At 72.4% G+C, this 55,584-nt stretch carries 48 protein-coding genes, 1 pseudogene and 1 riboswitch; of the genes and pseudogenes, 17 read left to right on the top strand and 32 right to left on the bottom strand.

Annotated features, from left to right (window positions below):
• The 7 genes and pseudogenes from G3I54_RS30620 to G3I54_RS30590 form a co-directional block, all read right to left on the bottom strand.
• Window positions 1–1,290: pseudogene (locus tag G3I54_RS30620) on the bottom strand (hypothetical protein); the annotation flags it as partial.
• Window positions 1,291–1,367: 77 nt separating this feature from the next.
• Entirely contained in the window at window positions 1,368–2,312 is a 945-nt protein-coding gene (locus G3I54_RS30615; RefSeq protein ID WP_164619310.1) for a hypothetical protein, read from the bottom strand.
• Window positions 2,309–2,446 (bottom strand): hypothetical protein, encoded by a 138-nt coding sequence (locus G3I54_RS30610; protein WP_164619308.1) that lies wholly within the window; start codon window positions 2,444–2,446, stop codon window positions 2,309–2,311. Before G3I54_RS30610 ends, G3I54_RS30615 begins: the two co-directional genes overlap by 4 nt.
• Window positions 2,443–3,972, bottom strand: a complete 1,530-nt coding sequence (locus G3I54_RS30605) for a hypothetical protein (protein WP_164619306.1) — start codon at window positions 3,970–3,972, stop codon at window positions 2,443–2,445. The genes G3I54_RS30610 and G3I54_RS30605 overlap by 4 nt, the downstream gene beginning before the upstream one ends.
• 44 nt (window positions 3,973–4,016) lie before the next feature.
• Entirely contained in the window at window positions 4,017–7,724 is a 3,708-nt protein-coding gene (locus tag G3I54_RS30600; RefSeq protein ID WP_164619304.1) for a hydantoinase B/oxoprolinase family protein, read from the bottom strand.
• A gap of 87 nt (window positions 7,725–7,811) precedes the next feature.
• Entirely contained in the window at window positions 7,812–9,230 is a 1,419-nt protein-coding gene (locus G3I54_RS30595; protein ID WP_164619302.1) for a HEAT repeat domain-containing protein, read from the bottom strand.
• Between the two features lie 289 nt (window positions 9,231–9,519).
• A complete protein-coding gene (locus G3I54_RS30590; protein WP_164619300.1) occupies window positions 9,520–9,912 on the bottom strand; it encodes an ankyrin repeat domain-containing protein in 393 nt (130 codons plus the stop codon).
• A 327-nt stretch (window positions 9,913–10,239) separates the two neighbouring features.
• Between G3I54_RS30590 and G3I54_RS30585 the strand changes: the two genes are divergently transcribed.
• Entirely contained in the window at window positions 10,240–10,434 is a 195-nt protein-coding gene (locus G3I54_RS30585) for a hypothetical protein (protein ID WP_006123109.1), read from the top strand.
• A 37-nt stretch (window positions 10,435–10,471) separates the two neighbouring features.
• Window positions 10,472–12,157, top strand: coding sequence for a hypothetical protein (locus tag G3I54_RS30580; protein WP_164619298.1), 1,686 nt, complete (start codon window positions 10,472–10,474; stop codon window positions 12,155–12,157).
• 110 nt (window positions 12,158–12,267) lie between these two features.
• On the opposite strand, the gene G3I54_RS30575 is transcribed toward G3I54_RS30580, so the two are convergent.
• The gene (locus G3I54_RS30575; protein ID WP_164619296.1) at window positions 12,268–13,767 is read right to left on the bottom strand and encodes a PLP-dependent aminotransferase family protein; all 1,500 of its coding nucleotides are present in this window, start codon (window positions 13,765–13,767) and stop codon (window positions 12,268–12,270) included.
• A 102-nt stretch (window positions 13,768–13,869) separates the two neighbouring features.
• Here G3I54_RS30575 and G3I54_RS30570 point away from each other — a divergent pair, with 102 nt between their 5' ends.
• The 4 genes from G3I54_RS30570 (at window position 13,870) to G3I54_RS30555 (ending at window position 17,402) form a co-directional block, all read left to right on the top strand.
• A complete protein-coding gene (locus G3I54_RS30570) occupies window positions 13,870–14,583 on the top strand; it encodes a hypothetical protein (RefSeq protein WP_164619294.1) in 714 nt (237 codons plus the stop codon).
• Window positions 14,580–15,341, top strand: a complete 762-nt coding sequence (locus G3I54_RS30565) for a glycerophosphodiester phosphodiesterase (protein ID WP_164619292.1) — start codon at window positions 14,580–14,582, stop codon at window positions 15,339–15,341. The genes G3I54_RS30570 and G3I54_RS30565 overlap by 4 nt, the downstream gene beginning before the upstream one ends.
• A gap of 47 nt (window positions 15,342–15,388) precedes the next feature.
• The gene (locus G3I54_RS30560; RefSeq protein ID WP_164619290.1) at window positions 15,389–16,762 is read left to right on the top strand and encodes an MFS transporter; all 1,374 of its coding nucleotides are present in this window, start codon (window positions 15,389–15,391) and stop codon (window positions 16,760–16,762) included.
• A gap of 265 nt (window positions 16,763–17,027) precedes the next feature.
• The gene (locus G3I54_RS30555; RefSeq protein ID WP_003959706.1) at window positions 17,028–17,402 is read left to right on the top strand and encodes an RNA polymerase-binding protein RbpA; all 375 of its coding nucleotides are present in this window, start codon (window positions 17,028–17,030) and stop codon (window positions 17,400–17,402) included.
• A gap of 125 nt (window positions 17,403–17,527) precedes the next feature.
• Here G3I54_RS30555 and fxsA read toward each other — a convergent pair whose 3' ends face one another.
• The 4 genes from fxsA to G3I54_RS30535 all read right to left on the bottom strand — a co-directional run bounded on the left by fxsA (window position 17,528) and on the right by G3I54_RS30535 (window position 21,652).
• A complete protein-coding gene (fxsA, locus tag G3I54_RS30550) occupies window positions 17,528–18,130 on the bottom strand; it encodes an FxsA family membrane protein (RefSeq protein ID WP_164619288.1) in 603 nt (200 codons plus the stop codon).
• 106 nt (window positions 18,131–18,236) lie between these two features.
• On the bottom strand, window positions 18,237–19,004 hold the full coding sequence (locus G3I54_RS30545) for a polyprenol monophosphomannose synthase (RefSeq protein ID WP_164619286.1): 768 nt from the start codon (window positions 19,002–19,004) through the stop codon (window positions 18,237–18,239).
• Window positions 19,005–19,488: 484 nt separating this feature from the next.
• Window positions 19,489–21,135 carry an amidohydrolase gene (locus G3I54_RS30540; RefSeq protein WP_164619284.1) on the bottom strand — a complete coding sequence of 549 codons (1,647 nt, stop codon included), beginning with the start codon at window positions 21,133–21,135 and terminating at the stop codon, window positions 19,489–19,491.
• Between the two features lie 76 nt (window positions 21,136–21,211).
• Complete coding sequence (locus G3I54_RS30535; protein WP_010057405.1) at window positions 21,212–21,652, bottom strand: Lrp/AsnC family transcriptional regulator; 441 nt, start codon at window positions 21,650–21,652, stop codon at window positions 21,212–21,214.
• Window positions 21,653–21,854: 202 nt separating this feature from the next.
• On the opposite strand from G3I54_RS30535, the gene G3I54_RS30530 reads away from it, so the two are divergent.
• The gene (locus tag G3I54_RS30530; RefSeq protein ID WP_164619282.1) at window positions 21,855–22,253 is read left to right on the top strand and encodes a hypothetical protein; all 399 of its coding nucleotides are present in this window, start codon (window positions 21,855–21,857) and stop codon (window positions 22,251–22,253) included.
• Window positions 22,254–22,680: 427 nt separating this feature from the next.
• On the opposite strand, the gene G3I54_RS30525 is transcribed toward G3I54_RS30530, so the two are convergent.
• Window positions 22,681–23,853 (bottom strand): acyl-CoA dehydrogenase family protein, encoded by a 1,173-nt coding sequence (locus G3I54_RS30525; protein WP_164619280.1) that lies wholly within the window; start codon window positions 23,851–23,853, stop codon window positions 22,681–22,683.
• A gap of 384 nt (window positions 23,854–24,237) precedes the next feature.
• On the opposite strand from G3I54_RS30525, the gene G3I54_RS30520 reads away from it, so the two are divergent.
• Window positions 24,238–25,512 (top strand): glycoside hydrolase family 18 protein, encoded by a 1,275-nt coding sequence (locus G3I54_RS30520; protein WP_164619278.1) that lies wholly within the window; start codon window positions 24,238–24,240, stop codon window positions 25,510–25,512.
• Between the two features lie 106 nt (window positions 25,513–25,618).
• On the opposite strand, the gene G3I54_RS30515 is transcribed toward G3I54_RS30520, so the two are convergent.
• Window positions 25,619–25,771, bottom strand: coding sequence for an SCO1431 family membrane protein (locus G3I54_RS30515; protein WP_018960604.1), 153 nt, complete (start codon window positions 25,769–25,771; stop codon window positions 25,619–25,621).
• 361 nt (window positions 25,772–26,132) lie between these two features.
• Between G3I54_RS30515 and G3I54_RS40205 the strand changes: the two genes are divergently transcribed.
• The 3 genes from G3I54_RS40205 (at window position 26,133) to G3I54_RS30505 (ending at window position 28,319) form a co-directional block, all read left to right on the top strand.
• On the top strand, window positions 26,133–26,507 hold the full coding sequence (locus tag G3I54_RS40205) for a hypothetical protein (protein ID WP_343240473.1): 375 nt from the start codon (window positions 26,133–26,135) through the stop codon (window positions 26,505–26,507).
• Window positions 26,504–26,743 carry a hypothetical protein gene (locus G3I54_RS40200; protein ID WP_343240472.1) on the top strand — a complete coding sequence of 80 codons (240 nt, stop codon included), beginning with the start codon at window positions 26,504–26,506 and terminating at the stop codon, window positions 26,741–26,743. The genes G3I54_RS40205 and G3I54_RS40200 overlap by 4 nt, the downstream gene beginning before the upstream one ends.
• 109 nt (window positions 26,744–26,852) lie before the next feature.
• Window positions 26,853–28,319 (top strand): PepSY domain-containing protein, encoded by a 1,467-nt coding sequence (locus G3I54_RS30505; protein ID WP_164619276.1) that lies wholly within the window; start codon window positions 26,853–26,855, stop codon window positions 28,317–28,319.
• 130 nt (window positions 28,320–28,449) lie between these two features.
• Here the strand turns inward: G3I54_RS30505 and G3I54_RS30500 are convergent, their stop codons facing one another.
• From G3I54_RS30500 to G3I54_RS30480, 6 genes are all read right to left on the bottom strand, one after another.
• On the bottom strand, window positions 28,450–29,121 hold the full coding sequence (locus G3I54_RS30500; protein ID WP_164619274.1) for a potassium-transporting ATPase subunit C: 672 nt from the start codon (window positions 29,119–29,121) through the stop codon (window positions 28,450–28,452).
• Between the two features lie 6 nt (window positions 29,122–29,127).
• Window positions 29,128–31,236, bottom strand: a complete 2,109-nt coding sequence (gene kdpB, locus G3I54_RS30495) for a potassium-transporting ATPase subunit KdpB (protein WP_164619272.1) — start codon at window positions 31,234–31,236, stop codon at window positions 29,128–29,130.
• Complete coding sequence (gene kdpA, locus G3I54_RS30490) at window positions 31,233–32,897, bottom strand: potassium-transporting ATPase subunit KdpA (protein WP_164619270.1); 1,665 nt, start codon at window positions 32,895–32,897, stop codon at window positions 31,233–31,235. Before kdpA ends, kdpB begins: the two co-directional genes overlap by 4 nt.
• An 8-nt stretch (window positions 32,898–32,905) precedes the next feature.
• Window positions 32,906–32,995, bottom strand: coding sequence for a K(+)-transporting ATPase subunit F (kdpF, locus tag G3I54_RS30485; protein ID WP_164619268.1), 90 nt, complete (start codon window positions 32,993–32,995; stop codon window positions 32,906–32,908).
• Window positions 32,992–33,132, bottom strand: a complete 141-nt coding sequence (locus G3I54_RS39115; RefSeq protein ID WP_203687397.1) for a hypothetical protein — start codon at window positions 33,130–33,132, stop codon at window positions 32,992–32,994. Before G3I54_RS39115 ends, kdpF begins: the two co-directional genes overlap by 4 nt.
• Window positions 33,133–33,399: 267 nt before the next feature.
• The gene (locus G3I54_RS30480) at window positions 33,400–34,782 is read right to left on the bottom strand and encodes a peptidase C39 family protein (protein WP_164619266.1); all 1,383 of its coding nucleotides are present in this window, start codon (window positions 34,780–34,782) and stop codon (window positions 33,400–33,402) included.
• A gap of 197 nt (window positions 34,783–34,979) precedes the next feature.
• Between G3I54_RS30480 and G3I54_RS30475 the strand changes: the two genes are divergently transcribed.
• Window positions 34,980–35,609 (top strand): hypothetical protein, encoded by a 630-nt coding sequence (locus G3I54_RS30475; RefSeq protein ID WP_164619264.1) that lies wholly within the window; start codon window positions 34,980–34,982, stop codon window positions 35,607–35,609.
• Window positions 35,610–35,968: 359 nt separating this feature from the next.
• Complete coding sequence (locus tag G3I54_RS30470; RefSeq protein WP_164619262.1) at window positions 35,969–37,873, top strand: AAA family ATPase; 1,905 nt, start codon at window positions 35,969–35,971, stop codon at window positions 37,871–37,873.
• Between the two features lie 58 nt (window positions 37,874–37,931).
• Here G3I54_RS30470 and G3I54_RS30465 read toward each other — a convergent pair whose 3' ends face one another.
• From G3I54_RS30465 to ribD, 10 genes are all read right to left on the bottom strand, one after another.
• Window positions 37,932–39,038: a hemolysin family protein gene (locus G3I54_RS30465; RefSeq protein WP_164619260.1), complete on the bottom strand. Its 1,107-nt coding sequence runs from the start codon at window positions 39,036–39,038 to the stop codon at window positions 37,932–37,934.
• The gene (locus G3I54_RS30460) at window positions 39,035–40,393 is read right to left on the bottom strand and encodes a hemolysin family protein (protein ID WP_164619258.1); all 1,359 of its coding nucleotides are present in this window, start codon (window positions 40,391–40,393) and stop codon (window positions 39,035–39,037) included. Before G3I54_RS30460 ends, G3I54_RS30465 begins: the two co-directional genes overlap by 4 nt.
• Before the next feature lie 191 nt (window positions 40,394–40,584).
• Complete coding sequence (locus G3I54_RS30455; RefSeq protein ID WP_164619256.1) at window positions 40,585–41,055, bottom strand: PH domain-containing protein; 471 nt, start codon at window positions 41,053–41,055, stop codon at window positions 40,585–40,587.
• A 37-nt stretch (window positions 41,056–41,092) separates the two neighbouring features.
• The gene (gene hisG, locus G3I54_RS30450) at window positions 41,093–41,941 is read right to left on the bottom strand and encodes an ATP phosphoribosyltransferase (protein ID WP_164619254.1); all 849 of its coding nucleotides are present in this window, start codon (window positions 41,939–41,941) and stop codon (window positions 41,093–41,095) included.
• Window positions 41,942–42,005: 64 nt separating this feature from the next.
• Window positions 42,006–42,278, bottom strand: a complete 273-nt coding sequence (locus G3I54_RS30445; protein WP_003970410.1) for a phosphoribosyl-ATP diphosphatase — start codon at window positions 42,276–42,278, stop codon at window positions 42,006–42,008.
• A gap of 35 nt (window positions 42,279–42,313) precedes the next feature.
• On the bottom strand, window positions 42,314–42,799 hold the full coding sequence (gene ribH / locus G3I54_RS30440; protein ID WP_003970409.1) for a 6,7-dimethyl-8-ribityllumazine synthase: 486 nt from the start codon (window positions 42,797–42,799) through the stop codon (window positions 42,314–42,316).
• A gap of 39 nt (window positions 42,800–42,838) precedes the next feature.
• Window positions 42,839–44,134, bottom strand: a complete 1,296-nt coding sequence (locus G3I54_RS30435) for a bifunctional 3,4-dihydroxy-2-butanone-4-phosphate synthase/GTP cyclohydrolase II (protein WP_164619251.1) — start codon at window positions 44,132–44,134, stop codon at window positions 42,839–42,841.
• Window positions 44,131–44,775, bottom strand: a complete 645-nt coding sequence (locus G3I54_RS30430) for a nicotinamide mononucleotide transporter family protein (RefSeq protein ID WP_164619249.1) — start codon at window positions 44,773–44,775, stop codon at window positions 44,131–44,133. Before G3I54_RS30430 ends, G3I54_RS30435 begins: the two co-directional genes overlap by 4 nt.
• Window positions 44,772–45,380: a riboflavin synthase gene (locus G3I54_RS30425; protein ID WP_164619247.1), complete on the bottom strand. Its 609-nt coding sequence runs from the start codon at window positions 45,378–45,380 to the stop codon at window positions 44,772–44,774. The genes G3I54_RS30430 and G3I54_RS30425 overlap by 4 nt, the downstream gene beginning before the upstream one ends.
• Window positions 45,381–46,481 (bottom strand): bifunctional diaminohydroxyphosphoribosylaminopyrimidine deaminase/5-amino-6-(5-phosphoribosylamino)uracil reductase RibD, encoded by a 1,101-nt coding sequence (gene ribD, locus G3I54_RS30420; RefSeq protein ID WP_164619245.1) that lies wholly within the window; start codon window positions 46,479–46,481, stop codon window positions 45,381–45,383.
• 174 nt (window positions 46,482–46,655) lie between these two features.
• Window positions 46,656–46,786: riboswitch (FMN riboswitch) on the bottom strand.
• Between the two features lie 309 nt (window positions 46,787–47,095).
• On the opposite strand from ribD, the gene G3I54_RS30415 reads away from it, so the two are divergent.
• Window positions 47,096–49,450 (top strand): chitinase C-terminal domain-containing protein, encoded by a 2,355-nt coding sequence (locus tag G3I54_RS30415; RefSeq protein ID WP_164619243.1) that lies wholly within the window; start codon window positions 47,096–47,098, stop codon window positions 49,448–49,450.
• Between the two features lie 81 nt (window positions 49,451–49,531).
• Window positions 49,532–50,278, top strand: a complete 747-nt coding sequence (locus G3I54_RS30410; protein ID WP_164619241.1) for an SDR family oxidoreductase — start codon at window positions 49,532–49,534, stop codon at window positions 50,276–50,278.
• 65 nt (window positions 50,279–50,343) lie between these two features.
• Here the strand turns inward: G3I54_RS30410 and G3I54_RS30405 are convergent, their stop codons facing one another.
• On the bottom strand, window positions 50,344–51,534 hold the full coding sequence (locus tag G3I54_RS30405; RefSeq protein ID WP_164619238.1) for an ROK family transcriptional regulator: 1,191 nt from the start codon (window positions 51,532–51,534) through the stop codon (window positions 50,344–50,346).
• Between the two features lie 195 nt (window positions 51,535–51,729).
• On the opposite strand from G3I54_RS30405, the gene G3I54_RS30400 reads away from it, so the two are divergent.
• Both G3I54_RS30400 and G3I54_RS30395 read left to right on the top strand, forming a co-directional pair.
• The gene (locus G3I54_RS30400; protein ID WP_164619236.1) at window positions 51,730–52,959 is read left to right on the top strand and encodes an MFS transporter; all 1,230 of its coding nucleotides are present in this window, start codon (window positions 51,730–51,732) and stop codon (window positions 52,957–52,959) included.
• 259 nt (window positions 52,960–53,218) lie between these two features.
• Complete coding sequence (locus tag G3I54_RS30395; RefSeq protein WP_164619234.1) at window positions 53,219–54,622, top strand: solute carrier family 23 protein; 1,404 nt, start codon at window positions 53,219–53,221, stop codon at window positions 54,620–54,622.
• 7 nt (window positions 54,623–54,629) lie between these two features.
• Here the strand turns inward: G3I54_RS30395 and G3I54_RS30390 are convergent.
• Window positions 54,630–55,584 (bottom strand): glycoside hydrolase family 6 protein (locus tag G3I54_RS30390; protein WP_164619231.1); only part of this gene is annotated, 955 nt, incomplete at its 5' end.

Below are 55,584 nucleotides of genomic sequence, written 5' to 3'. Positions count from 1 at the left end.
CTCGCGGATGGCGACCGCGACCCTGGCGGAGCGGTCGGCGGCGGCGCGGTGGCGCAGGACGGCTTCGGCGGCCTGCCAGGCGGCGTGCAGGGTGCGGGCCTCGACCAGCTCCTTGCGTCCGGCGGCGGCGCTCTTCTCGGCGGCGGTCAGGGCCAGCGAGGCGTGCCGGTAGGCCAGTTCGGCGGCGATCAGGGCGCGGCGGCCCCGGGCGGACTCGGCTTCGGTGACGGTGTGGGCGGCGGCGGTGACCCGCTCGGCCAGCTCGGCGGTGCGGCCGCGCTCCTCGGCGGCGCGGACGGTCAGGCGGCGGGCCAGGGTTCGGGTGCGGCGTTCCGCTCCGGCGTGGATGTCGCGGGCGCGGGCGCGGGTGTCGGTGGCCTCGACGATCCGGCCGAGCAGGTCCACCGAGCCCGCGGTGAAGTCGCGTTCGGCGGTCAGCTCGGCGCGGCGGCCCAGTTTGTTGCCGAAGCCGCTGACCAGGTCGGCGAGTCCGTCGGTGTCACGGGTGTCGGTGACGGCGCGGAGCAGCAGGTCGGTGAAGTCGGAGTCCTTCTTCACCGCGAAGAGTCCGGCCGCCTCGCCCTCGTCGGCGTTCATCTCGCGCTGGTAGCGGAAGAGTTCGGGGTCGAGGCCGAGGTCGCCGAGGTGTTCGTTCCAGCGGTCGTGGATCTCTTCCCAGTGCACGTCGAGGTGTGCGTAGAACTTGCCCGCGTCCATCAGCGCGTCGCGGAAGCCCTTCATGGTGCGCCGCCTGCCGCGCGCCCCGGAGACGCCCTCGGCGGTGCGGCCCACGGCGGAGGACTCGGCGACGGGCAGGCTGTCCAGGCTGAGCCCGGGGCCGGGGCGGAACGAATACCAGGCCTCGGCGAACTTACGGGGGTCGTTGGAGACCTGGCGGCCGCGCCACTCGCTGACCTTGCCGACGACGACGCACTCACCGGTGAGGGTGTGCTGCCATTCCAGGGCGACATGGCCGCAGTCGTCGGCGAGGAGGAACTTGCGCAGCACGCCGGAGCTGGCGCCGCCGAGGGTGTTGCGGTGACCGGGGAGCATCACCGAGAAGATCAGCTTGAGCAGGACGGACTTGCCGCCGCCGTTCTCCAGGAAGAGGACGCCCGCCGGAGCGGGGCGGCGCGGCGGGCCGACCGGCTCGTCCTCGAAGAACTCCGCCTGGGCGGGCGCGGGGTTGGGGACGGGTGCGCCGACGCCGCGCAGATCGAGGACGGTGTCGGCGTAGCGCGCACCGGCAGGCCCGATGGAGTAGAGGCGGACCCGGGACAACTCGTACATGGCGGCGGACTCTCGTCGTTCGGTGAGCGGGGGTGGAGCGGCGGGGTGTGCGGGCTGGTCGGGAACGGTCGGTCGGGTCAGGAGTGGAAGGGCAGACCCGCGTCGGCGGCCAGCTCCACGCTGTCGGGGTCGGGCGGCGGCAGCAGGGTGGCGGAGCCGTCGGTGACGGGGACGACGCCGAGCTCCAGCAGTTCGGCCATGGCGGCGCTGCCCGCCATGTCGCGGACCTGGAGCTGGTAGCGGGCGGTGGTGCGGTAGGCGCCGCCCGCGTCGTCGCCGGTGCGCTGGAGGAAGCCGGAGTCGGTGAGGAAGGCGACGGCCTTGCCGATGATGCCGGTGGTGGATCCGGCGAGCCGGCGGGCGTCCTTGGTGGCGCCGGTGGCGCTGCGGCGGGCGTAGATCCGCCAGCCGGCTTCGAGCCCGGGGGCGTCGCTGGCCGGGTCGGTGTTGTCGCCCTGTTCCTCGGCGCGCTCCTCCAGCCGTCGGCAGGCCTGGCGTACGAAGGCGTCGACGCCGTTGACCGTGATGCGGCCGATGTACGCGTCGTCGGCGAGGTCTTCGGGGCGGGGGAAGGCGAGGGCGGCGACGGCCAGGTGGGCGAGGCCGTGGAGGAAGCGGTCGGCGGCGTCGGAGGAGGCGCGGCGGGCGTAGTCGCCCATACGAACGGCGAAGACGGAGTCCTCGCCCGCGGTGACGGCCATCCCGGCGCGCGGGGAGACCTCCAGGACGATGAGGCCGAGGCCGGTGGCGACGGCGTCGGCGAGCCGGGCGAAGGCGCTCTCCTCGCGGTAGCGCCGCAGCAGGTCGGCGTATTCGGCGTCGCGGGCGGGCAGCAGCTTGGGCTGGAGCCCGAAGGAGACCAGCCGGGCGGCGTCGGCGGCGTCGGCCGGGGTGACGGGGGTCTGGCCCGCGGGCTCGGCGGCGTGCGGGTGCGCGGAGTCGCCCGCGTGGGCCGTGGAGGGACCTGCGTACGCGGTGGGCTCGGTCCACGCGTCGGGGTGCTCGGCGTCGTGGTCGCTCACGGCTGGGACTCCTCGGTACGGAAGCGGTGCGGGTGCGAAGGGAGGGCGCGGCCGGCCCTGGCAGGGCGGGCGGGGCGGGTCATGACAGGCAGCGGGGCGATGCGGATCATGGCGGGAGCGGCGGGGCCGGTCACGAGGCCTCCTTGCGGTCGGCGGCCATGCCGACGGCGTCCAGCAGGGCGGTGCCCACGATCAGGTCGGCGCCGCCGAACTCCGGGTCGTCCAGCTCGGCCCCGTCGTCCACGGCGAACAGCAGGCGGCGCTCGCCCTGGCGGTAGGCGGTGCCGACCGGCGGGCTGGCGGCGTGGACGGCGAGCAGGGCGACCAGGTACGGCAGGTCGGTGTCGCCGGTGCGGCGGGCCTCGGCGAGCAGTCCGGAGAGCCGGCGCGGGGCGTCGTGCTCCAGGTCGAGCAGGGTCATGGCGCGGGCGAGCTGCTCCTCGCTGAACCGGCTGTCGTCCGGGGTGGCGATCAGGTCGGGCTCGGGCATCTCCGCGCCCAGGTGCTCGCGCTCCAGGGGCGGGGTGAGCAGCATGTCGACCAGGTCCCCGACCCGTACGGCGGTGGGGGTGCGCAGTCCGGTGCCGTGGGCGAAGAAGGCGTCGGTGGCCCGGGTGGACTGCTCGACGGGGAGCGGGAGGAGCGGGGCGAGGAGCTGCCCGTACAGATCGAGGCCCGCGTGGGCGGCGGGCGGGGCGAACGCCTGCCGGTCCTGCTCCGCGCGGAAGAGGGGGCCCGCCTCCAGGAGCCGGGACTGGAGCTGGGTGTGGCGGCGGATGCAGTCCTTGACGATGTCGACGAGCTCGGCGGCCCGGCGCTTGTGCTCGGGGCCCTCGGCCTCGTCGCGTGCCTTGCGGATGTTGGTGAGGATCGCGTTCTCGTGGCGGTAGCGGTCGGCCACGTGGTCCAGGGCCTCGGCGATCATGTCCGGGACGGTGTGGAGCCAGTCGACGGCGCGGACGTTGCGCCGGGTGGCCTCCAGGGTGCGGCGCAGGGTCTCGGCGTACTGCACGGTGCGGTAGCGGGCCTGTTCGGCGGCGAGCTGGGCGTCCGCGAGGCGGCCCCGGCTGATCAGGACCTCCAGCTTGACCTCGGCGGCGATCTGGGCGCTGGTGACATCGGTGTCCAGCGCGCCGACCAGGACGTTGACCGCTTCGTCGGTGGCGCGGAGGTAGACCGTGCCGCCGTAGCCCGGGACCTCTTCGATGAGCTTGAAGTCGTAGTCCCGGCGGACATAGACGCCGTCGGGGTTGAAAGTGCCGTAGACCGCGCGGAAGCCGCGGTCGACGCTGCCGACGTTGATCAGGTTCTCCAGGACCCAGCGGGCGACCCGTTCATGCTCGGCGACGGGGCGGTCGGGGGCCTGGGCGCCGACCCGGGGCAGCAGTCTGGCCACTATCTGGTCGTGGTCGGCCCCGGTGTCGAAGTCCATGTTGAGCGTGACGTGGTCGATCGCGGCGAGGGCGACCTCCGCCATGGCGTACACCGTGTACTCGCCGGCCAGATTCGCCTTGCGGACGTCGAGGTCGTGCAGCGGCGCCGTGCACGCGAGCGCGCGCAGCCGCCGCGAGAGCCCCTCGTCGGCGGCGGGGCCCGGGGCAGGCCGCGGCCCCGCGCTGAGCTGCGGCGAGGCGTGGTCCGGGTAGGCAGGCGAAGTCACGTGGGACAGATTAGGTCCTCGCACTGACAACGGTCGAAACGGCGCTAATGCGACCGGTCCGGAGCGGGCGCCCCGGGTGCCGCCGGCCCGTATCCTCCGCCGCCCGGCGTGCGCACCACCAGGACGTCGCCGGCGGCCAGTTCGGCGGTGTCGCAGCCCTCCAGCGGGACGGTCTCGCCCCCGGCCCGCTCGATGTGCTGCGCTCCGAGCGCCCCCGGCTCCCCGCCCTCCGCCCCGTACGGCGGGACGCGGCGGTGGCCGGAGAGCAGCGCCACCGTGACCGGTTCCAGGAAGCGGATGCGGCGCTGGACGCCGTCGCCGCCGTGCCACCGCCCCGCTCCCCCGCTGTCGTCCCGTACGGCGAAGGACTCCAGGCGGACCGGCAGCCGCCACTCCAGGATCTCGGGGTCGGTGAGCCGCGAGTTGGTCATATGGGTCTGTACGGCGTCGGCTCCGTCGAAGCCGTCTCCTGCTCCGGATCCGCTGGCGATCGTCTCGTAGTACTGGACGTTCTCGTTGCCGAAGGTGAGGTTGTTCATGGTGCCGGAGCCCTCGGCCTGGCCGCCGATCGCTCCGTACAGGGCTCCGGTGACCGCCTGGGAGGTCTCCACGTTGCCCGCGACGGTCGCCGCCGGGAAGGCGGGGTCGAGCATAGAGCCGGCCGGAATGGTCACCTCCAGGGGCTTGAGGCAGCCGCTGTTGAGCGGGATGTCCTCGCCGACGAGGGTGCGGAAGACGTAGAGGACGGCGGCCATGACGACGGACCGGGGCGCGTTGGCGTTGCCGGGCTGCTGGGGCGAGGTTCCGGTGAAGTCGAGGTGGGCGCTGCGGGCGTCGCGGTCCACGGTGAGCCGCACCTGGATCACGGCCCCGCTGTCGGTCTCGTAGCGGCAGTGCCCGTCGCGCAGACCGGCGACGATGCGGCGTACGGACTCCTCGGCGTTGTCCTGGACGTGGCCCATGTAGGCGTCCACGACGTCGGCCCCGAACTGGTCGACCATGCGCCGCAGTTCGGCGATGCCCTTCTCGTTGGCGGCGATCTGGGCGCGCAGGTCGGCGAGGTTGGTGTCCGGGTCGCGGGAGGGGTACGGGGCGGCGGCGAGCAGGGCGCGGGTCTCGTCCTCGCGCAGCCGGCCGTCGCAGACGAGCAGCCAGTTGTCGAAGAGCACGCCCTCCTCGTGGATCGTCCGGCTGAAGGCGGGCATGGAGCCGGGGGTGATGCCGCCGATCTCGGCGTGGTGACCGCGCGAGGCGACCAGGAAGCGCAGCCGGTCGCCGCGGTCCTGGTCGAACACGGGGGTGATGACGGTGACGTCGGGCAGGTGGGTGCCGCCGTGGTACGGGTCGTTGACCGCGTACACGTCGCCGGGACGGAGGTCGCCCTCGTTGCGCCGCAGGACCTCCTTGATCGACTCGCCCATCGAGCCGAGGTGCACCGGAATGTGCGGGGCGTTGGCGATCAGGTTGCCCTCGGCGTCGAACAGGGCGCAGGAGAAGTCGAGGCGCTCCTTGATGTTGACCGAGTGGGCGGTGTTCTCCAGCCGGACGCCCATCTGCTCGGCGATGGACATGAAGAGGTTGTTGAAGACCTCCAGCATCACCGGGTCCACCCGGGTGCCGACGGCGGTGCGTTCGGGCCGGGGGCGGCCGCGGGTGAGGACGAGGTGTCCGGTGGGGGCCGCCTCGGCCCGCCAGCCGGGGTCGACGACGGTGGTGGCGTCGTCCTCGGCGACGACGGCGGGCCCGGTGACGGTGTCGGCGGGGCGCAGGTCCGCCCGGCGGTACAGCGGGGCCCGCTGCCACCGGCCCTCGGCGTACAGCTTCACGGTGTCGGCCGGGTGGGGTGAGGCACCACGCGGACCGGCGTCGGCGTCCGGATCGGCACCAGTATCGGCATCGGGCGGGGCATCGTCTGCGGTCCCGGGCCCGGCGGCGGGCGCGAACCCGTCGGTCGCCCCGGTCGCCCCGGTCGCCCCGGTCGCTTCCACCGACACCGTCTCCACGACGACCGGCTTGTCCATCGTGAAGCCGAACCGGGTCCGGTGGGCGGCGGCGAACGCCTCGGCCATGGCGGCCTCCGTGTCCAGCTCCACCGGCAGTGCCGCGTCCGTCCCGGCGTACCGCAGCAGGACGCGGGCCTGTGCGGTGATCGCGGAGTCCGGCACTCCGTCGGCGCGCAGGGCTTCGCGGGTACGGTCGGCCAGCTCCGCGCAGAGCCGCTCCACGCGCTCGCGGGCGGCCTCGTCGAGCTCCTCCTCCACCGACTGTTCGCGCATCGCGGTGGCGTCGGCCAGGCCGATGCCGTACGCGGAGAGCACTCCGGCCAGCGGGGGAACGAGGACCGTGTCGATGCCGAGGGCGTCGGCGACGGCGCAGACGTGCTGGCCGCCCGCGCCGCCGAAGCCGGTCAGCGCGTAGCGGGTGATGTCGTGGCCGCGCTGCACGGAGATCTTCTTGACGGCGTTGGCCATGTTGAGCACGGCGATCTCCAGGAAGCCCGCCGCCACTTCGGCCTCGTCCGGCCGCCGCCCGGTGGCGCGCCCCACCTCGTCGGCGAGCGCGGTGAACCGCTCGCGTACGTGGTCGGCGTCGAGGGGAAGGTCGCCGTCCGCGCCGAAGACCGCCGGGAAGCAGCCGGGCTGGACACGGCCGAGCAGCACGTTGGCGTCGGTGACGGCGAGGGGGCCGCCCCGGCGGTAGCAGGCGGGGCCGGGGTGGGCGCCGGCCGAGTCGGGGCCGACGCGGTAGCGGCTGCCGTCGAAGTGCAGGACGGAGCCGCCGCCGGCCGCGACGGTGTGGATGCTCATCATCGGGGCGCGCATCCGGACCCCGGCGACCTCGGTGCCCAGTTCCCGTTCGAACGCGCCGGCGTAGTGGGAGACGTCGGTGGAGGTGCCGCCCATGTCGAACCCGATGACACGGTCGTACCCGGCCCGCTGCGAGGTGCGGACCATGCCGACGACGCCTCCGGCCGGGCCGGACAGGACGGCGTCCTTGCCGCGGAACCGGGCGGCTTCGCGCAGGCCGCCGTTGGACTGGAGGAACATCAGCCGGATCCCGTCGAGGCGGGCGGCGACCTCGTCGACGTACCGGCGCAGGACGGGTGAGAGGTAGGCGTCGACAACCGTGGTGTCGCCGCGGGGGACGAGCCTGATCAGCGGGCTGACCTCGTGGGAGCTGCTGACCTGGGTGAAGCCCGCCGCACGGGCCGCGTCGGCGACGGCCCGCTCGTGCGCCGGGTGGCGGTACCCGTGCATCAGGACGACGGCGGCGCTGCGCAGACCGTCCGCGTGGGCGGCGCGCAACTGTTCGCGTACGGGGCCGAGTTCGAGGGACCGTACGGTGCGGCCGTGGGCGTCGACGCGTTCGGGGACCTCGATCACGCGCTCGTGGACTGCCTCGGGCAGGACGATGTGCCGGTCGAAGAGCCGGGGCCGGTTCTGGTACGCGATCCGCAGTGCGTCCCGGAAGCCCTCGGTGATCAGCAGGACGGTCGGCTCGCCCCGCCGCTCCAGCAGGGCGTTGGTGGCGACGGTGGTGCCCATCCGGACGGCGGCGACCCGGTCGGCGGGCACCGGTTCCCCGGGGTCCAGGCCGAGGAGCAGCCGGATTCCGGCGACGGCGGCGTCGTCGTAGCGGTCGGGGTCGCGGGAGAGGAGCTTGCGGGTGATCAGACGGCCGTCGGGGCGGCGGCCCACCACATCGGTGAAGGTGCCGCCCCGGTCGATCCAGAACTCCCAGCGTCCGGTCATGGCGCCATTGTGTGCCCGCGCCCATGACCCCGCAGGCGCGGATCCGGGAGGAGGGCCCGACGACGGCCCTCCTCCCGGATCCGCTCGTCAGACCGCCGGTGCGTCCGGCCCGATCCGGCTCCGTACCGCCGTCTGGACCTCGGCCTCCTCGGCCGGGTCGGCGGCGAGGCGGCGCAGGCGTTCGGCGACGCGGATGTCTCCGGTCTCGGCGTGCAGGGCGGCCACCTCCCGGGTGGTCTCCTCGCAGTCCCAGAGGCACTCCACCGCGAACCCGGTCGCGAAGGTCGGGTCGGTGGCGGCCAGGGCGCGGGCGGCCCTGCCCCGCAGGTGCGAGGAGGACGTCTCGCGGTAGACGTGGCGCAGTACGGGGGCGGCGCAGGCGATGCCGAGGCGGCCGGCCCCGTCGACCAGGGTCCACAGCAGAGGGGCGTCGGGTCCGTCGCCGCGTACGGCCTCCCGGAGCGCGCCGAGGACTTGGGGAGCGTCCTGGGCGGTGCCTCGGCAGGCGAGCACTCCGGCGGCCGAGGCGCCGAGGGCATCGGGGCGGTGGGCCCAGCGCCGGGCCCGCTGCACGGCGTCGTCGCAGGTCATCCGCTCGAAGGCGGCGATGGCCGTGTCGGCGACCGTGCGGGCGGGGCTGATGGCGGCGGCCTCGATGAGGTCGAGGACGGCGGGGTCGCCGGCCTCCGCGAGGTAGTGCAGAGCGGCGCAGCGGGCTCCTTCGGGGCCGCTGCGGGCGGCCTCGACGATCTGCGGGAGGTCGTCGGGTCCGGCGACGGCGGAGAGGCAGCGCGCCGCGGGGACGTGCAGTTCGCTGCCGCGTTCCAGGGCCTGCTGGGCCCAGTCGAAGACGGCCTGGACGCTCCATCCGGGGCGGGGACCCCCGGGGCGCATCTGGCGTTGCCATCGGTCGAACGAGCCCTGTTCGCCGGCGGCCCTGACCCGGGCGCCGACCGCTGTGCGCGGGTCGTCGGCCCACAGCCGCCAGGGGCGCGGTTCGAAGGAGTCGCGTACGGCGGCGGCGAGGTCGGCCGCGCCCTGGTCGGTGGCCGGGAAGCGGGCGAGGACGGGCAGCGCGAGGGAGCGCAGACCGGCGTCGTCGTCGCGCAGGGCGAGTTCGTCCAGGGCCCAGGCCCAGTTGGCGCCGGTCGCCGCGTAGCGGCGGAGCAGGGCCAGGGCGTCGTCGCGTCCGTAGGAGGCGAGGTGGCCGAGGACGGACAGCGCCAGACCGGTGCGGGAGTCGTCGGTATCGGTGTGGTCGTCGGGATCGGCGAGGTGTCGCTCGATCTCCTCGATACCGCCGTCGAGGTCGAGATAGAGACGCGCGTAGTAGAGGGAGCGGTTCTCCACCTGCCAGTCGTGACGGGGGTCGCTCACGACGCAGTGGTTGAGAGCCGCGAGGGCCTCGGGGCGCGGTGCGGCGAGCGCGTGGAGCGTGCCGTCGCCACGGCCCCTCTGCAACAGGCCGAGCAGGGTGCCGCTCGGCGCTATGAACGGATCGAACATGGGAGAAAGCCTCACATCAAGCTGTCGACGCAACCGGGACTGTGCAGTGCCCCGTGCCTCTCGGCACGTGGGGGTGTCCGGGGGACACCGCTACGCCGCGCAGTGACATGATCGGCCGACCGCCGTCTTTCGCCTGGTGTAGAGCATCTTCCTCTGCCTCTCGTCGGTGGCCCTGAGCGGGCCCGCGACGTCATGATGACCCAGCCATTTCGCCACCGCGACCACATTTACGACGGACCGGTCAGCGGAGCCCACGGCGGACGCGTCGACGAGCGCGTCCGCCGGCGTCTCACCGGGCACCGAAGCGTTCCAGCAGGTCGGACTTGCCGAACATCCGGGCCGTGTCCAGCGCGGACGGTGTTCCGGCGGCCGGGTCGGCGCCCGCGGCGAGCAGGGCGTCGATGACGGCGTCCTCGCCCTTGAAGACGGCTCCGGCCAGCGGGGTCTGGCCGCGGTCGTTGGCTCGGTCCGGGTCGGCCTCGCGGGCGACGAGGGCGGCGACCGTGGCGGCGTGCCCGTGGTAGGCGGCGAGCATCAGCAGCGTGTCGCCCCGGTCGTTGGTGAGGTTGGCGGGGACTCCGGCCTCGACGTACGCGGTGAGCGCCTCGGTGTCGCCGGTGCGGGCCAGGTCGAAGACCTTGGTCGCCAGCTCGACCACCTCGGGATCGGGGATTTCGCTCATCGGACGGACCGCCTTCCTTGACTGCTGCCGCGGCTGTCACCGCCGCGGTTGACCTGGTGGGGAGTACGGCACGGGGCCGTACGAGTGAATCGACAGGGTACTGCTCCCGGGCCGACATGACCCGGCCCGGATGCGGCAAGGGATCACCGCGGCTGATCCTGCCCGGCACGGACGAGGTGATGCCGCTCCCCGGGAGCCGACTTCTGTGGGCCAGTCAAGTGAAAGCGCAGGATATTCACTCGATTGCACCTTTTGTCGTATAGATACTTCCCGTGATCCTGGAAGGACTCATGGTGACTGTCCCCTTCAACCAGGAGAGAACCGCTCATGATCCTTTCCATCTCGGGCGTGGTACTGCTCGCCATCATCGTCTTCCTGTTCTTCAAGAAGGACGGGCTCAAGGCCTCCCACGCCATCGTCTGCGCCCTGTTCGGCTTCTACCTGGCCGGCACCGCCATCGCCCCGAGCATCACGGCGGGCGGGGCGAGCCTCGCCGGCCTGCTGGGCGGGATCAAGTTCTGACGCTCCGCAACCGCTCCCACCCCTTCAGGAGACCGACGTGGCCCGGCGACCACTCCCCCGCATTCTGAGCAGCGGCAGCGCTTCGATCACTCGCAGCAGAGAGATCGCGCGCACGGCCGCCGACAGTGCCACCGATGTCCTCCACCCGCTGATCACGGTGGTCCGCGGGCTGCGGCTGCTGGCCGTGTCCGGCCGGCAGAAGTGGGTCGCGACCCCCAAAGAACGGCGTGGTCCCAAGCTGTTCCTCGGCGCGGCCTGCGTGCTGGTGGTGGCGCTCGTCCCCTACGGGCCGATCCTGGCCCTGATCACGGTGATGGGCGCTGCCGCGTGGAAGGGGCGGGAGCGGACCCCCGTGCGGACCGGGCCCGACGAGACGGAGACCGCGCGCCTGCGGTCGCTGTACGAGGCGCTCGTACCGTACTTCTCGACGGCCGACGACCCCGATCCGCTGTTCGCCCACGGCGGCGACTGGGCGAAGGCCTTCGACGGGTACGTCTTCGACGACGACGGCCGGCTGACCCGGCTCCAGATCTCCTACCCCGCGTACTTCACGGACGGCGAGGCCGCCGCCCGCTCCCGGATCGAGCAGCTGCTCCACACCAAGTCCGGCCGGGGCCGCGAATACCGCTTCGACTGGGACGAGGAGGCCAACCGCCTCGTGATGACCGTGCTGGACGCGCTCCCCACGACGATCGCCGCCCAGCGCTTCGTCACCGCGCCGGGCGAGACGGTCCTCGGCTTCACCGACCCGGACGCCGTCTCGCGCACCGTCCCCGTGCGCGACGGCGACACGACCGTGGACGCCTCACCGGTGGTCTGGCGGACCGGCGGCCGCTCCACCGAACCGCACCTGCTGGCCGTCGGACACCCCGGCGGCGGCACCACGACCTTGATCCGCTCGATCGCCCTCCAGGCCCTCCAGAACGGCGACGTCATCGTCGTCGACGGCAGCGGGACCGGCGAATACGGCGCCTTCGCCGGGCGCACCGGCGTCCTCGCCGTGGAGTCCGGGCTCGGCGGGGCGCTGGCCACGCTGGAGTGGGCGGCGCACGAGACGGAGCGCCGGCTGATCACCGCCAACCGGGCCCGGCAGAACGGTCACCCGGTGCCGGACGACATCCGGCGCCCGCTGTGGATCCTGCTGGACCGGCCCGGCGTGCTGGGCCATCTCGCGGCGGCCGACGGCAGGCCCGACCCGCAGGAACTGCTCCGGATCCCGCTGCGGCACGGCCGGGCGGCCCAGGTCACGGTCGTGCTGGCGGAACAGTTCGACGCGCTGGACACCCTCACGGAGACCGTGCGGACCCACACCCGCGCCCGCGCCGTCCTCGGTCCCGCCTCCCACGAGCAGATCGAAGCCGTCCTCGGCGTCGAACCGCACACCACACCGCCGTCCGAGACGCCCGCGGGCCGCGGCTACGTCCGTCTGGGCGCGGGCCCGGTCCTGCGGCTCCAGGTGCCCGCCACCCCGGACCCGTACGACGACGCCACGAGCGACGCGCACCGGCAGGCGGTCCTCGGCCTGCTGCCCGACCGGCACACCCCGATGGAGACGGCACCCGAGCGGGAGCCCGCCGACGAGGGCCCCGCGACGGAGCAGGTGCCCGTGGCGGTGGACACCGCGGCCCGGCCGTCCGAGGCGGTTCCGGTGGAGGCGATGGTCTCCGAGGCCCGGCCGTCCGAGCCGCTGGCGAAGGCGCAGCCGGCGGGCGCCGAGAGCTGAGCCGGACGGACCCGGGCAGCACGGCGGGCGGGGAGCGGACCCGATGGTCCGCTCCCCGCCCGCCGCCGTTCCCGTACGAAAGGCTCCCCGGAAGCGCTCCCCGCGAGCTCTCAGGCCACGAAGCTGCGCGGGGTGTCCGCCCCGACGCCCGCCCCGGAGCGCACCAGGTCCACCGCCGCCGCCAGGCGTACGGCCGCTTCGTCGGCGACCGGGCCGCTCACCGTGAACGGCAACCGTACGTATCCCTCGAAGGCCCCGTCGACCCCGAAGCGGGGGCCCGAGGGCACCCGGACGCCGACGCGTTCGCCCGCCACGGCCAGCCGCGACCCGGAGAGGCCTCCGGTGCGCACCCACAGCGTCAGACCGCCGCGCGGCACGGCGAACTCCCAGTCCGGCAGCTCCCGGCGCACCGCCGCGACCAGCGCGTCCCGGTTCTCCCGCGCCTGGCTCCGCCTTACCTCGACGGCCTGTTCCCAGCCGCCCGTGCCCATGAGCCAGTTGATCGCGAGCTGTTCGAGGACGGGGGTGCCCATGTCGGCGTAGGCGCGGGCGGCGACCAGGCTGCGGATGACGTCCGGGGCGGCGCGTACCCAGCCGATGCGCATACCCGCCCAGAAGGCCTTGCTGGCCGAGCCGACGGTCAGGACCGTGCTGCCGGCCGGGTCGAAGGCGCAGACCCGGCGCGGCATGTCGATATCGGTGTCCAGGCGGAGTTCGTTCATGGTCTCGTCGACGACCAGGACCGTGCCGGCGGACCGGGCCGCCTCCACCAGATCCCGGCGCTGCTGCTCGTCGGCGAGCGCGCCGGTGGGGTTGTGGAAGTCGGCGACCACATAGGCGAGCCGGGGCGCGGCGTCCCGCAGCACCTGGCGCCAGCGGTTCATGTCCCAGCCGCCGAGCCCCTCCTCCATCGCGACCGGGACCAGGCGGGCGCCCGCCTCGCGCATCAGCTGGAGGATGTTGGCGTAGCTGGGCGACTCGACCGCGATGCGTTCGCCGCGGCCCGCGAAGAGGTGGCAGATCGCGTCGATGGCGCCCATCGCACCGGTGGTGACCATGATCTGCTCGGGCATGGTCGGAACGCCGAGCGCGGTGTAGCGGTCGGCGATCATCTGGCGCAGGGCGGGCAGTCCGGCCGGGTAGTCGCCGTGGGTGTGGGCGTACGGCGGCAGCTCCTCCAGCGCCCCCTGGACGGCACGGGTCAGCCAGGGCTCGGGCGCGGGCAGGGCCGCGCAGCCCAGGTCGATCATCGAGCCGAGCGACTCCGGCGGCAGCGGTTCGAGGCCGCGGGCGGGCAGCGGGTTGCCGGCCGGTACGGCGGTCCAGCTGCCCGCGCCGCGCCGTGACTCCAGGAAGCCTTCCGCGCGCAGCGCCTCGTAGGCGGCCGCGACGGTCGTCCGGCTGACGGACAGGGCGAGGGCCAGCTCGCGTTCGGCGGGGAGCCGGGCGGCGACCGGGACCCGGCCCTCCAGGACGAGCAGCCGTACGCCGTCGGCGAGCGCGCGGTAGGCGGGCGGCTTACGGCCGCCGGGGCCGGTGGGCCGGGCCTGCTGGGAGCGGAGCTGGCGGGCGAGCTGCGCCGCGCCGACCGTTGATGTCCACTGCGCCATGAAAATCAGTCCACCTTCCTCGAATTGGCCATAGTTGGTGGCCTGTCTCCTGCCACAGAGTGACACGAAGCAGTCCACTACCACTACATCAGGGGGCACAACGTGGCCAGGACCACCGGCCGGAGCACCACCCATCTCACCCGGCGGCTGGTCCAGCTGTACGTCGGACTCACCCTGTACGGGGCGAGCTCCGCGCTCCTGGTGCGGGCCGAGCTCGGCCTGGAGCCGTGGGGCGTGCTGCATCAGGGCCTCGCGGAGCTGACCGGCATCTCGATCGGCGTCGTCTCGATCATCATCGGCGCGGTCGTGCTGCTGCTGTGGATCCCGCTGCGCCAGCGGCCGGGGCTCGGCACCGTCTCGAACGTCTTCGTGGTCGGGCTGGCGATGGACGGGACGCTCGCCGTGGTCGGCGATCTGGAGGGCCTCGGACTCCGGATCCCGGTGATGGTCCTGGGCATCGTGCTCAACGGGGTGGCGACCGGGCTGTACATCGCGGCCCGGTTCGGCCCCGGCCCGCGCGACGGTCTGATGACCGGCCTGAACCACATCACCGGACGCTCGATCCGGCTGGTCCGCACGGCACTCGAAGTGGCCGTCGTGGCGACCGGCTTCGTGCTCGGCGGCTCGGTGGGGGCGGGCACGGTGCTGTACGCCCTGGCCATCGGCCCGCTGGCGCAGCTCTTCCTGCGGATGTTCGCACTGCCCGCACCCGCCGAGGCCGCTCCGGCCTCCGGTGGACCGTCCACCACCACGCCGCCCGCCGGTTCCGGCCCCGTTGCCGCCCCGGCATCCGGGCAGGCCATACTGCCGCAGTGAATCCGAGCCACCCCTATCTGGACCACCCGACGCCGATCGCCTTCGCCCATCGCGGCGGGGCGGCGGACGGCGTGGAGAACACCGTGACCGCCTTCCGCCGGGCGTCGGACGCGGGCTACCGGTACTTCGAGACCGATGTGCACACCACGGCGGACGGCCGGTTGGTCGCCTTCCACGACGCGACGCTGGACCGGGTCACCGACGCCCGGGGCCGGATCGCCGAGCTGCCCTGGAGCGAGGTGCGCCGGGCCCGGGTCGGGGGCAGCGAACCGCTCCCGCTCTTCGAGGAGCTGCTGGAGGAGTTTCCTCGGGCCCGCTGGAACGTGGATCTGAAGGCCGCATCGGCGCTGGAGCCGCTGCTCGACCTGATCCGCCGCACCGACGCCTGGGACCGGGTCTGCGTCGGCTCGTTCTCGGAGGCCCGGGTGGCCCGCGCACACCGCCTGGCGGGGCCCCGGCTGGCCACGTCGTACGGGGTGCGCGGCGTTCTGGCGCTGCGCCTGCGTTCGTACGGGATCCCGGCGGCGCTGCGCGCGGGCGCGGTCTGCGCCCAGGTCCCCGAGCGACAGGGCGGCATCCCGGTGGTGGACGCCCGCTTCGTCCGCACGGCGCACGCGCTGGGGCTCCAGGTGCACGTCTGGACGGTGAACGAACCGGAGAGGATGGCGGCGCTCCTGGACCTCGGCGTGGATGGCATCATGACCGATCACATCGAGACGCTGCGTACGGTGCTGAGCGAGCGTGGGGCATGGTCCTGACGCCTGGTCCGTCCGCGTCCACAGGGGACCGACCGAGGGGGCGCGGGATGAACGCCGAGACCGCAGGGAAGGCCGATCCGTCCGGACAACCGCCGGGCGACGGGACGGCTGCCGCCCGCAAGCGCGAGCAGCACGGCTGGTATTTCTACGACTTCGCCTGCTCCGTCTACTCCACCAGCGTGCTGACCGTCTTCCTCGGTCCGTATCTGACGTCGATCGCCAGGGCGGCGGCCGATCCCGACGGGTTCGTGCACCCGCTGGGCATACCCGTGCGCGCGGGCTCGCTGTTCGCGTACTCCGTCTCGGCCTCCATCGTGGTGGCCGTGATCCTGATGCCGATCGTGGGCGCGGCGGCCGACCGTACGGGGCGCAAGAAGCCGCTGCTGGCCGCTGCCGCCTACACGGGGGCGGCGGCGACGGCCGGGATGTTCTTCCTGGACGGTCACCGCTATCTGCTGGGCGCGTTCCTGCTGATCGTGGCCAACGCCTCGATCTCCGTGTCGATGGTCCTGTACAACGCCTATCTGCCGCAGATCGCCGGGCCGGAGGAGCGCGACGCGGTCTCCTCGCGCGGCTGGGCCTTCGGCTACACCTCGGGCGCCCTCGTCCTGGTCCTCAACCTGATCCTGTACACCGGCCACGAGTCCTTCGGTCTCACGGAGTCCGACGCGGTGCGGATCTGCCTCGCGTCGGCCGGTGTGTGGTGGGGCGCGTTCACTCTCGTACCGCTGCGCCGGCTGCGCGACCGCCGGGTGGAGCCGGGCGGTGAGGGGACGGTCGGATCCGGGTGGAAGCAGCTGCGGGCGACCCTGCGCGACATGCGGCGCCACCCGCTGACGCTCTCCTTCCTGCTCGCCTATCTCGTCTACAACGACGGGATCCAGACGGTGATCTCGCAGGCCTCGCTGTACGGCTCCGAGGAGCTGGGCCTGGATCAGACGACGCTGATCGTCGCCGTGCTGCTGGTGCAGATCCTGGCGGTCGCCGGGGCGCTCGGCATGGGGCGGCTGGCCCGGACGCACGGCGCCAAGCGGACGATTCTCGGGTCGCTGGTCGTCTGGACCCTGATCCTGGTCTCCGCCTACCTGCTGCCGGCCGACGCGCCGGTGTTCTTCTTCGTTCTGGCGGCGGCGATCGGCCTGGTGCTGGGCGGCAGTCAGGCCCTGTCGCGGTCGCTGTTCTCGCATCTGGTGCCGCGCGGCAAGGAGGCGGAGTACTTCTCCGCGTACGAGATGAGCGACCGCGGACTGAGCTGGCTGGGGCCCCTGGTGTTCGGCCTGGCGTACCAGCTGACCGGCAGCTACCGGGAGGCGATCATCTCGCTGATCGTGTTCTTCGCCCTCGGCGCGGTGCTGCTCGCGCGGGTCCCGGTGAGGCGGGCGATCCAGGCCGCGGGCAACCCCGTGCCGGAGCGAATTTAGACGTTGAAGTCAAAGGCCGGTAGTATACGTCTTTGGCCTGCCCGGAGGACCGTTACTGCGAGTGGAAGCGGTTCAACCGTTGGGTGACAACATCCACCAGAGGTGACAAACCGGGCATGGGCGGGTACTCAACCCAGATAAAGCAGCGGCACGACGGGCGACGCATGACCGGCAACGGGAATCTTTGCCGCCGACCGGACGTTGACCGGATGACGACGACAGCGACATTTTGTCCTGTGGGCGACAAGCCCGGGAGGCACGATTCATGAGTGAGCGAGCTCTCCGCGGCACGCGACTTGTGGTTACCAGCTACGAGACGGACCGCGGCATCGATCTGGCCCCGCGCCAGGCGGTGGAGTACGCATGCCAGAACGGACATCGATTCGAGATGCCGTTCTCGGTAGAGGCGGAAATTCCGCCGGAGTGGGAGTGCAAGGCGTGCGGCGCCCAGGCACTCCTGGTGGACGGGGATGGCCCCGAAGAGAAGAAGGGCAAGCCTGCGCGCACGCACTGGGACATGCTCATGGAGCGGCGCACCCGCGAGGAGCTGGAGGAGGTGCTGGCCGAGAGGCTGGCGGTTCTGCGCTCCGGAGCCATGAACATCGCCGTGCACCCGCGGGACAGCAGGAAGTCTGCCTGACCGCGTAACACCGCACAGCACGTCATACAGCAGCACTCAGCAGTACAGCGCCAAGAGCCGCGGGCCGTGACACAGCATCTGTGTCACGGCCCGCGGCTCTTGGCGTCTCCCGCCTCGCCCTCCCCTCAGGGGGTGAGCGGCGGGCGAGGGCCCCGGGGGTCGTCGTCGGGTCCGGAGGGCGCCTGGGTGCCGTCCTCGCGGATGACCTCGCCCTGGACGACCTTTCCGTCCGGCCGGTGCATCCTGGCCTGCTGGAAGGCGTCCGAGAGGCTGCCGGGGGAAGCGGCCCGCATCCGGCGCTCCAGGGACCGCTCGGCGCGGCGGCTGATCAGCGTACGGATCGGCGGCACCAGCAGGAGCAGACCGGCCGCGTCCGACATCAGGCCGGGGATCAGGAGCAGCAGGCCGCCGAGCATCAGCAGCCCGTTGCCCTGGGAGGCTTTTCCGCCGGTGACCTGCGGGGCCTCCGTGGCGCCGGGCTGTCCCGGCATCTGCTGGAGGGTCTCGGTGAGGTTCTTGAAGGCACGCCGTCCGGCGCTCTTGATGACCACGGCGCCGAGCGCGGCGCCGGCCACCAGGATCAGCAGGACGGCGAGGCCGCCCGCGGCCGAGGCGACCAGGGTCAGCAGCCAGATCTCCAGGACCAGCCAGGCGGCCAGGGCCAGCGGCAGGAATCTACGGGCGCGCGAGCGCCGGGGACGGGTCGGGGGCGGAGTGCCGGTCGTCATGCCCCCAGTGTGCCCGTACCGGCGTGCAAACGGCGTAAGGGGGTGATCATGAAGCGCGGGCCGGTCCGCCCCCGATCGCCGGTCCGCCCTCACGCGGGGGCGGCGGTCAGAGGGGCTTGCGGCCCATGACCTTGTTCGCGCGGGAGGTGATGCCCCAGCCGGTGACCCGCCAGAGCGCCTCGACGAGGATGTCCCGGCTCATCTTCGAGTCGCCGATCTCCCGGTCGACGAAGGTGATGGGGACCTCGACCACGTGGTAGCCCGCCTCGACCGCGCGGCGGGCTAGGTCCACCTGGAAGCAGTAGCCCTGCGAGGCGACCTCGCCCAGTCCGAGGCCGTCGAGGGTCTCGGTGCGGAAGGCGCGGTAGCCGCCGGTGACGTCGCGGACGGAGAGGCCGAGCGCGAGCCGGGAGTAGAGGCTGCCGCCGCGCGAGATCACCTCGCGGCTCTTGGGCCAGTTGACCACGCGGCCGCCCGGCACCCAGCGGGAGCCGAGGACCAGGTCGGCGCCCTTGAGCGCGGTGAGCAGCCGGGGCAGTTCCTCGGGCTGGTGGGAGCCGTCGGCGTCCATCTCGACGAGTACGCCGTAGCCGTGCTCGGAGCCCCAGGCGAAGCCCGCGAGGTAGGCGGCGCCGAGCCCTTCCTTGCCCTTGCGGTGCAGGACGTGCACGTGGTCGTCGGCCGCGGCGATCTCGTCGGCCGCCTTGCCGGTGCCGTCGGGGCTGTTGTCGTCGGCCACCAGGATGTCGGCGTCCGGGACGGCGGTGCGCACCCGGTCGACGATCGGCCCGATGTTCTCGACCTCGTTGTAGGTCGGAATGATCACCAGGACCTTGCCGAGCGGGCCGAACTGCCTCTGACCGCCGTCGTTCACTACTGCCCCTTAGAGTCCGTACACAGGGGGACACCATATCCAGCACGGCGGCCGACAGAACGCGCCCCCACGTCGGAACTTCGGATCGGGGCCCGGCGCCCTTCGGGCCGACCTGGGACCCGCTGGCTGCGGGTCGACCGAAAGCCGTTGTCTACTGAACGTCCGGGCCCCACCCGGGTCCCACCCTCCGTCCGGCTGCAACCTTCCCTCGCCCCCGAGGCGCGGGCGCTGAACCTGGCTGCCAGCGGTGGTGGGCCGGTGCGGCACACCACCTCATGACCCAGCGGCGTTCGACGACTGCGTGGAGGTTTAACCGGTCGGACGTCCTGTGGTGGACCCGGTCGAACCTACCGGCCCGTGGGCGCTTTCTGTCAACAGCCGTGCGACCTGCGACTTCTTCCGAAATTGCCTGGTCAGTGCGGAAGGGCCGCAGGTCGTGGACCAGCCATCGGGCCATCGATCGGCGGTACGAAATGTCCCGACGTCACTCGTTCGGTCGCACGTAGACAGTTTGTCCGAAGACCACCGTCCGCAGGCAGACGGGAAGGGCGGCCCCGGGCGTCAGGTCCGGCAGTCCCGGCGTGCCGGACCGGGGGTCGGTGGACCATCGGGCGACCCGGTCGTCCGGGGCCTGGACCAGGAGTTCGGCGGTGCGCCAGACGGCGTAGTCGGCCGGGGCGCCGGGCACCAGGAGGCCCGCGTCGTCGCGGCCCACGGCCCGCCAGCCGCCCCGGGTGTGCGCGGTGAACCCGGCGCGGACCGAGATGCGGTGCTCCGGGGTGCGGTGGTGGGCGGCGGCCCGGACGGTGCCCCAGGGGTCGAGCGGGGTGACCGGGCTGTCGGAGCCGAAGGCCAGCGGCACTCCGGTGCGCAGCAGTGCCGCGTACGGGTTGAGGCCGGCGGCCCGCTCCGCGCCCAGGCGCTCGGCGTACATCCCCTCCGGGCCGCCCCAGGCGGCGTCGAAGGCGGGCTGGACGGAGGCGGTGAGGCCCAGTTCGGCGAAGGCGGCGATGGTCTCGGGGGTGAGCATCTCGGCGTGTTCGACGCGGTGGCGGGCGGCCCGGATCCGGTCGAGGCCCAGTGTCCCGGCGGCGGCCCTGATCCCGTCCACGACGGCGGTGACCGCGGCGTCGCCGATGGCGTGGAAGCCCGCCTGGAGGCCCGCCTCGGTGCAGGCGGCGACATGGGCGGCGATGCGGGCGGCGTCCAGATGGGCGGTTCCGGTGTGCGGGGCGTCCGCGTAGGGCTGGTGCAGACAGGCGGTGTGCGAGCCGAGGGAGCCGTCGACGAACAGGTCGCCGGCGGCGCCGATCGCGCCCAGTTCGCGGATGCGCCGGGCGTCCTTCTCGTCCGCGATCTCCTCGGCCCAGAGGCCGAAGACGCGCGGCCCGGGATGCTCGGCGGCGAGGGCGAGGAGACCGGTGAAGTCCTCCTCGTCGGAGATCTCGGGCCCGCCGCACTCGTGCACGCTGCCGATGCCGAGGGAGGCGGCGTGGTCGAGGGCGGCGCGCTGGGCGGCGGTCCGCTGGGCGGACGACAGCGCGCCGTGGGCGGCGGCCCGTACGGCGTGGTGGGCGTCGCCGGTCAGCGGCGCGTCCGGGTGGTATCCGGCCATCGCGGTGACGCCGGGGACGAGGTCCAGCAGAGCCGTCGTGACGACCGCGGAGTGCACGTCGATCCGCGGCAGGTACAGGGCCCGGCCGCCGGCCGCCTCGTCGAGCTCGGCGCGCGAGGGGTGGCGCCGCTCGGGCCAGCGGGCGGCGTCCCAGCCGTGGCCGAGCAGGACGTCGCCCGCGGCGTGCCGGTTCGCGAACGCACGGACGAGGTCGAGGGCCTCGGCGAGCGTCCGGGCGGCGGAGAGGTCGAGCCCCGTCAGGGCCAGGCCGGTGGCGGTGGTGTGCACATGCGCGTCGGTGAACGCCGGGGTGACCAGGGCCCCTTCGAGGTCGACCACCTCGTCGACGCCGCTCGCGAAGGCGTCGGCGGCCCCCTCGGACCCCACCCAGGCGACATGCCCGCGTTCGACGACCATCGCGGTGGCGAACGGGTCGGCGGGGCTGTGGACGTCTCCGCCGCGCAACAGCACGGTGCGGTGTTCGGGGGCGCTCTGGGGGGCGGTGCTCTGGCTCATGGGACCAGTCTCGCGCCTGCGGGCCGCGGGCCGGTCCCCGACCCCCTCCGTAGCGGGCTGGGGCGTGTCCTGCCGCTCAGATGCGCGGGGGCCGGGCCTCGTACGGGGTGGACAGGACGACGGTGGTCCGGGTGGACACACCGGCGAGCGTACGGATCCGGGTGAGCAGGTGTTCCAGCTCCAGCGGGGTCGCGACCCGCACCTTGAGGATGTAGTTCTCGTCACCGGCGACGCTGTGGCAGGCCTCCAGTTCGGGCACCCCGGCGAGCCGTTCGGCGATGTCGTCGGGTGCGCTCGGGTCGAACGGCTTCACCGAGATGAACGCGGTGAGGGGCAGCCCGACGGCCTCGGGGTCGACGACCGCGGCATAGCCGCGGATCACCCCGCGCTGCTCCAGTCGACGGACGCGCTGATGAACCGCCGAGGTGGACAGGCCCGTGGCCTTGCCCAGGTCGGTGTAGCTCATCCGCCCGTCCTTGACGAGCAACTCAACGATCTGACGGTCCAGCTCCTCCATGCGGATCAACCTATGGCCCAGGGAGCCCCTCGGCACAGTCGCGCGGGTCACGGAACGGCACCTGCGGGCGGCATGTGACGAATGCCACAGGTTTACGGGTCGGTAGCGGGCCGCCTCACGGTTATCGGCCACGCGCGACGGGAAGTGCTTGCTGTGGTCGAGGCCGTGGCGCCTTGTCGGCCCACCCGAGGGGGGAATTTCCATGCAGAGCCTGAAGCTCACCGGACGTACCGAACCGGAGCCTGTCGATCCGGACGACGACGGTACCGCCGACGCGTACGACATGTTCGAGATGGTCCGGGTGGTCTGCCCGGACTGCGCCCAGCCCATCGCGCTGCTGGCCGACGAGGACGTCCTGCCGGAGCACGCCCGGTGCCCCACGCCGTGGAACCCCTTCGTCCTCACCGTCTGCTCCGGAACCGGGCGCGGCGTGAGCGACGCCCGGCCCGCGGACGAGACGCTGGAGCTCCAGGAGCAGGAGACCGGGCTGCTGCTGACGCTCCCCCAGGGGCTCGACTGGCGGATGCAGCCCTTCTCGCACGCCGGAGGCCCCGGCTCCCGTCCGCTGCGGGTGCCGCGGATGCGGCGCGAGGCCGCCTGACCCGTTCGCCGTACGCGACGCCCGGCACCACGACGGCCCGGCCGCCGTGGTGCTCGCGGTTCCGCGTCCACGGCCGCCGGCGCGAGTGCGGGCCCCCGCGAACGGGCGCTCGAATCGGCATGGCAGTGACCCCGGCCCGCCCTGCCGCGTTGGCCCCGTATGACCACGCTGCAATCAACAGTCGGTTCGGGTCGCCGCCGGCTCGCCGCACCCGCCCCCGAAGAATCGGTTCCGCAGCCGGGTACGCCCGCACAGCCGCTGCCCCGCTCCACCGGAGCCTCGCCCATGGGCTCCCCCGCGGACCCGCCGATCTACAGCGCGCTGCTCAGACAGTGGGAGAGCGCGGGCCGGACCGTGCCGGGCCGCCGCGACCCGGAGTGGAGCCAGGCCGCGGCACTGCCCCCGTGGCCCGAGGCGCCGTTGCGGTTCAGCGCGTCTCGGGACCCGCGAGGTGGCGCGCGATGACCATGCGCTGGATCTGATTGGTGCCCTCCACGATCTGGAGCACCTTCGCCTCGCGCATCAGCCGTTCGACCGGGAAGTCGAGCGTGTAGCCGTAGCCGCCGAGCACCTGGACGGCGTCGGTGGTCACCCGCATGGCCGCGTCCGTGCAGAACAGCTTCGCCATGGCGGCCTGCCGGGAGAAGGGCTCCCCCGCGTCGCGCAGCCGGGCCGCCTCCAGATAGAGCGCCCGGCCGGCCTCGATCTGGGTGGCCATGTCGGCGAGCATGAACCGCAGCCCCTGGAAGTCCGCGATGGGACGGCCGAACTGACGCCGGTCGGTGGCGTACCGGACGGCCTCGTCCAGGGCCGCCTGGGCGACCCCGATCGCGCAGGCGGCGATGCCGAGGCGCCCGGAGTCGAGCGCGGACAGGGCGATGGCGAAGCCCTGGCCCTTCTCGCCGATGCGCCGGTCGTCGCCGACCCGTACGCCGTCGAAGTGGAGCTGGGCCGTGGGCGAGCCCTTCATCCCCATCTTCTTCTCGGGGAGCGCCGCGTTCAGCCCCTCGGCGTCGCCGGGGACGAGGAAGGCGGTGATGCCGCGGGGGCCCTCGACGCCGGTGCGGGCGAGGACGGTGTAGAAGTCGGCGACGCCGCCGTGGGTGATCCAGGCCTTGGTGCCGGTGACGACCCAGTCGTCCCCGTCCCGTACGGCCTTGGTGCGCAGCGAGGCGGCGTCGGAGCCGGAGGCGGGCTCGGAGAGGCAGTAGGCGCCCAGCAGGCCGCCGGTGAGCATCGCCGACAGGTGCGCAGCGCGCTGCTCGTCGGTGCCGTATCCGGCGAGGGCGTGACAGGCGAGGGAGTGGACGCTGACGCCGAGTCCGACGGTGAGCCGGGCGGCGGCCAGCTCTTCCAGCACCTGGAGGTAGACCTCGTAGGGCTGGTCGCCGCCGCCGTGGGCGGAGTCGTACGGGAGTCCCAGGAGTCCGGCCTCGGACAGGAGGGTGAAGACCTCGCGCGGGAAGACGCCCGCGTCCTCCTCCTCGGCCGCCCGGGGAGCGATCTCCTTCGACGCGATGTCGCGGACGAGCGCGACGAGCTGCCGGGACTCCTCGGTGGGCAGACGGCGTTCCACCGGCTGCGGGGCACGGTCGGACATGACGGCGCTCTCCTCCCTGTCGGGCGTTGCGACGGTCGCGCGCTCGGGGTGTGAGAGGCGCCGCCGGGTGATCTCCCGGAAGTGACCCGGGAAAAACAGACTGCCCCGCCGATCCTGCCCTCCCGGGTCACGGGTGGCGCGGTCATCGGCTGTGGCGGGTTGAGTATGCCCGATCGGCTGCCTCCCGTCACGGGGCGACGGGCAGGTCGGACGGCATGGAAGGCCGCCGGGAGATCAGCGAATTGGTCCGAACCATTGACCCAACTGGTCTAGTCCTTCTACGGTTCCACCGAACGCCTAACGCGTTCATGTCAAACCGGGCGCAGCTGCCCGGCGCTCGACCCGCACCCCCCACGCACCAGCCCTCCCCCACGAGGAGCCACGATGCTCAAGCTGCACCGTCCCCGCGCCCGGCTCCGGGCGCTCGCCGCGGCCGCCTGTACGGCGGCCCTCGGCGCCACCCTGCTCGGCGTCGCCGGTATGTCCCCGGCCGGCGCGGCCCCCGCCGCACAGCCGGCCGCGGCCCCTGCCGCCGCCGAGGCCGCCCCCACGGCGGCGGGCGACAAGGTGATCGGATACTTCACCAACTGGGGTACGTACGACCGCAATTACCACGTCAAGAACATCGTGACGTCGGGTTCCGCAGACAAGCTCACCCACATCAACTACGCCTTCGGCAATGTGACGGGCGGCAAGTGCCAGATCGGCGACTCCTACGCCGACTACGAGAAGGCCTACACCGCCGAGGAGTCGGTCGACGGGGTCGCCGACACCTGGGACCAGGAACTGCGCGGCAACTTCAACCAGTTGCGCAAGCTGAAGGAGCTCCACCCCGATCTGAAGATCCTCTGGTCCTTCGGCGGCTGGAGCTGGTCCGGCGGCTTCGGTGAGGCCGCGCAGAACCCGGCCGCGTTCGCGAAGTCCTGCTACGACCTGGTGGAGGACCCCCGTTGGGCCGATGTCTTCGACGGCATCGACATCGACTGGGAGTACCCCAACGCCTGCGGTCTCACCTGTGACACCAGCGGCCGCGACGCCTACGGCAACCTGCTGGGCGAGCTGCGCAAGTCCTTCGGGGACGACAACCTGATCACCTCGGCGATCACGGCGGACGGCTCCGACGGCGGCAAGATCGACGCGGTGGACTACGCGGGGGCGGCGCAACACCTCGACTGGTACCTGCCGATGACATACGACTTCTTCGGCGCCTTCGCGGCGCAGGGCCCGACGGCCCCGCACTCCCCGCTGACGTCCTACCCGGGCATCCCGACGGAGGGCTTCAACTCCGACGCCGCGATCTCCAAGCTGAAGTCGCTGGGCATCCCGTCGGAGAAGCTGCTGCTGGGCATCGGCTTCTACGGCCGCGGCTGGACCGGCGTGACGCAGTCCGAGCCGGGCGGCAGCGCCACCGGTGCGGCGGCGGGCACCTACGAGCCCGGCATCGAGGACTACAAGGTCCTCAAGGGCAGCTGCCCCGCCACGGGCACGGTGGCCGGCACGGCGTACGCCCACTGCGGGAACAACTGGTGGAGCTACGACACCCCGGAGACCATCGGCACCAAGATGACCTACAAGAACGAGCAGGGCCTCGGCGGCACGTTCTTCTGGGAGCTGAGCGGTGACACCGGGAACGGCGAGCTGATCAAGGCGATCAGCTGACTCTCCGGTCGACCGGCTCTCACGGGGCAGACGAACACCACGGGCGGGGTGCCGGGCGGGCGCCCCGCCCTTTCGTGCGCCGTCGCCTCCCGCGGCCCTCAGGCCGTCACAGCAGACCGAGCTGGGTGACCAGCATCGCGAACACGACCACGAAGGCCCAGCCGGCGATGTGCTCCATCAGCTTCGAGCCGTCCTCGGGGCCGCCGGTGCGCGCGCGGCGGGCGTGGTGGGCGTTTCCTGCGGCGGTGGTCGCGGTCATGGCGTCTCGCTCTTCGTACGGCGTGGGCTGGGTCCCCCGTGACCCGACCAGAGTGCCAGCGCCCCGGGCCGTACAGAACGAGATCCCGGTCACGGTCCGATGCGGCCGAGGCGTCCACGGGCGTCCGGCTCCCGCGCAACGGTACGGAAATGGGCCACCGGAGCCGAGGGCACGGGCGGGGCGCGCTGTGGGCGACGCCACACCGGGTCCGGGCCGATTCTCGGTTCAGGGCACGCGCGGAAAGAATCAGGACACCCGTGGGAACCATTTCAGCCACTCGGCCGACTACTGCCCCATGGGAAGAGACCGCGGTACCGAGCCCGCCGCCGAGCCTCGTCGGGCGGCTGGCTACCTTGAGCCCATGCGTGCACCGGGCGGCCTGCCGAGGCGAGCGGCCAGGGGCCTGCTCTGCGGTTCGGCATGCCTGGTGCTCGGTGCCGTAAGCCATGTCGCGGCGGGCGGACGCCTGCCCGGCGCGGGGGTGCTCGGCCTCCTGCTCCTCGCCCTGACCGTGCAGGGAGCGCTGCTCCTGGGCGGCCGACGGCACCGCTTCGACCTCGTGGTCCTGGTGCTCGGCGCTACGCAGTTCGCCCTGCACAACGCGTTCCACTTCCTCCCGTCCCCGGCGGGGCTCCGCACCCCGGGATGCCGGCCGGTCACGCGCACCACATGCCCGGCCCGGCCGCGGGCCCCGGCATGGACGCGGGCGGCGGGCACGCCATGGACGCCGGGATGACCGGGGCCCACGCGGCGGCGACGCTCGGGACGGCCCTGTGCGTGCTGTACGGGGAGCGGGTCCTGCGGCGCCTCGCGGCCCTGGTCGCCCCGCTGATCGTCCTCCGGTGGGCCTCCTCGCTGCCCTGCCCGCCCCGGCCGCGCCCGGCGCCGCCGGTGGTGGCGCGGATCCGGTTCGGGGCGCTCCTCGCCCGGTCCCGGTCCCGGCGCGGGCCGCCTTCGGTGGCCCCCGCCTGACCTCCCCCGCACCAGCCGTCGACGCCGGAAGCGACCCGGCGTCCATCAGGCATGCGTGCGGGAGGCGTCGGGCGCGCGTCCGCCACCGTCCGCCCTCCGAGGAGCACCCATGTCCCACAGAACCGAACACATAACGCAACACGACCACGATCCGACCGACACCCGGACCGACACCCCGGCAGAGAGACCGGCGCGGAGCCAGGCCCGCTCCTGGGCGGAGGTCCGGCATCTCCTGGTCCGGCTGCACTTCTACGCCGGGGTGCTCGTCGCCCCCTTCCTGCTGGTGGCCGCGCTGACCGGGCTGGCCTACACCCTGACGCCCCAGCTCGACCGGCTCGTCTACGGCGACCAGCTGCGGGTCGAGCGGGTCGGCGACGAGGTGCGCCCGCTGTCCGAGCAGATCGCCGCGGCGCGGTCCGCGTACCCCGAGGGCACACTGGCCTCGGTGATCACACCGCCGGGCCCCGAGGACACCACCCGGGTGGTGCTCGCGGTGCCGGAGCTGGGCGAGAACCAGCGCACGGTCTTCGTCGACCCGTACACCGCCGAGGTGCGGGGCGAGTTGACGACCTGGTTCGGGTCGACGCCGCTCACCACCTGGCTCGACGACCTGCACCGCAATCTGCACCTGGGCGACACCGGCCGCCTGTACTCCGAGGTCGCCGCGAGCTGGCTGTGGGTGGCCGTCGTGGGCGGCCTCGTCCTGTGGCTCGGGCGCGCCCGGGGCCGGCGTGCGAAGTCGGCCCGGGGCGTGCTGCTTCCGGACCGTACGGCCAAGGGGGTGCGGCGGACCCGGAGCCGGCACGCGGCGACCGGGGTGTGGCTGGCGCTGGGCCTGCTGTTCCTGAGCGCCACCGGCCTCACGTGGTCGCAGTACGGCGGCGAGCGCTTCGGGCGGCTGCTGGACGCGGCCAACGGCAACGCCCCGGCCCTGGACACGGCGCTGCCCGGCGCCGATGCCCCCGCCGAGGACCACTCGGAGCACGCCGGACACGGCGGTTCCGGGGGCACGGCGGCCGACGCCGACCCGGCGGACTTCGATGCGGCTCTCGCGGCGGCCAGGGGCGCGGGCCTCGGCGGGATCGTGGAGGTGACGCCTCCGGCGGACGCGTCGAGCGCGTGGGTCGTGGCGCAGACCGACAACACCTGGCCGGTGCATTACGACCGGGTGGCCGTGGACACGACGAGCGGCGAGATCACCTCGCGCACCCGCTGGGCCGACCACCCGGCGCTGAACAAGCTCAGCAAGCTGGGCGTGCAGGGCCACATGGGCGTGCTGTTCGGCGTCGTCAACCAGATCGCGCTGGCGCTCCTGGCGCTCGGCCTGACCGCGGTGATCGTCTGGGGCTACCGCATGTGGTGGCAGCGGCGGCCCACCCGGGACGACCGGTCCGCACCGGTCGGCAGGGCCCCGGAGCGCGGGGCGTGGCGGCGGATTCCGCTGCCGGCCCTCGTCCTGGGCATCCCGGCCGTGGCCGCGCTGGGCTGGGCGTTGCCGGTCCTGGGGGTGACGCTGGCCGGGTTCCTGGTGGTCGACGCGGTGGTGGGGGCGGTACGCCGACGACGTACCGCCTGACGCGTCGGTGGGGTGGGGGGCGCCGACCTGCGTCCCCACCCCACCGAAGGCCCCCGGGCGCGCATGTGGCGGGTCCCGCCACTGGGCGCACGCGACCGGGTAGCGCGCCTCGCCCTCGGGCTGCGCGCTCTCAGCCCCGGGTCAGGCTCCTGAGTGCGGTGTTCAGCTCCAGGACGTTCACCCGGGGCTCACCCATGAAGCCGAGGAGCCGGCCGGTGGTGTGGTCGGCGACCAGGCCCTCGACCTCCTTGACGTCGAGTCCGTTCCGCTCGGCGACCCGGTGGACCTGGAGCTTCGCGTACGCGGGTGAGATGTCCGGGTCCAGGCCGGAGCCGGACGAGGTGACGGCGTCGGCCGGCACATCGGCGGGCTCGACCTCGTACGTGGCGGTGGAGTTGTCCTTCACCACGGCCGCCTTGGCGTCCTTCACCCACCGGATCAACTCCTCGTTGTCGCCGGAGCGGTTGGTGGCGCCGGAGAGGATCAGGGAGTACCGGGTGTTGACGCTGTTGCTGCCGAGGCCGTTGGAGGGGCGTGGCTGGAACCACTTCAGGTCCGGGGCGGGCGACTCCTCGCCCTCCTTCATCGGGAGGTCGTACCGCTGGCCGATGAGGGAGGAGCCGACGACCTGCCCGCTGCGGTCCTCGACCTCGGAGCCGTTGGCCTTGTCGCTGAACAGGGCCTGGGCGACGCCGGTCACGGCGAGCGGGTAGATCACTCCGCAGACGAGGGTCAGGACGAGCAGGGCGCGGAGCCCTGCCCCGAGCAGGCGTGCGGTGCCGCTGACGGCATGGTGGGTCATGGCGGATCAGCCGATTCCGGGGATGAGGGAGAGGAGCAGGTCGATGAGCTTGATGCCGATGAACGGAGCGACGAGGCCGCCGAGTCCGTAGAGGCCGAGGTTGCGGCGCAGCATCCGGTCGGCGCTCGCGGGCCGGTAGCGGACGCCTTTGAGGGCGAGCGGCACCAGGGCCACGATGATCAGCGCGTTGAAGATGACGGCGGACAGGATCGCGGACTCGGGCGAGGCGAGCCCCATGATGTTCAGCCGGTCCAGCGACGGGTAGGCCACGGCGAACATGGCGGGGATGATCGCGAAGTACTTCGCGACGTCGTTGGCGATGGAGAACGTCGTCAACGCGCCTCGGGTGATGAGGAGTTGCTTGCCGATCTCGACGATCTCGATGAGTTTGGTGGGGTTGGAGTCGAGGTCGACCATGTTCCCGGCCTCCTTGGCGGCCGAGGTGCCGGTGTTCATCGCGACGCCGACGTCGGCCTGGGCCAGGGCGGGGGCGTCGTTGGTGCCGTCGCCGGTCATCGCGACGAGCTTGCCGCCCGCCTGTTCCCGCTTGATGAGGGCCATCTTGTCCTCGGGCGTCGCCTCGGCCAGGAAGTCGTCGACCCCGGCCTCGTCGGCGATCGCCTTCGCGGTCAGCGGGTTGTCGCCCGTGATCATGACCGTACGGATGCCCATCCGGCGCAGCTCGTCGAACCGCTCCCGCATGCCCTCCTTCACCACGTCCTTGAGGTGGACGACGCCGAGGACGCGTGCGCCGCGAGCATCTTCCACCGCCACCAGCAGCGGCGTGCCACCGGCCTGGGAGATCCGGTCGGTGAGCGCCCGCGCGTCCTCGGACGCGCTCCCGCCCCGCTCCCTCACCCAGGCCGCGACCGCGCCGGTCGCGCCCTTGCGGACCTTCCGCCCGGCCAGGTCGACGCCCGACATCCGGGTCTGTGCGGTGAACGCGACCCACTCGGCGTCGGCGAGCTCCCCCCGGTCCCGTTCGCGCAGCCCGTGCGCCTCCTTGGCCAGCACGACGATCGACCGGCCCTCCGGCGTCTCGTCGGCGAGCGAGGAGAGCTGGGCGGCGTCGGCGAGTTCGGCTTCCGTCACGCCCTCGACCGGGACGAACGCGGCCGCCTGGCGGTTGCCGAGGGTGATCGTGCCGGTCTTGTCGAGGAGCAGGGTCGATACGTCACCCGCCGCCTCGACAGCGCGGCCCGACATGGCCAGGACGTTGCGCTGGACGAGGCGGTCCATCCCGGCGATACCGATGGCGGACAGCAGCGCCCCGATCGTGGTGGGGATCAGGCACACCAGCAGGGCCGCGAGCACGATCAGCGAGGTCTGGTCGTCCGCGCCCGCGTAGATCGCGAACGGCTTCAGGGTGACGACGGCCAGCAGGAAGACGATCGTGAGGGACGCCAGCAGGATGTTCAGGGCGATCTCGTTGGGCGTCTTCTGCCGGGCCGCACCCTCCACCAGGCTGATCATGCGGTCGATGAAGGTCTCGCCCGGCCTGGCGGTGATCCTGATGACGACGCGGTCGGACAGCACCTGCGTACCGCCGGTGACGGCCGAACGGTCGCCGCCGGACTCGCGGATGACGGGGGCGGACTCGCCGGTGATCGCGGACTCGTCGACGGAGGCGACGCCCTCGACGACGTCCCCGTCGCCGGGGATGATGTCTCCGGCCTCGCAGACCACCAGGTCCCCGACGCGCAGTTCCGTTCCGGCGACCCGCTCCTCGTGCGCGCCGACGACCCGGCGCGCGACGGTGTCGGTCCTGGCCTGGCGCAGCGTGTCGGCCTGGGCCTTGCCCCGGCCCTCCGCCACCGCCTCCGCCAGATTGGCGAAGAGCGTGGTCAGCCAGAGCCAGGCGGTGATCGCCCAGCCGAACCGGTCGGTCGGATCCGTGAGGGCCAGCACGGTGGTGACCACCGAGCCGACCAGGACGACGAACATCACCGGCGACTTGATCATCACGCGCGGGTCGAGCTTGCGCAGCGCGTCCGGGAGGGACCTCAGGAGCTGCTGGGGGTCGAAGAATCCGGTGCCGACACGGTGGGCTGTTCCTCGGCCACCGGTGGGCGGCAGGTCTCCGTGGGGAGCGCGGACGGGGGTGACGGTGCTCATGAGGCGAGCCCTTCGGCGAGCGGCCCCAGCGCGAGGGCGGGGAAGTAGGTGAGTCCGGTGACGATGAGGATCGTGCCGACGAGCAGTCCCGTGTAGAGCGGCTTGTCGGTGCGCAGCGTGCCCGCGGTCTCGGGTACGGGCTTCTGCTCGGCGAGCGAGCCGGCGAGAGCCAGCACGAAGACGATCGGGAGGAAGCGGCCGAGCAGCATGGCGATGCCGATGGTGGTGTTGAACCACTGGGTGTCGGCGCCCAGCCCGGCGAAGGCGGAGCCGTTGTTGTTGGCGCCGGAGGTGTAGGCGTACAGGATCTCGGAGAAGCCGTGCGCGCCGGAGTTCGTCATCGAGTCGGCGGGGGTCGGCAGGGCCATCGCGACCGCGGTGAAGCCGAGCACGAGCGCCGGGGTGACGAGGAGGTAGCAGGCCGCGAACGTGATCTGGCGGGTGCCGATCTTCTTGCCGAGGTACTCCGGGGTGCGCCCGACCATCAGTCCGGCGATGAACACCGCGATGACCGCCATGATCAGCATGCCGTAGAGGCCGGAGCCGACGCCGCCGGGGGCGATCTCGCCGAGCTGCATGCCGAGCATCGTGATGCCGCCGCCGAAGCCGGTGTACGAGGAGTGGAAGGAGTTCACCGCGCCGGTCGAGGTCAGTGTCGTGGCGACCGCGAAGATCGACGAGCCGGCGATCCCGAAGCGGGTCTCCTTGCCCTCCATGGCCCCGCCCGCGATCTCGAACGCCGGGCCCCGGTGGGCGAACTCGGTCCACATCATCAGGGCCGTGAAGCCGATCCAGACGACGGCCATCGCGCCGAGGATCGCGTACCCCTGCTTCAGCGAACCGACCATCCGGCCGAAGGTCCGCGTCAGTGCGAACGGGATCAGCAGGATGAGGAAGATCTCGAAGAGATTGGAGAGGGGGTTCGGGTTCTCGAAGGGGTGGGCGGAGTTGGCGTTGAAGTAGCCGCCGCCGTTGGTGCCGAGCTCCTTGATGGCCTCCTGGGAGGCGACCGCGCCGCCGTTCCATTCCTGGGTACCGCCCGTGAACTGTCCGACCTGGTGGATGCCGGAGAAGTTCTGGATCGCTCCGCAGGCGACCAGCACGATCGCGCCGATCACCGAGATCGGGATCAGGACGCGGACGGTGCCGCGCACGAGGTCGGCCCAGAAGTTGCCGAGTTCGCCGGTACGGGACCGGGCGAAGCCGCGTACGAGCGCCACCGCGACGGCCATGCCGACGGCGGCGGACAGGAAGTTCTGCACCGCGAGGCCGCCGGTCTGTACGACGTGGCCCATCGCCTGTTCGCCGTAGTAGGACTGCCAGTTGGTGTTGGCGACGAAGGACGCGGCGGTGTTGAACGCCTGGTCCGGGTCGATGGAGGAGAAGCCGAGCGAACCGGGCAGCGAGCCCTGTACCCGTTGCAGCAGATACAGGAAAAGGACACTCACCGCCGATAAGGCGAGCACGGCGCGCAGATAGGCGGGCCAACGCATTTCGGCGGCCGGATGGGCGCCGATGACCTTGTATATCCACTTCTCCGGTGTGTAGTTCTTCTCGGAGGAGTAGACCGTGGCCATGTAATCGCCCAGCGGGCGATATGCCAGCGCGAGGGCGACGATCAGGGCGAGCAGTTGGAGTACACCAGCGATCTGGGAACTCATATCAGAACTCAGAACCTCTCCGGGTAAAGGAGAGCCAGAACGAGATACCCGATGAGGGAGACGGCCACGACGAGGCCGACGACATTCTCGGCGGTCACAGCTTGGTCACCCCTCGGGCGATGATTGCCACCAGCGCGAATACCGCGACCGTGGTGACGACGAAGGCCAGATCGGCCATCGCGAGCTCCTGATTGACGTGGGGAAGGGAAATCGGCCCGGTGGCCGAGATGAGCAAACCTCGGTTTCGGTCCCCGGGTAAGCCGCTTTGACGGGCTCCATACGAGGACCGGAAATCCTTGACGCCGGCCTGACGCGTTCGGCCGCACCACGCCACAAAGCGCTTCGCGGGTTTCCACGGAAAGTGACATCCGCCGGTCGCGGATGCGTTCCGGACGCGGCGGTCACGGTGCCCGGAACGCGCGTTGCCCGGAACGCCGAAGCGTCCCGGGCAACTTTTCCGCTTCCTCACGGGCGCGCGGAGCTCAAGCGGCTCCGCGCCTGCTCACACCAGACCGAGCGACCGCAGGACCCGCTGCTGGGAGGGGGTCGGGCGGGCCGGCCAGTAGACGTAGCACACCCCGCCCGTGCCGCTTCTGACCTGACCGTTCGCGTCGTAGCGCTTGGTGCGGAGCCAGATGTTCTCCCATTCGCGCCGCCGGTAGACGCGGCGTACCGCGTCGTTGTCGGGCGAGGCCGGGTCGTTGGCGATGACGTCGCCCTCGGGGGTGAAGCCGATGACCGTCATCAGGTGGCCCGACGTGCCGTATCCGGCGCCGGTCAGTTCCTCCTTCAGGAAGGACTGCGAGGTGATGACCGGGATTCCGGCGCGGATCAGCCGCTCCACGTCGGTGAGCGAGCCGAGCCGGGTGACGACGGCGTTCATGTCGCGGTACGTGGCGGCGTAGGCGGCGTTGAACGGCCAGTTGCCGCAGCCCCCGTACTCGTAGTCGTAGGTGTTGCGGGCGGCGTGGCAGACCTGGGGGTCGGGCAGGCCGGGCTTGACCCAGGCGAGGTCCTCCGCGGTGGGGCGGCGGCCCCAGTACTCGATGATCATCTGCGAGGAGGTGGGGCTGCACCACGCCTCGCCGCCGTTGTCGTACTCGGGGTACTGCCCGATGTGGATGTTCTGCGAGTAGCGGGGCACGGGCAGTTCGCGGGCGAGCGCGGGGGTGGTCGCGGGCACGGTGAAGCGGTCGGGCACGTCGGAGGCCATCGCGCCGACCCGCCAGACGGTCGGGGTGAGACGGCTGCCCGGGGTGCGGTGGAGGGTGAGCCGCAGCCGGTAGGAGACCAGGCGCACGCCGCTCGCCGGGTCGTCCACCGAGAGGGTGTCCGTCCACACGGAGCTGTGCGGGTCGCCCTGGCCGTCGACGGACGTACGGCGGATGTCGCCGTCGCCCGCCGCCCAGCGGCCCATCACGAACCAGGGGGTCGCGGTGCCGTCCGCGTAGGCGCCGCTCAGCTCGACCTGGATCCAGGTGCCGGCCGGGGTGCGGGCGTTCCAGGAGGCGATCACCTCGGTGGCGGGGACGGCGGAGCGGTGGACGGAGGAGGTCCAGGTGGCGTAGTCCCAGGCGGCCGTCGTACCGGTGTGCGGGTCGGTGTAGTCGGTGCGGCCGGCCGGGGTGGCGATCACCAGGCCGGGGCGGGCGCCGGGGAGCACCCGGGTGCCGTCGCCCGTGCCGCAGCGCCAGTCGGTGTAGGTGTGCCAGAAGCGGTTGTCCACGAGGACCTTCGGGGCGGCGGCGGAGCCGGCGGGCGAGGACGGGGCGGTGGACGAGGACGCGGCGGCCGTCGCGGACGGGGCGGAGGCCACCGTGCCGGCGCCTGCCGCCGCCGCGAGCGCGGCGGTCAGAACGGTTCTGCGCGAAGTCGGACTGGTCATGGTCGTGACCCCCGGTCGGATGCGGAAGGTGGTCTGCGGGTGCCGTTCGGTGCGCCAACTATCCCGGTTCCGGGCCGGATCGGGCCAGCGGTTCGGCAACCGCCGACGGACCAATATGGGTCTGGACCACTGGCGTGACCTGCGACGGTTCGAGGCACTGCCCGGGGCGGCTCCGTGCCGGAACGTACCCTGGAGCCATGGACGACCTGGCCCGCCACGCCGATGACCTGCGCTCACTGCCCCCTTCCTGCGGACCGGTCCGGCTCGTGGCGGTCGACGGTCACGCCGGTTCGGGCAAGAGCACCTTCGCCGCCCGGCTCGCGGCGGCGCTGGGCGGTGCGCCGGTCCTCCATCTGGACGATCTCGCCACGCACGAGGAGCTGTTCGGCTGGACGGGGCGGCTGCTGGAGCAGGTGTTCCTGCCGCTCTCGCGCGGTGAGAGCGCCCGCTATGCCCCGTACGACTGGGTGGAGCGCCGCTTCGGCCCGGCGCGGACCCTGGAGCCGGCCCCGGTGGTGCTGGTGGAGGGGGTCGGCGCGGGTCGCCGGGAGGTGCGTCCGTGGCTGGCGGCGCTGTGCTGGATGGAGCTGGAGCGGGAGACGTCCTGGGAGCGGGGCCGGCGCCGGGACGGCGACGGGCTCACCGGGTTCTGGGACGGGTGGACGCTCGCCGAGGAACGGCATTTCGCCGAAGATCCGTCACGGCCTCACGCCGACGCGCTGGTACGCCAGTTGCCGGAGGGGTACGCGTGGCTGCCGGGGCCCCGCGCGACAGCGGGAGCGAACCGTACCGTCACCCACGGTAGCCAGGAGGCCCCGCCATACTGAGCAGTCGGAAATCGGCCCGGAAGTGCCCCAACTCTGCTTGACCGAGGGCCCTTACTGGTCTTACGTTCTCATTGTGCGGCTTTTCGGAGCCCCCGCAGACGCGAAGCCCCCGGTTGTTCCCCCGTGATCGGGGGCTTCGCCCTGTGCTCCCACCGCCGCCCCGGCGACCACACAGAGCGATTCACTCACCCTCGGTCACCGCCCCCCGAAGGCCGGTCATCGAGCGGACACCTCCCCGTGCGCGGGTACGATGCAGCTCGGTGTGGTCAATTCCCTTCCTCCACGCCGTGATTCAGCACGCTCCGGTGGGCATGCTGTGCGGGCGGGACATCCTGGGGGCACGGTTTGTGGGGGACCTGATGGACATCGGCACACAGGGCGCTGGAGCCCCTGCCGACCTCGCCTGGCTGCGTGGCATGGACGCCTACACGATGGGCGCCTACCCGCAGGCCGAGGAGGAGTTCAGAGCCGCGGTGCGGTTCGATCCGGGCATGGCGGACGGCTGGCTCGGCCTCCACGCGCTGCGCATCGACACCACCACGGCCCTGTTACGCATGTACCGGCACCGCGACCGCTTCGGCGAACAGCGCGCACGCCACCGCCGTACGCTCAACTCCTGGTACTGGCTGGGCTGGTGGGTGCAGCCGGTGCTGGAGAGCCCGCGCGATCTGCTGCTGGCGCACGCCTCGCACTGGCTGGACGGACGCCATGTGCCCGAGCTGGACCGGGCGTTGGCCGGACTGCCGCCGGTGGACGCGGATCCGCAGGTGCGGTTCCTGCACGCCTGCCGCTCGTATCTGGTCAAGGACTGGGAGCAGTTGGTGCGCTGCACCGAGCAGCTCGTCGACGATCCGATGCTGGGCATCGAGGCGGGTCTGTTCGGCGGGATGGCGCGGGTGCGGCTGGAGATGTTCGGGCAGGCGGAGCCGCTGCTGTCGGCCGCGCTGATGCGCTGCCGCAGCGAGCAGCCGCAGCGCAAGGAGCTGCGCTACTGGCTGGCGCGGGCCCACGAGGGCACCGGGCGCAGTGCGGCCGCCCTGCCGCTGTACCGGGCGGTGCACCGGGCCGATCCGGCGTTCATGGACACCTCCGCCCGGCTCGCCGCGCTTGTGGAGGGCGACGGGTACGACGAGTCGGCGGATCTGGCCGCGGTGACCCTGACCGGTTTCGGTGCGGGGGTCCCGGGGGCGGAGGCGCAGCCGGAGGGCGACGCGCCGCTCGGCACCGATCTGGCGGACGGGCGCGAGTCCTGGGCAGTGGGCGAGGCGGGGCTGCTCGGCGATGATCCGGTGCCCGGCCCGACCGTGCCCGTCGAGGGCGCCCGCCGCACCAAAACCCGCAAGCCGCCGCCCTTCCCGGCCGGGCCCAGCGATCCCGCCCTGCTGGCCGAGGCGCTGGCGCAGCTGGAGCGCATGGTCGGTCTCGAACCGGTCAAACGGCAGGTCAAGGCGCTCTCGGCGCAGTTGAACATGGCCCGGCTGCGGGCCGAGCAGGGTCTGCCCGTCCAGCCGCCGAAGCGCCATTTCGTCTTCTCCGGCCCCTCCGGCACCGGCAAGACCACGGTGGCGCGCATCCTGGGCCGGGTCTTCTACGCCCTCGGGCTGCTCGGCGGCGACCACCTGGTCGAGGCGCAACGGTCCGACCTGGTGGGCGAGTTCCTGGGTCAGACGGCGGTCAAGGCCAATGAGCTCATCGACTCGGCGCTCGGCGGGGTGCTGTTCGTCGACGAGGCGTACAGCCTGGCCAACTCCGGTTACAGCAAGGGCGACGCGTACGGCGACGAGGCGCTTCAGGTGCTCCTCAAGCGGGCCGAGGACAACCGGGACCATCTCGTCGTCATCCTCGCGGGCTACCCGGAAGGCATGGACCGGCTGCTCGCCACCAACCCGGGTCTCTCCTCCCGCTTCACCAGCCGGGTCGACTTCCCCAGCTACCGGCCGCTCGAACTCACCGCGATCGGGAGCGTCCTGGCCGCCGAGAACGACGACGTGTGGGACGAGGAGGCGGTGGACGAGCTGCGCTCCATCAGCGGCCATGTGGTGGACCAGGGCTGGATCGACGAGCTGGGCAACGGTCGCTTCCTGCGGACGCTGTACGAGAAGAGCTGCGCCTACCGTGATCTGCGGCTCTCCGGCTATCCGGGCGAGCTGACCCGTCAGGACCTGTCGACGCTGCGGCTCCCGGATCTGATGCAGGCCTACGGCGAGGTGCTGTCGGGGCGCGGGCCGGTGGGCCGGGGCAAGCAGGGGCCGGGCGCGGTGTGACACCGTGCCGGGAGCGTCGGCCCCCGGCACGGTGTCACGGCGCGGTGTCACGGCGAGGTCAGTGCACCAGGGCCCCGGGCGCCGGGAGCTCCGGCGTCCTGGGGACGTCCACCGTACGGCGGGGTACCGACACCGTCCGGTGGGCCGGGTCGCGCACCTCCCCCACCAGCGTCTCCAGGACGTCCTCCATGGCGACCAGACCGAGGATCCGGCCCGATCCGTCCGCGACCTGCGCCAGATGCGTGGCGGCGCGGCGCATCACGGTCAGGGCGTCGTCGAGCGGGAGTTCGGCCCGTAGGGTCGCCATCGGTCGCCAGATCTGCTGCGGGACCGCCCGGTCGGCGTCCTCCAGCTCCAGGACGTCCTTGACGTGCAGGTAACCCATGAAGGGGCCGCCGCCCTCCGCGCAGACCGGGAAGCGGGAGAAGCCGGTGCGTACCGTCAGCTCCTCGATCCGGCGCGGGGTGACGGACGGGTCGACCGTGACCAGTGAGGCCCGCTCCAGCAGGACGTCGGTGACGGGCCTGCTGCCCAGTTCGAGGGCGTCCTCAAGCCGTTCGGCGGCCTCCGGTCCGAGGAGGCCGGCCTGCCCGGAGTCCTCCACGAGCCGGTTGAGCTGCTCGCTGGTGAAGACGGCCTCCACCTCGTCCTTCGGCTCGACGCCGAACAGCCGCAGCACCAGACCGGCGCAGGCGCCCAGCGCCGTGGTGACCGGACGGCAGAGCCGGGCGAAGGCGACCAGGCCGGGGCTCAGCCAGAGCGCGGTCCGCTCGGGCGCCGCCATCGCGAGGTTCTTCGGGACCATCTCGCCGATGACCAGGTGCAGGACGACCACGGACAGCAGCGCGAGGGCGAAGCCGAGGGGGTGGACAAGTCCGTCGGGGATGTGCGCCGCGTGGAAGACCGGCTCCAGGAGGTGGGCGACGGTCGGCTCGGCGACGGCCCCGAGGGTGAGGGAGCAGACGGTGATGCCGAACTGGGCGGCGGCCATCATCTGCGGCAGGTTCTCCAGGCCGTGCAGGACCGTGCGGGCCCGGCCGGAGCCCTGGGCGGCCAGCGGTTCGATCTGGCTGCGGCGCACGGAGACGAGGGCGAACTCGGCGCCGACGAAGAAGCCGTTCGCCAGCACCAGGAGGGCGGCGAGGAGGAGTTGGAGCATGCTCATCGCGCGGCCTCCAGCAGGCCCGGTGCGGCCGTCTCCGGCAGCGGGTCGGGCGCCTGGGTGAAGCGGACCCGTTCGGCGCGGTTGTGGCCGACCTGGCGGACGGAGATCCGCCAGCCGGGGAGTTCGGCCCGGTCGCCGGGGGCGGGGATGCGGCCCAGCAGGCCGGCGACGAGCCCGGCGACGGTCTCGTAGGGCCCCTCGGGCACGTCCAGACCGCTCCGGCGCAGGGTGTGGACCCGGCAGCTGCCCTCGGCGTCCCACACCGGGCGGCCGTCCTCGCCGATGGCGGCGGTCAGCTCGGGGCGGTCGGAGCCCTCGGCGTCGTGCTCGTCGCGGACCTCGCCGACGAGTTCCTCGATGATGTCCTCCAGGGTGACCACCCCGGCGGTGCCGCCGTACTCGTCGACGACCACGGCTATGGGCTGTTCGTGGCGCAGCCGCCGCAGCAGGTGCTCCACGGGCAGCGTCCCGGGCACCAGGAGCGGCGGGACGGCGATCCGTCCGGCCGGGGTGCGCAGGCGCTCGGGGGCGGGGACGGCGAGGGCGTCCTTGAGGTGGACCATGCCGATGACCTCGTCGATCCGGTCCCGGTAGACCGGGAAGCGGGAGAGGCCGGTGGCGCGGGTGAGGTTGAGGACGTCCTCGGCGGTCGCGGAGGAGTGCAGGGCGCTGACCTTCACCCGGGGGGTCATGACGTGCTGGGCGGTGAGGCCGGCCAGCGAGAGGGTCCGGACGAAGAGGTCGGCGGTGTCCTGTTCCAGGGCTCCGGCCTCGGCGGAGTGCCGGGCCAGGGAGACCAGTTCGCCCGGGGTGCGGGCGGAGGCCAGTTCGTCGGTGGGCTCGACTCCGAAGAGGCGGACCAGCCGGTTGGCCAGGGCGTTGAGGAGGGTGATCACCGGTCGCAGGAGCGCGGCGAAGCGGGCTTGCGGTCCGGCGACGAAGCGGGCCACCTGGAGCGGCCGGGAGACCGCCCAGTTCTTGGGCACGAGTTCACCGACGACCATCTGGACGGCGGAGGCCAGCAGCATGCCGATGACGACGGCGACACCGGACACGGCCCCCGCGGGCAGTCCGGTGGCGGTGAGGGGTCCGGCGAGCAGCTGGGCCAGGGCCGGTTCGGCGAGCATGCCCACCACCAGGGAGGTGATGGTGATGCCGAGCTGGGTGCCGGAGAGCTGGAAGGAGAGTTCGCGCAGGGCTTCGACGACGGTACGGGCCCGTCGGTCGCCCTCGGCGGCGGCGCGTTCGGCGTCGGGCCGGTCCACGGTGACGAGCCCGAATTCGGCTGCCACGAAGAATCCGTTGGCGAGGATGAGGAGAAAGGCCGCGCCGAGGAGCAGCAGGGGGGTGGTCATGAGGCCGCCGCCTCCGGGGAAGGGGCGGCGCAGGTATTACCGGACGATCCGTCCATTGCTGGAGGGAGTCACTCCTTGGGTCGCAGGAAGGCCCCGCGGGCCCGGGGTGGGCCGTGGAACGGGCGGGGCGGGGCGCACGGGGCGCCGCCGCCCACCAGAGTAGACAAGAAGGCCCCGCGTCGGGCAGGGGCTCAGCCGTTGCCGGAGGTGTCGTCGCTGCCGGTGCCGTGCGACTCGGCGAGTCCGCGCAGGGCGCGGGCGTCCCGGATGGCCTGCTGCTTGGCCAGGCCGGGCTGGATGCCGAGGGCGGGCAGGCTGGTGCCGTCGCTGAGGTCGAGGAAGACCCAGGGGTCGCCGGAGCGCAGGTTGACGCGGAGGATCTCCTCCCACGCCAGCCTGCGGGACCGGGTGAGGTTGACGACGGTGACCCCGGAGTCGTCGGCGGTGACCCGGGGCCTGCTGAGCAGGGCCAGGACGCCGAAGAAGAGTGCCGCGACGAAGACGAAGCTGACCCGCTCCCCCGGGTTGAGCCGCTCCAGCATCAGGGCGATGACCGTGATGACGAGGAACATCGCCAGGCCCACGCTCAGCAGGACCACCCGGGTGAGGGTGGGCCGGAAGGTGACCGGCAGGGTGGGGAGTTCGGGCCTGGGCGCGGACATCGGGATCTTCTCTCGGGGGTGCGGGTGGCCGGGGCCGTCAGAGGCGGCAGGCGTGGATGGCCGTGGTGAGGATGGCGCGGGCGCCGAGCTCGTACAGGTCGTCCATGATCCGCTGCGCCTCCTTGGCGGCGACCATGGAGCGGACGGCGACCCAGCCCTCGTGGTGCAGCGGGGAGATGGTCGGCGACTCCAGGCCCGGGGTGAGGGCGACGGCGCGCTCCAGGTGCTCGACGCGGCAGTCGTAGTCCATCATCACGTAGGACCGGGCGACCAGGACGCCCTGGAGGCGGCGGAGGAACTGCTGCACCTTGGGGTCGTCGGCGGGGGCTCCGTTGCGCCGGATGACGACGGCCTCGGAGGTCATGATCGGCTCGCCGATCACTTCCAGTCCGGCGTTGCGCAGGCTGGTGCCGGTCTCCACCACGTCGGCGATGATCTGGGCGACGCCGAGTTCGATGGCGGTCTCGACCGCGCCGTCGAGGTGGACGACGGAGGCCTTGACGCCCGCCTCGGCGAGGTGGGCGGCGACGATGCCCTCGTAGGAGGTGGCGATCGTCATGCCGTCGAAGTCCTGCGGGCCCGCCGCGGTGCCGGGCTTGGTGGCGTAGCGGAAGGTGGAGCGGGCGAAGCCGAGCTGGAGGATCTCCTCGGAGTCGGCGCCGGAGTCCAGCAGCAGATCGCGGCCGGTGATGCCGATGTCGAGCTTGCCGGAGCTGACGTAGATCGCGATGTCGCGGGGGCGGAGGTAGAAGAACTCGACCTCGTTCTCCGGGTCGACCAGGACCAGTTCCTTGGACTCCTTGCGCTGCTGGTAACCGGCCTCATGGAGCATCGCCATCGCAGGTCCGGAGAGTGAACCCTTGTTGGGAACGGCGATGCGCAGCATGAGGTCAGGTTCCTTTGTGCGGAGGGAGAGAAAGGGGCTGGGGCGCGCGGTGTTCGGGGCCGGCTCAGAGATGGGCGTAGACGTCGTCGAGCGAGATCCCGCGGGCGACCATCATCACCTGGACGTGGTACAGCAGCTGGGAGATCTCCTCGGCGGCGGCTTCCTTGCCCTCGTACTCGGCGGCCATCCAGACCTCGGCGGCCTCCTCGACGACCTTCTTGCCGATGGCATGGACGCCCTTGTCCACCAGTTCGGCGGTGCGCGAGGTTGCGGGGTCGCCTTCGGCGGCCTTGAGCTGGAGCTCGGTGAAGAGCTCTTCAAAGGTCTTGTTCGCCATGATGGTCCTCAGAATACGGGGTCGCCGGGGCGCACTCAGCGCCAGGGTTCGCTGACGGTCCGCAGCGTGGCGGCGGTGGCCACGGCGGCGGTGACCGCTTCGTGCCCCTTGTCCTCGTTGGACCCTTCGAGGCCGGCCCGGTCGAGCGCCTGCTCCTCGGTGTCGCAGGTCAGTACGCCGAAGCCGACGGGAACACCGGTGTCGACGGTGACCTGGGTGAGGCCGAGGGTGACGCCCTGGGACACGTACTCGAAGTGGGGGGTGCCGCCCCGGATGACCACGCCGAGGGCGACGATCGCGTCGTAGCCGCGTCCGGCGAGCACCTTGGCGACGACGGGCAGCTCGAAGGAGCCCGGGACGCGGAGCAGGGTGGGCTCGTCGATGCCCAGCTCGTGCAGGGCGCGCAGCGCGCCGTCGACGAGGCCGTCCATGACCTTCTCGTGCCACTGGGCCGCGATCACGGCCACGCGCAGGTCGCCGCAGTTGCGTACGGACAGTTCGGGTGCACCCTTGCCGCTCATGTCTCTCCTGATGCTGGTGATGTGCTGTTCGGTGGTTCGTTACTGGTTGGCGCAGGTCGACGCGGGGGCGTCGAGCCAGGGCAGGTCGTGGCCCATGCGGTCGCGCTTGGTGCGCAGGTAGCGCAGATTGTGCTCGCCCGCCTGGACGGGCATGGGTTCCCGGCCGGTGACGGCGAGGCCGTGGCGGACGACGGCCGCGGTCTTGTCGGGGTTGTTGGTCATCAGCCGCAGGCTGGTGACGCCGAGGTCCGCGAGGATCCGGGCGCCGGCCGCGTAGTCGCGGGCGTCGGCGGGCAGACCGAGTTCCAGGTTGGCGTCGAGGGTGTCCACGCCACGCTCCTGGAGTTCGTACGCGCGCAGCTTGGAGAGCAGGCCGATGCCGCGTCCCTCGTGGCCGCGCAGATAGACGACGACGCCCCGGCCGGCTTCGGTGATGCGCCGCATGGAGGCGTGCAGCTGGGGGCCGCAGTCGCAGCGCTGGGACTGGAAGATGTCGCCGGTCAGGCACTCGGAGTGGATCCGGACGAGGATGTCCTCGCCGTCGCCGATCTCGCCGTGGACCAGGGCGACGTGCTCGACTCCGTCGACGGTGGAGCGGTAGCCGTACGCGGTGAAGTCGCCGAACGCGGTGGGCAGCCGGGTCTCGGCCTCCCGGCGGACGGTCGGCTCGTTGCCTCGGCGGTAGGCGATCAGGTCCTCGATGGAGATGATCGTCAGTCCGTGCTTGCGGGCGAAGGGCACCAGCTCGGGCAGCCGGAGCATCACTCCGTCCTCACCGGCGATCTCGACGATCGCACCGGCCGGGCGCAGTCCGGCGAGCCGGGCCAGGTCGACGGCGGCCTCGGTGTGGCCGTTGCGGACGAGGACGCCGCCGGAGCGGGCGCGCAGCGGGAAGATGTGGCCGGGCCGGACGAAGTCGCCGGGGCCCGCGACGCCGCCCGCGAGCATCCGCAGGGTGGTGGCGCGGTCGGCGGCGGAGATGCCGGTGGTGACGCCGTGCGCGGCGGAGGCGTCGACGGAGACGGTGAAGGCGGTCTGCATCGACTCGGTGTTGTGCTGGACCATCTGCGGGAGGTCGAGGCGTTCCAGCTCGTCGCTCTCCATGGGCGCGCAGATCAGGCCGCGGCACTCGCTCATCATGAAGGCGACGATCTCGGGGGTGGCCTTCTCGGCGGCGATGACGAGGTCGCCCTCGTTCTCGCGGTCCTCGTCGTCCACGACGACGACGGGGCGGCCGGCGGCGATGTCAAGGATGGCCTGCTCGACGGGGTCCAGCGAGAGGTCCTCGGCGAGCGGGTCGTGGCCGGGGTGCAGCCAGGTGGGCTGAGCAGTCATGCCGTGGCTCCTTCCAGAGCGGGTGTCCGCGTACGCAGCCACCAGTCGCGCATGCCCCACAGGACGAGGGCGCCGTAGATGATGTAGACGAAGCCGGAGAAGGCGAAGCCGTTGGCGAAGTTCAGCGGGACGCCGACCAGGTCGACCAGCAGCCAGGCGAACCAGAACTCGACCATGCCGCGGGCCTGGGCGTACATCGCGACGACGGTGCCGACGAAGATGTACGCGTCCGGCCACGGGTCCCAGGACAGCGACGGGAAGGCGGTGAACAGGCCGCCGACGGCGAGGGTGCCGATGGCGGCGGCGCCGATCAGCACGCCGCGCTCGCGCCAGGTGGCGAAGCGGACGGCGATGGAGCCGTCCTGGGCCTGCTGCCTGCCGCGGTTCCAGGACCACCAGCCCCACAGGGCGACGACGATGACGACCAGCTGCTTGCCCGCGCTGCCGGAGAGGTGCGCGGAGGCGAAGGCGACCAGGAGGATGGCTCCGGAGAGCAGCTGGGCGGGCCAGGTCCAGATGGAGCGTCGCCAGCCGAGGGCCAGGGCGACCAGGCCGATGACGTTGCCGATCATGTCCGACCACTTGATGTGCTGGCCGAACACGGTGAAGGCCTCGGAGTTGAGCCAGGACGCGGCGTTCATCGCGGGTCCTGCCCGGCCCGGTCGCCGAGCATCCGCTCGACGTACTTGGCGATGACGTCCACCTCCAGGTTGACCGGGTCGCCGGGCTGCTTGTGGCCGAGCGTGGTCAGGGCGAGGGTGGTGGGGATGAGACTGATGGTGAAGAAGTCGGTCGCCGCGTCGACGACGGTGAGGCTGACGCCGTCGACGGTGATGGAGCCCTTCTCGACGACGTACCGGGTCAGCTCGGGCGGCAGCGAGACCTTGACGAGCTCCCAGTGCTCGGAGGGGGTGCGCTCGATGATGGTGCCGGTGCCGTCCACGTGGCCCTGGACGAGGTGTCCGCCGAGCCGGCCGCCGAGCGCCATCGGGCGCTCCAGGTTGACCCGGGAGCCGGTGGTGAGCGCGCCCAGGCTGGAGCGCTTCAGGGTCTCGGCCATCACGTCGGCGGTGAATTCGCCGTCGCCGGTGTCCACGACGGTGAGGCAGACGCCGTTCACCGCGATGGAGTCGCCGTGCTTGGCGCCCTCGGTGACGACGGGGCCGCGCAGCCGGAAGCGGGAGGCGTCCGCCAGCCGCTCGACGGCGGTGACCTCACCCAGTTCTTCGACAATTCCGGTGAACACTCAGTTTCCCTTCCGAGCAGGGGCGGGGACGGCGGTGATGCGCAGATCGGGGCCGATGGGCACGGTCTCGGTCACATCGAGGCGCAACGCCTCGGAGATGGTGGAGATTCCGGCGTCGGCGAGGGCGGCGGGGCCCGCGCCGAGCAGCACCGGGGCGAGATAGCCGACGACTTTGTCGACCTTCCCGGCGGCGATGAAGGCTCCGGCGAGGGTGGGGCCGCCTTCGAGGAGTACGGAGCGGACGCCTCGCTCGTGCAGGGCTCCGAGGAGGGCGTCGAGGTCCAGGCCGGGTCCGGCGGCGGCGCGGGGCAGGCGCAGGACGGCGGCCTCGGGGAGGTGGTCGGCCGGGGCGTCGTCGGCGACCGCGACCAGCGTGGGCGCGGTGTCGTCCAGGACCCGGGCGCCGGGCTTCACGGCGGTGGCGTTCGTGTCGACGACGACCCGCAGCGGCTGGGTGGCGCCGTCGATGCCGCGTACGCCCAACTGAGGGTCGTCGGTGCGGGCGGTGCCGGAGCCGACGAGCACGGCGTCGGCCACGGCGCGCAGCCGGTGGACGTCGGCTCGGGCCTCGGGCGAGGTGATCCAGCGGCTGGTGGCGTCGGCGGCGGCGATCCGGCCGTCGAGGGTGGCGGCGTACTTCCACAGGACGTACGGCCGGCCGAGGCGCACCGAGGTCAGCCAGGCGGCGTTGCCCGCCTCGGCCTCCTCGGCGAGGAGGCCCTGCTCGGCCCGGACCCCGGCCCGGCGCAGGGTGTCACCACCCCCGGTGGCCTGCGGGTTCGGGTCGCCGACCGCGTACACGACACGGCTGATCCCGGCGGCCAGGAGGGCCTGGGCGCAGGGGCCGGTGCGGCCGGTGTGGTTACAGGGTTCGAGGGTGACGTAGGCGGTGCCGCCGCGGGCCCGCTCGCCGGCCGCGCGCAGGGCGTGGACCTCGGCGTGCGGCCCTCCGGCGCGCTGGTGGAAGCCTTCGCCGGCCAGGGCTCCGGCGGCGTCGGTGATCACACAGCCGACGACCGGATTGGGGCTGGTGGAGCCGAGACCGCGCGCCGCGAGCGTGATCGCTCGGCGCATGGCGGTGATGTCGGCTGCGGTGTCCACCGGGTCCTCCTGCCTCTTCGGGCACGGACTCCGGGGCCTGTCGATGACGACAGATGAAGCGGCTGATCAGGGGAAACGCCGAAAACCCGAGAACGGGAAACGCCAGGAACGCACGGAGTCCCGGGAGATTCCCGGCCATGCGTCCGCCGACGGCGGCGTACCGATGACAAACCGCCGCGCACTGCCTCCCATCCGGACTTTCACCGTCGGTCCAGGAATTTCACCTGGTCAACCGGCCGCTGGCTGCGGACGGGTCGCGGACTGTAACCGCCGGTTCGGAATTGCACCGACCCCGGAGTGCGCTGCTATTGGTACGAAACCAGTCTGCCACGGTCGCCTCTCGGCCATGCGGGTGAGGGCTGTGGGCTGGGTCACAGCGGACGCGGCAGATCCTGGCGCATTCCGGTCGGCGAGGAGTCGACAACGTAGTCATCGACGCCGCATCGGAAAAGTTGACCATTAAAGGTCCAGACCTATTGACGCACTGGTCTAGTCCTCTTAATCTCTGCGTCACCTCCGAGGTTCGGTCCGGCGGTGTGCGCACACCAGGACCCCGACACGACCCACCCCTTTGCCAGTTGTGTTCTGCCGACCTCCCCAGGAGGAACGACCACATGCTGTCCCCCACCCGAGCGAGAGCCACCCTGCTCGCCGCCGGCGCCGCCGTCGCCGGACTGCTGCTGAGCTCACTCGCCGCAGGTCCGTCGGCCGCCGCCGCCGACCAGACCTCCTGTCGCCCCGACGGGCTCTATCAGACCCCCGGCGTCGACGTCCCCTACTGTTCCGTCTACGACGCCGAAGGCCGCGAGAAGATGGGCGCCGACCACCAGCGGCGCGTCATCGGTTACTTCACCAACTGGCGTACCGGCAAGGACGGCAAGGACGCCTACCTCGTCCCGGACATCCCGTGGGACAAGGTCACGCACCTCAACTACGCCTTCGCGCACGTCGACGGGTCCAACAAGCTCTCGGTCGGCCCCGACAGCGCCGACAACGCCTCCACCGGCATGACCTGGCCCGGTGTCGCAGGCGCGGAGATGGACCCGGCGCTCCCCTACAAGGGGCACTTCAACCTGCTGACGAAGTACAAGAAGCAGCACCCGAACGTGAAGACCCTGGTCTCCGTGGGCGGTTGGGCCGAGACCGGCGGCTACTTCGGCCCCGACGGCGAGCGCGTCGACTCCGGCGGCTTCTACTCGATGGCCACCAACGCCGACGGCTCGGTCAACCAGGCGGGCATCAACACCTTCGCCGACTCGGCCGTCGACTTCATCAAGAAGTACGGCTTCAACGGCGTCGACATCGACTACGAGTACGCGACCACGATGAAGGACGCGGGCAACCCGCTGGACCACGCGCTGTCCAACGGCCGCCGCGCCGGGCTGGTCAAGGGCTACGACGCCCTGATGAAGACGCTGCGCGAGAAGCTCGACCGCGCGGGCGCCGCCGACGGCAAGCACTACCTGCTGACCGTCGCCGCCCCCTCCTCCGGCTATCTGCTGCGGGGCATGGAGACGTACCAGATGCAGAAGTACCTGGACTACGTCAACATCATGTCCTACGACCTGCACGGCGCCTGGAACGAGTACGTCGGCCCGAACGCCTCCCTGTTCGACGACGGCAAGGACGCCGAACTGGCGCAGGCGGGCGTGTACTCCACCTCTCAGTACGGCGGCACCGGCTACCTCAACACCGACTGGGCCTACCACTACTTCCGCGGCTCGATGCCGGCCGGCCGGATCAACATCGGCCTGCCGTACTACACCCGCGGCTTCAAGAACGTGCAGGGCGGCACCGACGGCCTGTGGGGCAAGGCGGCCACGACCGACTGCCCGGCGGGCGCGGGTCTGACCAAGTGCGGTGACGGCGCGGTCGGCATCGACAACCTGTGGCACGACAAGGACACCAACGGCAAGGAATCGCCCGCCGGTTCCAACCCGATGTGGCACGCGAAGAACCTGGAGAAGGGCATCGTCGGCGATTACGTCACCGACTACGGCTTCCCCGCGAACACACAGCTGACCGGCACATACGCCCGTAAGTACGACTCCACGCTGGTCGCCCCGTGGCTGTGGAACGCCGAGAAGAAGGTGTTCCTCTCGACCGAGGACGAGCAGTCGGTGAAGGCCAAGGCCGACTACGTCGTGGACAAGGGCATCGGCGGCACGATGATCTGGGAGCTGGCGGGCGACTACCGGTGGAACGCGGCGAAAGGCCAGTACGAGACCGGCTCCACGCTGACGACCGCGATGTACGACGCGTTCAAATCGGCGGCCCCGTACGGCGCGAAGCGCTCCACGATCGACCTGCCGACCGAGGCGCTGGACATCGACGTCTCCTTCGGACAGTTCCCGCTGGGCGACTCCAACTACCCGATCAGCCCCAAGCTGAAGATCACCAACCGGACCCAGGCCACGCTGCCCGGCGGTACGGAGTTCCAGTTCGACTACTCCACCTCCGCCCCGGCCAACGCCAAGGACCAGTCCGGCTTCGGCACGACGATCATCCGCAGCGACCACACGGCGGCCAACAACATCGGCGGCCTGAAGGGCGACTACAACCGCGTCTCGCTGAAGCTCCCGGCCTGGCAGACGCTGGCCCCCGGCGCCTCGGTGGAGCTGGACTTCGTCTACTACCTGCCCACCTCCACCCCGTCGAACTGGACCGTGACCTTCGGCGGGAAGTCCTACTCGCTCGCCGGTGACCTGGCCCGCGGCACCACCGTGGTCGAGCCCGGCACCGGGACCAACCCGACGCCGACCCCGGACCCGACCGGCCCGACGCCGACGCCGACCCCGACGCAGCCGGGCGGCGCCTGCTCGGCCGCGGCCTGGAACGCGAACACGGAGTACACCGGCGGCTCCACCGTCAGCCACGGCGGCCACGAGTGGAAGGCCTCGTGGTGGACGAAGGGCGAGACGCCCGGATCCACCGAGTGGGGCGCCTGGAAGGACCTCGGCGCCTGCTGAAGCCCCTGCTGCCCTCCGGCCCGGTGCGAGCGGATCTCCCCGCTCGCACCGGGCCGGACCCCGCTCCGGCAGACTGGCCCCATGACGACGATTCTGGTCACCGGCGCCACCGGCACACTCGGCCGGCAGGTCGCGGAGCGGCTGCGCACCGCAGGGGCCGATGTCCGCGGTCTCAGCCGCCGCTCCCCCTCGTACGCCGTCGATCTGCGCGACGGCAAGGGGCTGGACGCGGCGGTCGAGGGGGCGGACGTGATCGTCCACTGCGCCTCCACCCCGCGCGGCGGCGACGACCGGGCGGCGGGCTTTCTCATCAACGCGGCGAAGCGGGCCGGGACGCCGCATCTCCTCTACATCTCGATCGTCGGCGTGGACCGGCTGCCGCTGGGCTATTACACGGTCAAGCACCGGGTCGAGCGGATGATCGAGGACTCCGGGCTCGGCTCGACGATCCTGCGGGCCACGCAGTTCCACGATCTGGCCCTGCGCATCCTGTCCGGAGCGGCGAAGCTGCCCGTGCTGCCGGTGCCGGCAGGCGTGTCGCTCCAGCCGGTGGACAGCGGTGAGGTCGCCGACCGGCTGACGGCGCTGGCGCTCGGCGGTCCGGTGGGCCGGGTGCCCGACCTGGGCGGCCCCGAGGTCCGTGAGCTGACCGACCTGGCCGGGGCGTTCCTGCGGTCCGCCGGCCGCGGCCGGCGGGTGGTGCCGGTCCGGCTGGCGGGCAAGGCGTACGCGGGCTACCGGCGCGGCGACCATCTGGCGCCCGAACACGCCGTGGGAACCGTGACGTTCGAGGAATTCCTCGACCGCCGCCGTCGCCACCCGGCCTGAGCCCGCGCGCCCCGCCCGGACTCGCTCCTCTGGGTCTCGGGCCGCCGGTCCCCGGGCCCGCCCGGTCAGCCTCCCGGGGCGAACAGCGCGTCCTGCGCCGCGTCCCGGGCGGTGATCAGCGCACCGCGCAGCACGGCCCCGTCGCCCAGCGAACCGGCGCGGACCTCGGTGCGCAGGGGTGACATCGTGGCCAGCCGCTCCTCGACCCGGGCGGCGAGCGCGGCCCCGCCCGCATGGCCGACGGCCCCCGCGAGCAGGACGCAGCCGGGGTCGAGCACCGAGACGACGGCGGCGGCGCCGAGGGCGAGGCGGTCCGCCAGCTCCTTCAGGAACGGCTCGCCCGCCTCCCCCGCCTCCAGGGCGGTCCGCACCACGTCCACGACCGCCGCCTCCTCCCGGCCCTCGGCCACCGCGCCGAGGTCCACGAGACCGTGCCCGGCGGCGAGTTCGCACAGCGCGGCCGAGCCGGCCAGGGAGTGGAAGCCGCCGTCGCAGTTGACCGCCGAGGGCAGCCCGCTCACCCCGGGCACGGGCATGAAGCCGATCTCCCCCGCACCGCCGGACGCCCCCTGACGCAGCTTGCCGTCCAGCATCACGGCGGCCCCGATCCCCTGGCCGAGCCAGAGCAGCACGAAGGTCTCCCGGTCGTGGGCGGCGCCCTCCCGGTGTTCCGCGACGGCCGCGAGGTTGGTCTCGTTCTCCACCAGGACGGTGGCGGGCAGCCGTCGCTGGAGCTCCCGCACCAGGCCCCGGTGCCAGGCGGGCAGGCCGGAGCTGTCGCGCAGTTCGCCGGTGACGGGGTCGATCAGCCCGGGCGCCCCGACCCCGACGCTGTGCAGGGGGACGGAACCGGCTTCGCGGGCGGTGCGCTCCAGCAGGGCGGCGGCCAGCTCGACGGCGGGTTCGGTGCCGGTGTCGCTGCCGATGGGCAGGGAGCCCTCGGCGAGGGTGGCGCCCAGCAGGTCGGCGACGACCACGCCGACGCTTCCGAGGCGTACGTCGAGCGCCGCGAGATGGGCCCGGTCGGCGACGATCCCGTACAGCTTGGCGTTGGGTCCGCGGCGGACGGCCCCGGACTCGCCCACGACCTGGATCAGCCCGGCCCCCCGGAGCCGCTCGACGAGGTCGGCGACGGTGGGGCGGGAGAGTCCGGTCAGCGTTTTGAGCTGGGTGGCCGTCAGCGGGCCGTCCTGCTGGAGCAGCCGCAGGGCGAGCCGGTCGTTGATGGCCCGAGCCGTGCTCGGTGATGCGGGCATAACCGGGATCCTTCCAGATCGCCGCCGCGCCGTTCTCCGGGCGCTCTCCCGGGCGTTCTCCGGGGCGTTCTCCTGGGCGCGAAGTAACGACTATTTATCAGGCAGGGTTCCTGATAGTTTACGCCACGCATCGTCGCAGGGGAGCGCCGGGACGGCCGGGGCACCCGAGAATTCCCAGGGGAGGGACACGACGGCATGACGAACGACCCGACCGTCACGGTCTACAGCACACAACAGGTGAAGCGGGCGCGGATCGCCGTCGCCGCGGTCTTCACCGTGCACGGGGCGGTGACCGGCAGCTTCGCGACCCGGGTGCCGTGGATCCAGGACCACGCCGGGGTGAGCGCGGGCCAGCTCGGTCTGGCGCTGGCCTTCCCGGCGATCGGCGCGTCGATCGCGATGCCGCTGGCCGGCCGGATCAGCCACCGGTTCGGGGCCCGCACCGCCCTGCGGGGGCTGCTGGCGCTGTGGACGCTGGCTCTGATCCTGCCCGCCCTCGCGCCGAGCCTGGTCACCCTGTGCGCGGCGCTGTTCGTCTACGGGGCGACGGCCGGGATGTCCGACGTCGCCATGAACGCCCTGGGCGTCGAGGTGGAGAACCGTCTCGACAAGTCGATCATGTCGGGGCTGCACGGCATGTGGAGCGTGGGCGCGCTGATCGGTTCGGCGGCGGGCACGGTCGCCGCCCACACCGGCACCGACGCCCGTCTCCACCACGTCATCGCGGCCCTGGTCCTCACGGCGCTGGGGCTGATCGCCTGCCGGGACGTCCTCGATCTCCAGAGCGGTCCGGAGGAGGAGCCGCCGCCGCGTTTCACGCTGCCGCCGAAGTCGGCCCTGATCATCGGGGCGATCGGATTCTGCGCAGTGTTCGCCGAAGGGGCGAGCCTGGACTGGTCCGCGGTCTATCTGCGGGACGTCCTGGACAGCTCCGACGGCCTCGCGGCGGCGTCCACCACGGCGTTCGCGCTGACGATGGCGGTGGCCCGGATCGGCGGGGACCGGATCGTCGACCGGTTCGGCGCGGTCCGCACGGTGCGGACCGGTGGACTGCTGGCCACCGCCGGCGGGCTGCTGGTCGTGTTCTCGCCCTCCCCGGCGGCCGCGATGTGCGGCTTCGGGCTGCTCGGCCTCGGCGTGGCGGTCGTCGTCCCGCTGGCCTTCGCCGCGGCGGGGCGCAGCGGACCGAACCCGAGCCAGGCCATCGCGGGCGTCGCCACCATCACGTACACCTCGGGCCTCATCGCCCCCTCCGCGATCGGCTCGCTGGCCGAGGCGACCTCGCTGGTGGTGTCGTTCGGCGTGGTGACGGCGCTGGCCTTCGGCCTGGTGCTGGGCGCCGGAGTGCTGAAGTCGGCCGACCGCAAGGTCACCGGCTCGACGGTCGGCGGCGGTACGACGACGAAGAGCGCCACCGGGAGCTGACCGGGGCCGGCGCCCGGGTCGCACGGCGTGCGCGGCGGCGGGAATCGGGCAGCGCACGAGCGGTACGAGAACGGGAACGCGGTACGGCGGCACGGGCGGCACGAGGGCGGGAACGCGGTACGGCGGCGCGCGGCGGGTGACCTCCGCGCGGACGCCGCCCGCCGCACCACTACCATGGCGCTGATCTTTTCCGCAGGTGAACACCGAAGCCCGGATCGCGGACCGGCCGGCACACCGAGCAGACCTTCAGGGAGCAACCATGAGCCTCGGCGTGCGCTGGACCTTGCACGGCGACGGGAAGACACCGGCGCCCGGGGCGGTGGTGCGCCCCGACGAGCGGCTCTCCTGGCCACGTACGTTCGGACTCGGCGCACAGCATGTGGTGGCGATGTTCGGGGCCTCGTTCGTCGCCCCGGTGCTGATGGGCCTCGATCCGAACCTCGCGATCATGATGTCCGGCGTCGCGACCGCGATCTTCCTGCTGGCGACCAAGGGCCGGGTGCCCAGCTATCTGGGCTGCTCGCTCTCCTTCGTCGGCGTCGCGGCCACGATCCGGGCGAGCGGCGGCGATGTCGCCACCATCACGGGCGCGGTGTTCGTGGTCGCGGTGGCCCTCTTCCTCGTGGGTCTCGCCGTGCAGCGGTTCGGCGCGCGGATCATCCACGCGGCGATGCCGCCAGTGGTGACGGGCGCGGTCGTGATGCTGATCGGCTTCAACCTGGCGCCGGTGACCGCCTCCACGTACTGGCCGCAGGACCAGTGGACGGCGCTCGCGGTGATGCTGTTCACCGGGCTCGCCGTGGTGTGCCTGCGCGGGTTCCTCTCCCGGATCGCGATCTTCCTGGGGCTGGTCTTCGGGTACGTGCTGTCCTGGATCCTGGACCTGGTGTTCGGGAAGATCCACTCTCCGGCGGGCGGCGCGCAGGCGGTCGACCACTGGCGGCTGGACCTCTCCGCCGTCGGCAAGGCCGACTGGATCGGTCTGCCGGACTTCCACGCCCCGGCCTTCGAGTGGTCCGCGATCCTGGTGGCGCTGCCCGTGGTGATCGCGCTGGTCGCGGAGAACGCCGGGCATGTGAAGGCCGTGGGCGAGATGACCGGCGATTCACTGGACGACAAGCTCGGCACCGCCATCGCGGCGGACGGCGCGGCGTCGATGCTCTCCACCGCCGTGGGCGGGCCGCCCAACACCACGTACTCCGAGAACATCGGCGTGATGGCCGCGACCCGCGTCTACTCCACGGCCGCCTACTGGGCGGCGGCCTGCTTCGCGCTGCTCTTCGGTCTGTGCCCGAAGTTCGGCGCGGTCGTCGCCGCGATCCCGGGCGGAGTGCTCGGCGGGATCACCGTGATCCTGTACGGGATGATCGGCCTGCTCGGCGCGCAGATCTGGCTCAACGGCCGGGTGGACCTGCGTAATCCGCTCAATCTGGTTCCGGCCGCGGCGGGCATCATCATCGGCGTCGGCGGGGTCAGCCTGAAGATCACCGACAACTTCGAGCTGGGCGGTATCGCGCTCGGCACGATCGTCGTGATCACCGGCTACCACGTGCTGCGGGCCTTCGCCCCGGCACACCTCAAGACGCAGGAACCGCTGCTGGACTCCGGCACCTCCGCGTACGACGAGGACGCCGCCGGACCCGAGGGGCCCGGGAAGTCCTGAGGCAGGCTCAGCCGGTGGCCAGGGCGTAGGCGTACTCCGGGGCGAAGGAGCCCGCCGCGCCCGAGCAGCCGTCGGACTCCCCCGGCAGCTTGACCCAGAGATACGCGTCGATCCGGGCCTCGCCGGTCCGTGTCGTCGGGGTCTGGCCCAGTGCCCGGCCCGCCGGGTCGCACCACTGACCGGCGGCGGGCGCTCCGTTGCCGTTGCGGCTGGTGTCGACGACCGCGCCGAGGCCGGCCGGGCCGCCGAGCGCGGCGAGCACCCGGCGGGCGTAGGCGCTCTCGTCGGCGGTGCGGTGGAAGTTGGCCACGTTGGTGAAGATGCCGTCGCCGCTGGTGGCCGCTCCGGCGGCCCGGAGCGCGGCGGCCTGTTTCGCGGGGGCGTGCCAGCCCGAGTGGCCGCCGTCGTAATAGACCCTGGCCTGCGGGTTCGCGGTGCGCAGCGTGCGTCCGGCGCGGGCCAGCGAGGCGAAGCGGGCGGCCCGTTCCGGGGCGGTCAGGCAGTCGGAGAGGGCGATGGCGTCCGGCTCCAGGATCACGATCGCCGGGCCCGCGCCGAGCCCCTCGGCGAACTCCCGTATCCACGCGTCGTACGCGGCCAGGTCCGGGGCGCCGCCCTGGGACGCGCCGCCGCAGTCCCGGTCGGGTATCGCGTACGGCACGAGCACCGGGGTCCGGCCCGCGGCGGCCGCGCCCCGGGTGACCGCGCGGACCTGCGCCGCTATCCCGTCCGGGTTGTGGGCGGTGAACCAGACGGCCGCGGGCTGCGCCGCGATGCGGGACTCGATCACCGGGCGGCGCGGATCGTCGGGGTTGGCCCGCACCCAGTCCAGGACCTGCGACCGCGGATGCCGGAACAGCCGGGTGCGGGGCGGCGGGGCGGGAGTCGCCGAGCGGGCGGGCGTGGTCGCGGGGGCGGTGCTCGGGCGGTTCGCGGTGCGCGAGGGGGACGGGGGCGCGGCG

This window comes from Streptomyces sp. SID14515 (genome assembly GCF_010548505.1).
Classification (GTDB): Bacteria; Actinomycetota; Actinomycetes; order Streptomycetales; family Streptomycetaceae; genus Streptomyces; species Streptomyces caviscabies.
Note: the sequence above shows the minus strand (reverse complement) of the source record. Positions and strands in the feature narration are given on the sequence as shown.

What these genes read in the sequence shown, in the direction of transcription:
- G3I54_RS30455 (WP_164619256.1), bottom strand. Translation starts at nt 41,055, where the DNA reads ATGTCCGCGCCCAGGCCCGAACTCCCCACCCTGCCGGTCACCTTCCGG.
- G3I54_RS30520 (WP_164619278.1), top strand. Translation starts at nt 24,238, where the DNA reads ATGCTCAAGCTGCACCGTCCCCGCGCCCGGCTCCGGGCGCTCGCCGCG.
- G3I54_RS30405 (WP_164619238.1), bottom strand. Translation starts at nt 51,534, where the DNA reads ATGCCCGCATCACCGAGCACGGCTCGGGCCATCAACGACCGGCTCGCC.
- G3I54_RS30415 (WP_164619243.1), top strand. Translation starts at nt 47,096, where the DNA reads ATGCTGTCCCCCACCCGAGCGAGAGCCACCCTGCTCGCCGCCGGCGCC.
- G3I54_RS30400 (WP_164619236.1), top strand. Translation starts at nt 51,730, where the DNA reads ATGACGAACGACCCGACCGTCACGGTCTACAGCACACAACAGGTGAAG.
- G3I54_RS30445 (WP_003970410.1), bottom strand. Translation starts at nt 42,278, where the DNA reads ATGGCGAACAAGACCTTTGAAGAGCTCTTCACCGAGCTCCAGCTCAAG.
- G3I54_RS30530 (WP_164619282.1), top strand. Translation starts at nt 21,855, where the DNA reads ATGCAGAGCCTGAAGCTCACCGGACGTACCGAACCGGAGCCTGTCGAT.
- G3I54_RS30600 (WP_164619304.1), bottom strand. Translation starts at nt 7,724, where the DNA reads ATGACCGGACGCTGGGAGTTCTGGATCGACCGGGGCGGCACCTTCACC.
- G3I54_RS30575 (WP_164619296.1), bottom strand. Translation starts at nt 13,767, where the DNA reads ATGGCGCAGTGGACATCAACGGTCGGCGCGGCGCAGCTCGCCCGCCAG.
- hisG (WP_164619254.1), bottom strand. Translation starts at nt 41,941, where the DNA reads ATGCTGCGCATCGCCGTTCCCAACAAGGGTTCACTCTCCGGACCTGCG.
- G3I54_RS30505 (WP_164619276.1), top strand. Translation starts at nt 26,853, where the DNA reads ATGTCCCACAGAACCGAACACATAACGCAACACGACCACGATCCGACC.
- G3I54_RS30595 (WP_164619302.1), bottom strand. Translation starts at nt 9,230, where the DNA reads ATGTTCGATCCGTTCATAGCGCCGAGCGGCACCCTGCTCGGCCTGTTG.
- G3I54_RS40205 (WP_343240473.1), top strand. Translation starts at nt 26,133, where the DNA reads ATGCGTGCACCGGGCGGCCTGCCGAGGCGAGCGGCCAGGGGCCTGCTC.
- G3I54_RS30590 (WP_164619300.1), bottom strand. Translation starts at nt 9,912, where the DNA reads ATGAGCGAAATCCCCGATCCCGAGGTGGTCGAGCTGGCGACCAAGGTC.
- G3I54_RS30480 (WP_164619266.1), bottom strand. Translation starts at nt 34,782, where the DNA reads ATGACCAGTCCGACTTCGCGCAGAACCGTTCTGACCGCCGCGCTCGCG.
- G3I54_RS30460 (WP_164619258.1), bottom strand. Translation starts at nt 40,393, where the DNA reads ATGACCACCCCCCTGCTGCTCCTCGGCGCGGCCTTTCTCCTCATCCTC.
- G3I54_RS30585 (WP_006123109.1), top strand. Translation starts at nt 10,240, where the DNA reads ATGATCCTTTCCATCTCGGGCGTGGTACTGCTCGCCATCATCGTCTTC.
- G3I54_RS30540 (WP_164619284.1), bottom strand. Translation starts at nt 21,135, where the DNA reads ATGAGCCAGAGCACCGCCCCCCAGAGCGCCCCCGAACACCGCACCGTG.
- kdpA (WP_164619270.1), bottom strand. Translation starts at nt 32,897, where the DNA reads ATGAGTTCCCAGATCGCTGGTGTACTCCAACTGCTCGCCCTGATCGTC.
- G3I54_RS30525 (WP_164619280.1), bottom strand. Translation starts at nt 23,853, where the DNA reads ATGTCCGACCGTGCCCCGCAGCCGGTGGAACGCCGTCTGCCCACCGAG.
- kdpB (WP_164619272.1), bottom strand. Translation starts at nt 31,236, where the DNA reads ATGAGCACCGTCACCCCCGTCCGCGCTCCCCACGGAGACCTGCCGCCC.
- G3I54_RS30515 (WP_018960604.1), bottom strand. Translation starts at nt 25,771, where the DNA reads ATGACCGCGACCACCGCCGCAGGAAACGCCCACCACGCCCGCCGCGCG.
- G3I54_RS30535 (WP_010057405.1), bottom strand. Translation starts at nt 21,652, where the DNA reads ATGGAGGAGCTGGACCGTCAGATCGTTGAGTTGCTCGTCAAGGACGGG.
- G3I54_RS30465 (WP_164619260.1), bottom strand. Translation starts at nt 39,038, where the DNA reads ATGAGCATGCTCCAACTCCTCCTCGCCGCCCTCCTGGTGCTGGCGAAC.
- G3I54_RS30410 (WP_164619241.1), top strand. Translation starts at nt 49,532, where the DNA reads ATGACGACGATTCTGGTCACCGGCGCCACCGGCACACTCGGCCGGCAG.
- G3I54_RS30555 (WP_003959706.1), top strand. Translation starts at nt 17,028, where the DNA reads ATGAGTGAGCGAGCTCTCCGCGGCACGCGACTTGTGGTTACCAGCTAC.
- G3I54_RS30470 (WP_164619262.1), top strand. Translation starts at nt 35,969, where the DNA reads ATGGACATCGGCACACAGGGCGCTGGAGCCCCTGCCGACCTCGCCTGG.
- G3I54_RS30395 (WP_164619234.1), top strand. Translation starts at nt 53,219, where the DNA reads ATGAGCCTCGGCGTGCGCTGGACCTTGCACGGCGACGGGAAGACACCG.
- G3I54_RS30560 (WP_164619290.1), top strand. Translation starts at nt 15,389, where the DNA reads ATGAACGCCGAGACCGCAGGGAAGGCCGATCCGTCCGGACAACCGCCG.
- G3I54_RS30435 (WP_164619251.1), bottom strand. Translation starts at nt 44,134, where the DNA reads ATGACTGCTCAGCCCACCTGGCTGCACCCCGGCCACGACCCGCTCGCC.
- G3I54_RS40200 (WP_343240472.1), top strand. Translation starts at nt 26,504, where the DNA reads ATGACCGGGGCCCACGCGGCGGCGACGCTCGGGACGGCCCTGTGCGTG.
- ribH (WP_003970409.1), bottom strand. Translation starts at nt 42,799, where the DNA reads ATGAGCGGCAAGGGTGCACCCGAACTGTCCGTACGCAACTGCGGCGAC.
- G3I54_RS30430 (WP_164619249.1), bottom strand. Translation starts at nt 44,775, where the DNA reads ATGAACGCCGCGTCCTGGCTCAACTCCGAGGCCTTCACCGTGTTCGGC.
- G3I54_RS30500 (WP_164619274.1), bottom strand. Translation starts at nt 29,121, where the DNA reads ATGACCCACCATGCCGTCAGCGGCACCGCACGCCTGCTCGGGGCAGGG.
- fxsA (WP_164619288.1), bottom strand. Translation starts at nt 18,130, where the DNA reads ATGACGACCGGCACTCCGCCCCCGACCCGTCCCCGGCGCTCGCGCGCC.
- G3I54_RS30475 (WP_164619264.1), top strand. Translation starts at nt 34,980, where the DNA reads ATGGACGACCTGGCCCGCCACGCCGATGACCTGCGCTCACTGCCCCCT.